Raw genomic sequence first — 57,671 nt, forward strand, 5'->3', positions numbered from 1 at the left:
CCAGCGGTTAATCAATGAAGAAAATGCCCTCAGCAAGATGGCTGAAGGCGGTGTAGACAGACCGGCAGAACTGAGAAGCGGTCAGCGCATACAGGTGATGCTTAATGCGGGACTGAGCCCGGAGCATGAGCAAACGCAGGGCAGTTGGGTTGACGGCATCGGTCTTTACCGTACGGAAATCCCGTTTATGCTACAAAGCGGATTTCCGTCAGAAGAAGAGCAGGTGGCACAGTATCAGGGCATGTTACAGCTCTTTCACGACAAGCCCGTTACGCTGCGTACGCTGGATATCGGGGCCGATAAACAACTGCCTTACATGCCGATTAGCGAGGAGAACCCGTGTCTGGGCTGGCGCGGGATTCGATTGACGCTCGATCAACCGGAAATTTTCCTGGTGCAGGTGCGCGCGATGCTGCGTGCGAATGCCGCCTCCGGCAACCTGAGCATCTTACTGCCGATGATCAGCCACATTGATGAGATCGACGAGGCCAAACGGCTGATTCAGCGTGCCGGGGCAGAAGTGGAAGAGATGCTCGGCTATGCGATTCCGAAGCCGCGCATCGGCATCATGATTGAAGTGCCCTCGATGCTGTTTATGATCCCGCATCTGGCCTCGCGTGTTGATTTTATCTCGGTAGGCACCAACGATCTGACCCAGTATTTGCTGGCGGTTGATCGTAACAATACGCGCGTGGCGAATCTGTACGATTCCCTCCATCCGGCTATGTTGCGTGCACTGCAGGCCATTTCTGTTGAAGCCCATTTGGCGAATCTGGAATTGTGTTTGTGTGGTGAAATGGCGGGCGATCCGACCTGCGTGGCGCTGTTGGTGGGAATGGGATATCACCACCTCAGTATGAACGGGAAAAACGTCTCGCGTGTTAAATACCTGCTGCGTCATCTGGATTACGAAGAAACGCAGAAGCTCAGCACCCAGGCGCTTAAAGCCTCGTCAGCGACGGAGGTACGCCAGATGATGTCGGCGTTTATGGAACAGCGTGGTCTGGGCGGTCTGATCCGCGGCGGGCGTTAACCCAGGTTACATTTCTGCGACTACGCAAAAAACTGGCTGTGCTATGATGCACAGCCTTAATTTATGTGCATCACGTCCCCTTTCAGGGCAGAAAAAAAACGGTGAATGATGAATAACGGCTACATCGCATTTCCACAGTTTGATCCGGTGATTTTCTCAATCGGACCGCTTTCGCTTCACTGGTACGGGTTGATGTATCTGGTGGGATTTGTGTTCGCCATGTGGCTGGCGGTGCGCCGCGCGAACAAACCCGGCAGCGGCTGGAAAAAAGAGGAAGTCGAAAACCTGTTGTATGCCGGCTTCCTGGGGGTTTTCCTGGGCGGACGCATCGGTTACGTGCTGTTTTATAACCTGCCGCTGTTCCTGGAAAATCCGCTTTACCTGTTCAAAGTCTGGGATGGCGGCATGTCGTTCCACGGCGGTCTGATTGGCGTCATCCTGGTGATGCTGATTTTTGCGCGCCGTACCAAACGTCATTTCTTCCAGGTTGCTGATTTTATTGCCCCTCTGATTCCGTTCGGCCTCGGCGCCGGTCGTCTGGGCAACTTTATCAATGGTGAACTGTGGGGCCGCGTCGATCCCAATTTCCGTTTCGCCATGCTGTTCCCCGGCTCGCGCAGCGAAGATATCGCGCTGGCGGCTAACAACCCACAATATCAGGCACTGCTGAACACCTATGGCGTCCTGCCGCGCCATCCTTCACAGCTCTATGAACTGTTCCTTGAAGGCATTGTGTTGTTCATTATCCTGAACCTGTTTATTCGCAAACCCCGCCCGATGGGCAGCGTGTCCGGCCTGTTCCTGATCGGCTACGGTTGCTTCCGCTTTATTGTTGAGTTCTTCCGTCAGCCCGACGCGCAACTGGGTTTGCTCACCGGCGGCCTGAGCATGGGACAAATACTGTCTCTGCCGATGATCATCGCCGGTGTGATTATGATGATTTGGGCGTACCGTCGACGTCCGCAGCAACAACTTCACGAGGAAAAATGAAACAGTATCTGGACTTAATGCGCTACGTGCTGAACGAAGGCACACCAAAATCTGACCGTACCGGTACAGGCACGCTTTCAATTTTTGGTCACCAGATGCGTTTTAATCTGCAGGATGGCTTTCCCCTGGTCACGACTAAAAAGTGCCATGTTCGCTCCATCATTCATGAGCTGCTGTGGTTTCTGCAAGGGGACACCAACATTGGTTACCTGAAAGAAAACAATGTCTCTATCTGGGATGAGTGGGCAGATGAGCAGGGCAATCTGGGACCGGTATACGGCAAACAGTGGCGTAGCTGGGGCACCGCCCGTGGCGAAGAGATTGATCAGATCACCAAAGTGATTGAACAGATCAAGCGCGATCCGGATTCCCGCCGCATCATTGTCTCGGCGTGGAACGTGGGCGAACTGGATGAAATGGCGCTGGCTCCGTGCCATGCCTTTTTCCAGTTCTACGTCGCGGATGGCAGGCTCTCCTGTCAGCTTTACCAGCGTTCCTGCGACATTTTCCTGGGGCTACCGTTTAACATCGCCAGCTATGCGCTGCTGGTGCATATGGTCGCGCAACAGTGCGATCTGGAGGTCGGTGACTTTGTCTGGACCGGCGGCGATACGCACCTTTACAGCAACCATCTGGAGCAGGCGCGCCTGCAACTGACGCGCGAACCGCGTCCGTTACCGAAGCTGGTGATTAAACGCAAGCCTGCCTCGCTGTTTGACTATCGCTTCGATGATTTTGAGATTGAAGGTTACGATCCGCATCCCGCCATCAAAGCGCCGGTTGCGGTCTGAACACCCGCCGCCAGCATCCGCCCCGGTCTTGCCACAGCATGCCGGGGCGTTTTTTTTACAGCGATGTTGCGGCGCGGTGCACACTTGCACTGATCATGTCTTTATCCAGAGGAAAAATCCTGTAGCTTTGCTTCCAACAGGTGGCTTTCGGGCTTGCTGAAGCGCTCGCTGCTGCGGCACTCTGCCGCCATGAAAAGATCACAGTCAAAAGGGTTTACGCTGGCGGAGCTGCTGCTGGTGATGGTAATCGCTGGCATACTCAGCGCCTTTGCCACGCAAGGCTGGCAGCGCTGGCAGCAGCGTCAACAGCTTCGCGATACGGCGCTGCAACTGCAACACTTTCTGTTACGCGTCCGTGCTCAGGCCAATGCGCAAAACCGGGACCTGGTGCTGTGGCACCGCCCCACACAGCCCTGGTGTATCGGCGTGGCAGCACCGCCACAGAATGGCTGCAGTACGGCAAGCCGCCTGCACTTTATCGCGCCGTATGCGGACATCACCCTTCACGCCCTGCGTGGCGAGCCGGGTTTTTACGGACGCCGCAACGTGGCCAAAGCGGGCAGCATTGAGCTGCGCAATCGCGCCGGAAAAATACGGGTGATTATTTCTGCACGGGCGCGAATTCGTCTTTGCCGTATTGACGATGCGGACTGCGAATGAAAATGGCCGGGTTTAGTCTGCTGGAAATGCTCATCGCCATGGCGATCAGTGCGGTGCTGATGGTCAGTGCAGGACGCTTTATGCCGCGACTGTTGGCCGAAAACCTCAGGCTGCAACAACAGGTTCAACTGCGTCAGGAGTTACAGCAAATGCTGTCCACGCTGGAAAAAGCGATCCGGCGGGCGGGTTATTGCCACGGGGAGTGCGGAACGGGTGGCCTGATGACAGCCGAAGGCTGTGTGCTGATCCGGTTTGACGAGAACAGCAACGGTCAGTGGGAAGGAGTTACGCACAGTGAGAGCGATTACTACGGTTACCGGCTGCGACAACACCAACTGGAGATGCAGCGTGGTGTGGATAACTGCAACGGCAGTGGATGGGAACGGCTTTCCGATCCGGCTTTCCTTTCGATTGAGGCATTCGACGTGCGCCGTGAAGGCCGGCTGGTCACCGTTGTACTGCAGGGGCGAAGCGGGAACCGAACCGAAACGCTGGAAAGCCGGGTCGAAGGAATGAATCTGTGAACGCCGAGGGTAACAGTGCGCTGGGGATGGTGCTCATCATCCTGCTGACAGGCGGCATCACGCTTCAGGCCAGCCGCGAGATGCTGGCGCAGGGAATGTTTATCGTCGCCGATGAGCAACACGCTATTCAGGGGTTTTGGCAGGCCCAGTCGGCACTGCAATGGGGACTGACATTAACGTGGCCAGCGCAACCACCTGCTACCTGCCAGCGCGAGTCGCAGTATGGCTGGCAGGCGTGCCTGCATCGCGTGGACGATGAGAAGGGATTGCTTAAAGGTGAAACGCAAAAAAGTGATAAGACGTTATGGCACTGGGTCAGGCTGGAGGGCAGCAAAATCAGTCCCTTGCCACAGGGCTGGATTGATTATTGCCCGCAATCCGCGCCGGAGCAGTGCCTGTGAAGCGGCAGGATTCAGCCTGCCGGAAGCCTTGTTTGCCCTGTTACTGATGGCCGTCAGCACCAGCGCCTTATTGCAGTATCACCGGGTGTTAACGCTCGGCTTTAGTCAGCAATGGCAGCAGCGTGAAGCCTGGCGTGTGGCGGAACAGCGGTTGTTGGGGCGTGAGGTGGCGGGCTGGCAAACGCGGTCAGATAAAAAAACGGGGCCGGGCGGCTGCACGCTGGAAACGGTTACGGTGAGCGGTCCGCATCAACGTCAGGCCAGCCTGACGCGATTACACTGCTGAGCGGATGAGAATGGGTTTTCACGGTAGGCTTCAAATGCGATACGCGGTAGAGTGAGTACCGTCTGCCATCGCCATGCCGTTTAGTGTTTCCACAGGAGTTTGCATGTTTCACGTTTATCACTCTAATCAGCTTGATCTGCTCAAAAGTCTGGCAGCGAGAGTGATTAAACTGGATCCGCTTGACGATCCCTTTGCGTCAGAAATGGTGCTGGTGCAAAGCCCGGGGATGGCGCAGTGGTTGCAGATGGAACTGGCGCGCACCTTTGGCATTGCGGCAAATATCGAATTCCCGCTCCCGGCCAGCTTTATCTGGGAAATGTTTGTGCGCGTCCTGCCAGACATTCCGCCGGAGAGCGCCTTCAGCAAAGCCAGCATGAGCTGGAAACTGATGCATCGTTTACCTACGTTGCTGCTGCAGGACGAGTTTGCCTCACTGCGCCATTATCTGAGTGACGACGGAGACAGGCGCAAACTTTTTCAGCTCAGCGCCCGCATTGCCGACCTGTTTGACCAGTATCTGGTTTACCGCGCGGACTGGCTTAACAGCTGGGAACGCGGTCAACAGATCGAGGGCCTGGGAGAGGCGCAGGTGTGGCAGGCCGCGTTGTGGCGTGATTTAGTCGACTATACCGACGCGCTGGGCCAGCCCAAATGGCATCGTGCCAACCTCTATGCGCGCTTTATTACCACGCTTGAGCAGGCACAAACCCGACCTGATAACCTGCCGCAGCGGGTGTTTATCTGTGGTATTTCAGCGCTGCCGCCGGTCTATTTACAGGCGTTGCAGGCGCTGGGGCGGCACGTTGATATCTATCTGCTGTTTACCAATCCCTGCCGTGATTACTGGGGCGATATTCAGGACTATGCGTTTCTGGCGAAGCTACAAAGCCGCCAGCGGCGGCGTCATGACCGGGAAGAATATCGCGGTTTATTCAGTGATGTGGCGCGCGCGCCAGCTCTGTTTAGTGAGCAAGGGGAACAACATCTGACTAACCCGCTGCTGGCCTCCTGGGGCAAGTTAGGCCGCGATAACCTCTTCCTGCTCAGCCAGATGGAGCTGAACAGCGAAATCGATGCGTTTGTTGACGTCGAAGAAGACAACCTGCTGCACTGTATGCAGCACGATCTTCTTAATCTGCAGGACAGGGCAATCATTGGCCTGACGGCGGATGAACTGGCTTACAGTGGGCAGAAACGGCGGCTGGACCCGCAGGATCGCTCTGTTGCCATCCAGGTTTGCCACAGTGCGCAGCGCGAAGTTGAAGTGCTACAGGATCATCTTCTGGCGTTGATGGAAGCCGATCCTGAGCTGAAAGCGCGGGATATTATCGTCATGGTGGCCGATATTGACGCTTACGCGCCTTTTATTCAGGCCGTGTTTGCAAACGCTCCGGCAGAACGCTATCTGCCGTTTGCCATTTCTGACCGTCGTGCCAGTCAGGCGCATCCTGCTATCGTCGCGTTTCTGCAATTACTGTCACTGCCGGACAGCCGGTTTGTCTCTGAAGATGTGCTGGCGCTGCTGGATGTCCCGGCCTTAGCGAATCACTTCTCGATTGACGAAAGCGGCCTGCGTCTGTTGCGCCGCTGGGTCAGCGAATCAGGCGTGCGCTGGGGGCTGGATGATGCCAGTGTGGAAGCGCTGGCTCTGCCGGTCACCGGTCAGCATACCTGGCGCTTTGGTTTGCAACGTATGCTGCTGGGATATGCAATGGAAAGCCAGCATGGCGACTGGCAAGGTATTCTGCCTTATGACGAATCAAGTGGGCTGGTCGCCGAACTGGCGGGCCATCTGGCCGAACTGCTGTCCCGGCTTAATCACTGGCGACAGGTCTTATCGGAGCCGCGCCCGCTGGAGGCCTGGCTGCCGCTGTGTCGCGAACTGCTGAATGCCTTTTTTACACCGGATACCGAAACAGAAGCGGCATTGTTGCTGGTGGAAGAGCAGTGGAAAACGCTGATTGAGTACGGTATGGACGCGCGTTTCAATGAGGCGATTCCGGTCGTGCTCCTGCGCGACGATCTGCGTGGGCGGCTGGATCAGCAGCGGATCAGTCAACGCTTTCTGGCCGGGCAAATCAATTTTTGTACCCTGATGCCGATGCGCTCGATTCCCTTCAGCGTGGTGTGCTTACTGGGGATGAACGACGGCGTTTATCCGCGCACTTTAGCGCCGCTGGGGTTTGACCTGATGCAGCAGCAGTCGCGCAAAGGTGACCGTAGCCGTCGTGATGACGACCGCTATCTGTTTCTGGAAGCCCTGATTTCCGCTCAGCAACAGCTCTATATCAGCTATATTGGCCGCGCTATTCAGGACAATACCGAACGTTACCCTTCGGTGCTGGTCACCGAATTGCTGGAGTATATCGGGCAAAGTTTTTACCTGCCTGGCGACGAGGACAGGGAACTGGATGACAGCGCACAGCGGGTACGGGCACACCTGGAACATTTACACAGCCGGATGCCGTTTGCGCCGGAAAATTTTCAGCCTGCGTCAGCGGCACACAGCTTTGCCCGTGAATGGCTGCCTGCCGCACAGGGCACCGGTCAGCCCCAGCCTGATTTTGTTCAGCCGCTGAGCACACCGCCTGTAGAGACATTAGCCTTCGAACAGTTTCTGCGCTTCTGGCGTCATCCGGTTCGGGCCTGGTTTCAGCAGCGCCTGGGGGTCAATTTCTGGCTTGAAGAAAATGAACTGCCCGACAGTGAACCCTTTGCTCTGGACAGCCTGGAGCGCTATCAAATCAATGCGCAGCTACTGAATGCGCTGGTAACAGGAGAGGACACCGATCGCCTTTATGCCCATCACCGCGCCGCCGGCAACTTACCTTATGGGGCGTTTGGCGAGCTGTTCTGGCAGGCTCAGCGCGAAGAGATGCAGGAGGTGGCCGCAGAGGTGATCACTCAGCGCAGTGAGGGTGAAAGTCGGGAGATCAATCTGGCACTGGCGGGCGTCACATTAACCGGCTGGTTAACCCAGGTGCAGAGCGATGGCCTGCTGCGTTGGCGACCGGGCGTGCTGAATATCAATGACGGTTTATTACTGTGGCTGGAACATTTAGTTTATTGTGCACTGGGTGGCGACGGTAAAAGTCGGATGTTTGGCCGACAGCACAGCTACTGGTGCTTCCCTGCCGTGCCGCCGGACGAGGCGACTGATGCGCTGGCGCGCTATATGCAAGGCTATCTGCAGGGCATGCGCGAGCCTTTGATGTTGCTGACCAAAAGCGGTGGTGCCTGGCTTAATGCCTGTTTTGATAAGAAAAATCATCAGTTTATGACAGATGAGGCGACACAGCTCAAAGCCCGTAACGCTCTGCTTGCCGCCTGGGTCGGAGGCTACCAACAGGAAGGTGAGGGAAGCGATCCCTACCTGCAACGGTTATGCAGGGCACTGGATGAACCCCGGATACAGCAGATAACCGACGCGGCTGAATGCTGGTATTTACCGGTACTCCAGGCGCATCAGGACGACCGGTAAGCGACCGCTGCCGGATAATGAAAACATCAAAAAGTTTGTTGTACTTTCAGCCGTTAATGCGCTCGCAACGCGGCTTTTGGGTAACGTAAGAGGTTTTACATGCGCACACATGCACGCTTGATCGCCGCCATTCTGCTGGGCTTACTGGCGCTGGCGGTACAAGCCGAAACCGGCGCGGGCTGGCAGCCTGTCAACACGCCCATCGGGAAAAGCGAACAGGATCCGCGTCAGTATCAGGCCATCACGCTGAATAATGGCATGACGGTGCTGTTGGTTTCAGATACTCAGGCGCCGAAATCCCTTGCTGCGTTGACATTGCCCATTGGCTCACTGGATGATCCCGCGCAGCAGCCCGGCCTGGCGCACTACCTTGAACATATGGTGCTGATGGGCTCAACGCGTTACCCACAGCCTGACAGCCTTGCCGATTTTCTCAAGAAACACGGTGGCAGCCATAATGCCAGCACCGCCTCCTGTCGCACGGCTTATTACCTCGAAGTCGAAAACGATGCGCTTGAGCCTGCCGTCGATCGTCTGGCCGACGCGATTGCTGAACCCTTACTGGATCCGGTCAATGCCGATCGGGAACGCCATGCGGTCAATGCTGAGCTGACCATGGCACGGTCCCGTGACGGTTTGCGCATGGGACAGGTCGGGGCTGAGACGATTAACCCGGCGCACCCGGCCGCGCATTTTTACGGCGGCAATCTGGATACCCTGCGCGATAAGCCCGGCAGTAATCTGCATCAGGCGCTGCTGGACTTTTACCACACGCACTATTCAGCCAATCTGATGAAGGCGGTGATCTACAGTAATAAACCGCTGGCAGAGATGGCGACCATCGCCGTGAATACGTTTGGGCGCGTGGCTAACCACAATGCCAGCGTTCCCGCGATTACCGAGCCGGTCGTTACGGAAGCCCAGCAGGGCATCATTATTCACTATGTGCCGGCGCAGCCGCGTAAGCAGTTAAAAATCGAGTTCCGTATACCGAATAACAGTGACCGCTTTCGCAGTAAAACGGACACGCTTATCAGCTATGTCATTGGTAACCGCAGCCCCAATACGCTGGCCGACTGGCTGCAAAAACAGGGCCTGGCCGACGGCGTCAGCGCGGGGGCCGATCCGGTGACCGAGCGCACCAGCGGCGTGTTCTCCATCAGCGTGTCATTAACGGACAAAGGTCTGGCACAACGTGATGAGGTCGTCGCGGCTGTTTTTAGCTACCTCGCGATGCTGCGCAAAAACGGTATCGACCAACGCTATTTCGATGAAGTTTCGCATGTGCTGGCGCTGGACTTCCGTTATCCGTCAATCACCCGCGACATGGACTATATTGAGTGGCTGGCGGATACGATGCTGCGTGTTCCGGTTGAGCACACGCTGGATGCGCCTTATCTGGCCGATCGCTACGATCCCGCGGCTATCAATGCTCGTCTGGAAAGCATGACGCCAGCGCAGGCGCGAATCTGGTACATCAGCCCGCAGGAACCGCATAACAAGCTGGCCTATTTTGTGAATGCGCCTTATCAGGTTGATAAGATAACGGCCCAGACGTTGACGCAATGGCAACAGCGTGGCCAGGCGATTCAGCTCGCCATGCCGCGCTTAAATCCCTACATTCCCGATGCGTTTACCCTGGTGTCGACTGACAAAACCTACCGTCATCCGGTTAAGCTCGACAATGATTTCGGGATGCGTATTTACTGGATGCCAAGCCAGTTCTATGCCAGCGAGCCAAAGGCCAGCATCACCGTCGCGCTGCGAAATCAGCAGGCGATCAGTGATGCGCGTCAGCAGGTACTGTTCGGCCTGAATGATTATCTGGCAAGCCTGGCGCTGGATGAACTGAGTTCCCAGGCGTCTATTGGCGGCATCAGTTTTTCAACCAGCGAAAACGATGGTCTGGTCTTTAATGCCAGCGGCTTTACACAACGCCTGCCTGACCTGCTTAAGCAGTTAGTTAATCGCTACAGCACTTTTCAGCCCAGCGAGGCACAGCTACAACAGGCCAAATCCTGGTATCTGGAGCGTCTGGATGCCGCAGAGAAAGGAAAAGCCTTTGAGCAGGCGATCCAGCCTATGCAGCTCTTATCCCAGCTGCCTTACACGCAGCGAGACACGCGCCGTAAGCTGGTCAAGGGGATTACACTGAAGGATGTCGTGGCCTATCGCGATGCCTTAATTAAAAATGCCACGCCAGAAATGATGGTGATCGGTAACCTGAGTGCTGACAGTGTGACGCAACTGGGACGCGAGCTGAAACAGCAGATGCAGTGCGACGGTACGCACTACTGGCACAGCAATTACCTCAGTGTCGAAAAGCCGCTTAAGGCGAATCTGGAGCAGCACGGCAGCAGTACGGACTCTGCGCTGGCGGCGCTCTATATTCCCCTGGGTTATGACGAATACCAGAGTATGGCCAACAGCGCGATGCTCAGTCAGATTGTCCAGCCGTGGTTCTATAACCAACTGCGTACCGAGGAGCAGTTAGGTTATGCCGTGTTTGCGTTCAGGATGCCGGTAGGGCGTCAGTGGGGGATTGGCTTTCTGCTGCAAAGTAACAGTAAACCACCCGCTTATCTGATGCAGCGCTATCAGGCGTTTTATCCCCAGGCGGAACACCGCCTGCGCTCGATGAGTCAGGCCGATTTTGTGCAGTATCAGCAGGCCATGATCAACGATTTGAAACAGCGTCCACAAACGCTGAATGAAGAGGCCGACCGTTACAGCCGCGATTTTGATCGGCAGAATTACGATTTTGATACCCGACAAAAGCTGATGGAGCAGGTTCAACAGCTTACCCCTGCCGGACTGGCGGACTTCTTTCACCAGGCCGTCATGCAGAAAAAGGGCATGGCAATGACCTCTCAAATCGCCGGTAGCGGCGAGCATAACATCGCCTTCGCACCGTTACCGGGCTGGCGGACCTGGCCAGAAATCGCCAAATTACAGCAGTCTCTGCCGGTCAAGAGTGAAACACCATGACGGCGTCCAGACCTGAACCGTTAAACCCCCTAACGCTGCCCCTCAACGGCGAGCGCTTAATTGAAGCCTCAGCGGGCACCGGTAAAACCTTTACGATTGGTCTGCTCTACCTGCGTTTGTTATTAGGGCTGGGGGGCGAGAACGCCTGGCGCAGGCCGCTGTCAGTCGAAGAGATCCTGGTGGTGACTTTTACAGAAGCCGCCACGGCGGAGCTGCGCGGCCGTATTCGTGACAATATTCATCAGCTTCGGCTCGCCTGCGTGCGGGGTAAAAGCCATAACACCATGCACCAACAGCTGATTGAACAGATAGCGGATTTGCCCCAGGCGGCCTCGCTGCTGCTGGCGGCTGAGCGGCAAATGGATGAAGCGGCGATTTTTACCATTCATGGTTTTTGCCAGCGCATGCTCAACCTGAATGCCTTTGAGTCAGGCATGTTGTTCGAGCAGGAACTCATCGAAAACGAACAAACGTTACTCCGCCAGGCCGCGGCGGATTTCTGGCGTCGCCAGTGTTATCCCCTGTCACTGGATGTGGCCCGGGTGATCGCGGCGGAGTGGAGCGGCCCGGACAGTTTGTTGACGACGTTACGGCCCTGGCTGCAGGGGGAATCCCCCAGGCTGAAGCGTCCGCCTCGCGCAGACGAAACGCTGGCATCACGTCATACCGCTAACCTGCAACGCATCCAGGCCCTCAAGCAGCAGTGGCAGACTGTCTGTGCCGATATCGAAGGGATGATCGCGGCTTCCGGCGTCGACAAACGCAGCTACAGCAGTAAGCACTTACCTAACTGGGTGGCGAAAGTGACTCAGTGGGCACAGAGCGATACGCTGGATTACCAGTTTCCTAAAGAGCTTGAACGCTTTGGCCAGCAGGTGCTGCACGAAAAAACCAAAAAGGGCGAGGCACCGCAACATGCGCTGTTCGATGCCGTCGATGGCTTTCTTGCCGAACCGCTGACGCTCCGCGATATCATCATCTGGCAGGCGCTGAGCGAGGTGAAAGAAACGGTGCAGCGGGAAAAACGGCAGCGTGCCTTGCTGGGATTTGACGATCTGTTAAGTCGTCTGGATGAAGCGCTTCAGCAGCCGGGCGGGGCGCTGCTGGCCGAAACTATTCGTGGCCGTTTCCCGGTGGCCCTGATTGACGAGTTTCAGGATACCGACCCGCAACAGTACCGAATCTTCCGTACGCTGTATATTCAACAGCCGGATGTGGCGTTGCTGCTCATTGGCGATCCCAAGCAGGCGATCTATGCGTTTCGCGGCGCAGATATTTTTACCTACTTACGCGCCCGTAGTGAAGTTAGTGCTCACTATACGCTGGAGACGAACTGGCGCTCATCGCCCGCGATGGTGAACAGCGTCAACCGCCTGTTTTCACAGGTTGACGCACCCTTTTTATTTTCTTCCATTCCGTTTCTTCCGGTCAGCCCGGCCGCCCCGAATCAGGCGTTAACGCTGGTTTACCATGATCAGCCCCAGCCTGCCTTGCGCTTCTGGCTCCAGCCGGGCGAAGGTGTTGGAGTAAGTGATTACCAACAATTTATGGCCCAGCAGTGTGCGGCCGATATCAGCCGCTGGCTGGTGGCCGGTCAGCAGGGCAAGGCGCGGTTAGGGAAAGGCGATGCACTGCAGCCGGTTAAGGCCTCGGATATCACCGTACTGGTGCGTAGCCGCAATGAAGCCAGTCTGATTCGTGACGCGCTGAATAAGCTGGCCATTCCGTCGGTCTATCTTTCCAGCCGCGACAGCGTTTATACCACGCCTGAAGCGCGCGAGCTGTTATGGCTGTTGCAGGCGGTGCAGTCACCTGAACAGGAGCGACTGCTGCGTAGCGCGCTGGCCACGTCCATCTTTGCTATCGATGCCGCCCAACTTGATGCGCTGGCGCAAAACGAACGTGAGTGGGATGCGCTGGTAGAGCAGTTTGTCAGCTGGCAGCAGATCTGGCAGCAACGTGGCGTACTGCCCATGTTGCGCGATGTAATGATTAAACGGCAACTGGCGGAAAATATGCTGGCTTCCGAAAATGGCGAGCGGCGCTTAACCGATCTGATGCATCTGGGCGAATTACTGCAGGAAGCGGCAACGCAGCTCGACAGCACGCATGCACTGGTGCGTTTCCTGGCACAGCAAATTGCCCGCCCTGACAGCCAGGCCGCCAGTCAGCAGCTGCGTCTGGAAAGCGATCGCCATCTGGTGCAGATCGTCACGATTCACAAATCCAAAGGCCTGCAGTATCCGCTGGTCTGGCTGCCGTTTGCGGCCGGATTTCGCGAAGCGGCCAGCGCCCTGTATCACGACCGTGAAAGTTTTGCTGCCATGCTCGACGTACAGGGCGATGCACAGAGCCTGACGCTGGCGGAAGAGGAGCGACTGGCCGAGGATTTACGGCTGCTCTATGTCGCGCTGACGCGCTCGGTTTACCACTGCAGCGTGGGTATTGCGCCCCTAATCAAAGGCGCGCGTAAAAAAGAGGGCGACAGCGATCTGCATAAGAGCGCGCTGGGCTACCTGGTACAGCGCGGTGAGAGCGGCGATGCCGCCGTGCTCAGTCACCATCTTGAGGCGCTCGCAGGCGAAGGGATTGAGGTGATACGGAGCGAGCTGCAGCCCGGCGCGAAGTGGCAGGACAGCGAACACCGCGAGAACGCGCTGAGCAGTCGGGAAATGACCCGAGCGCTGGCGGACAGTTGGCGCGTCACCAGTTACTCCGGATTACAACAGCACGGCAGTTCCCCCCTGCTGGATGCTTTGCCGAAATTCGATATTGATGCTGCTGGTGAGGCGGTTGAGGATGAAGAGCCCTTGTTAACGCCGCACCACTTCCCCCGCGGTGCGGCTCCCGGCACGTTTCTGCACGGGCTGTTTGAGGCCATGGATTTCACTGAGCCGCCGGACGCATTCTGGCTGGAGGATCAGCTTCAGCAACAGGGCTATTCCCTGAACTGGCTGCCCGTGATTGAGCAGTGGATCGCCCGCGTACTGACCACGCCGCTCAACAAAGACGGCTTAACCCTGGACTGCATCCGCAGCGCTGATCGGCTGATTGAGATGGAGTTTTACCTGCCGATAAACCGCCTGCTGACGGCTGCCGATCTGGATGCGCTGATGCGCCGGTACGATCCACTGTCGCAGCGCGCTGCCGCGCTGGATTTCCGTCAGGTGAGAGGCATGTTAAAAGGCTTTATTGATTTGGTATTTCGCTGGCAGGGAAAATATTATCTGCTGGATTACAAATCGAACTGGCTGGGTGACAGCCATACCGCGTATACGCAGGAGGCGATGGCGCAGGCCATGATCGACCATCGCTATGACCTGCAATATCAGCTGTACACACTGGCGCTGCACCGGTATCTGCAGCACCGCCTGGCGGGCTATGATTACCAACAGCATTTTGGCGGCGTCTTTTATGTATTCCTGCGCGGGGTGGATGGCACCTCTGCCGATAACGGCATCTTTACCACTCGTCCCGATCCCGCCTTTATTGAGGAACTGGATGCATTGTTTGGTTATACAGAGGAGAGCTTATGAGTGATATAAACGCCTTGCTGCTTCAGGCAGTCGAAAAGCGTTTACTGCGTCCTCTGGATATTCAGTTTGCCCGCCTGATTGCAGATGAGACGCAACCCTTTCGGTTGCTGGCAGCGGCCTGTGTGAGTGCCGACGCGGGCGAAGGACATGTCTGCCTGCCGCTGGCTAACCTGAATGAGGCTGGGCTGTTCTCCGGTCGTCAGCCCGCACTGGCGCAGGCATTGTGGCAGGCCGCAGGCGCGCCCGATGAAGCAGAGCGGCATGCACAGCTGGCCAGTTGGTCAGCGGTGAGCGATGGCCGCGTTGTGACGCCCCTGGTGCTGAGTCACCAGCGTTTATACCTGCACCGGCTTTGGCAAAGTGAAGGCCAGGTTGCCCGGTTTTTCTCATTGCAGCCGGATAGCGGGACGTTTGATTCGCAACAGGCACGAGATGTTCTGCAGACGTTATTTGGCCGTCAACCTGACGACTGGCAAAAAATTGCTGCTGCGGTGGCACTGACCCGTAAAACCGCCGTTATTTCAGGCGGACCCGGTACCGGCAAAACCACGACGGTGGCGAAATTGCTGGCGGCGCTGATTCGCCTGAATCCCGAACCTCTGCGCATACAGCTGGCGGCACCGACAGGGAAAGCGGCAGCCCGTCTGACCGAATCCCTGGGAAAAGCCCTGCAGGGACTGGCGGTGGACGATGACGAGCGTGCGCGTTTTCCTGCTGAAGCGACCACGCTGCATCGCCTGCTTGGCGCACAGCCTGACTCGCAGCGCATGCGCTACCATGCGGGTAACCCGTTACACCTGGATGTGCTGGTGGTTGATGAAGCGTCGATGGTTGATCTGACGATGATGGCAAAACTGATTTCCGCCTTGCCGCCTCACGCCAGAGTGGTGTTTCTGGGCGATCGCGATCAGCTGGCTTCGGTTGAAGCCGGAGCGGTGTTGGGGGACATTTGTCGTTGCAGCGAAACCGGCTTCAGTCCGGCGCGCGCCGCACAACTGGTGACGCTTACCGAATGTGCGCTTACGGGCAGCGATGACGATACCGCGCCTGCCGTTCGCGACAGCATTTGTCTGCTCCGCCAAAGTTACCGCTTTGACGAAAAGTCCGGTATTGGCCAGCTTGCCCGCACCGTCAACCAGGGCGATGCGCGCCAGATGAGTAAGGTGTTCGCCGCCGGACATGCTGACCTGTCTTTTCAGCCGCTGAATGACGGTGAGGCATATCAGACCATGCTGAACGAGGTGGCGCAGGGTTATCAGGACTATCTGGATGCCGTTCAGCGTCAGGCTGCGCCAGAACAGGCCATTGCGGCATTTAGCCGTTATCAGCTCCTGTGTGCCCTGCGTGAAGGGCCATTCGGTGTGCACGGATTAAATCAGCGCATCGAACAGCGTCTGATGCAGCTGCAGCGCATCCGGCGTCCTGCACTGGGCAGCCGCTGGTATCCGGGACGTCCGGTGATGATCACCCGCAACGACAGTGCCCTGGGGCTGTTTAACGGCGATATCGGCATTACGTTGCGTGATGCTGAAGGGCAACTCAGGGTGTTTTTTCCGTTGCCAGACGGCAGCGTGAAAGCGATTCAGCCCAGCCGTTTGCCGTCTCATGAAACGGCATGGGTGATGACGGTGCACAAGTCGCAGGGTTCAGAATTTGATCATACCGCGCTGGTCATGCCGACGCAGTTTTTGCCGGTCCTGACCCGTGAGCTGGTTTACACGGCCATTACCCGTGCACGCAAACAACTGACCCTTTACAGCGATCGCGCGATATTTGAACGGGCAGTCCAGTTGCAGACGCAGCGGCGAAGTGGCCTGGTGGAAAGGCTGGGGGCGGAAACGCAGGGATAACAGGTCGGGCGGCGGGATGGCCGCCCGGCTGCCATCAGGTTAAATCGGCCATCAGCACCTTGGAACGGCGCTGGTAGTTGTACATCTCTTTCTTACTCTCCGGCAGCGACTCGATATCCACCGGCGTGAAGCCGCGCTCCTGGAACCAGTGGATACTGCGTGTGGTTAACACAAACAGTTTTTCCAGCCCCATCTGCTTCGCCTGAAGTGCAACGCGTTGCAGCAGCAGCTCTCCGCGTGAGGAGCTGCGGTAATCCGGATGGACCGCAACGCACGCCATTTCGCCAATCTTTTCATCCATAAACGGATAGAGCGCGGCGCAGGCGATGGTCAGGTTATCCCGCTGAATGATGGTGAATTTGTCGATCTCCATTTCCAGCTGTTCGCGTGAACGGCGTACCAGAATCCCTTGCTGCTCCAGCGGACGAATCAGCTCCAGAATGCCACCGATGTCGTTGATCGTGGCCCGACGAATCTGCTCGGCGGACTCCATGACAATCTGCGTACCAATGCCGTCGCGCGAGAAGAGTTCCTGTAACAGGGCGCCGTCTTCCTGATAGCTGATCAGATGGCTGCGACGGACGCCGCTGCGACAGGCTTTAACGGCGCCACGCAGAAAGCGCACCGTGCCAGACAGAAAATCGCCATCGCGTTCCATTTCATCAATGCGTGCCTGAGCGTCATTGGGAAATAACTCCGAAACAATGTTGCCTTCACGATCGATTACGCCCTGTTCCGAGCAGAAGCCAATCATTTTTTCTGCTTTAAGCTTAATTGCCAGCTGCGTGGCCACTTCTTCAGAAGTCAGGTTAAAACTTTCACCGGTCACTGACACGGCCACCGGACCCAGCAGCACAATGGCATCGTTGTCGAGCTGGCGGTGAATAGCCTCTTCATCGATACGACGAATGCGACCGCTGTGACAGTAATCGACGCCGTCATCTACGCCGAGCGGCTGGGCAATGATAAAGTTGCCGCTCACCACGTTGATATGCGCGCCCTGTAACGGAGTGTTATTCAGGCTCATGGAAAGGCGGGCGGTAATATCCAACTGAAGACGGCCTGCGGCCTGCTTTACCAGCTCCAGTGACTGCGCGTCGGTCACGCGGGTATATTTGTGGTAAGCCGGTTCCAGCTGGTTTGCGGCGAGGCTGGCATCAATCTGCGGACGTGCGCCGTACACGACGACTAAACGAATGCCAAGGCTGTGAAGCAGGCCAATATCGTTGACGATGCTGGAGAAATTTTCATGCTCAATGGCCTCACCGCCAAGCATGATGACAAATGTCTTATCCCGATGCGCATTGATATAGGGAACGGTATGGCGAAAACCCTGAACCAGTTCAGTACTACGTTCCTTCACGGCTAACCCTCAGTGAATGTTTATTCGTATTTTCTGTATTTTTATGCCTTTGGCGGCCATTTTGCAAGCGCTAATCCTGACGTTTATTTACGTTTTTTCAGGTGATAACGCCGCTAACAGACTGCATTATTTAGAGTTTCCGGGGTGACATCGTCAGCCGGATTGGATAAAGTTTTCGCCGCCATTTTATTTGGTTGCCGTTTTTTTAAACACGATATAACAGCTGGAGTGGCATGTCGGAAGGTCATCCCCTTATTTCACGTAGACGATTATTAAAAGGTACTGGGGCACTGCTGCTGCTCAGCGTAAGCGGTGTGGGCATCGCGGCCACCAGCCATATTATGGCGGTTCGCATCTGGCCCTCTTCAACCTATTCGCGCATGACGCTGGAATCCAATGTTGCCCTTAAGTATAAGCAGTTCGCACTGACGAATCCGGACCGGCTGGTCATCGACATTGAGAACCTGCACCTTAATTCGGTCCTTAAGGGCGTTAACCAGCACGTCAGGGTGGACGATCCTTTTATCAAAAACGCCAGGGTCGGGCAGTTCGATGCCAATACCGTGCGGGTGGTGCTGGAACTGAAACGCAACGTCTCGCCAAAAATCTTCAGCCTTGCACCGGTCTCCAGTATTCAACACCGGCTGGTGGTCGATCTCTACCCCAGCCAGAATACGGTAGAAGATGATCCGCTGCTGGCATTACTGAAAGATTACAACCAGGGCGATCTGGATAAAAATGAAAGCGTTCAGCCGCCGTTACCCGGTAAAGCCGGGCGCGATCGCCCCATCATTATCATGATCGATCCTGGCCATGGCGGGGAAGATCCGGGCGCGCACGGTAAATACAAAACCCGTGAAAAAGACATTGTGTTGAAGATTGGCCGCCGCCTTAAGGCGCTGATTGAGAAAGAACACAATATGAAGGCGTACATGACGCGTAACGAGGATGTGTTTATTCCCCTGCGGGTTCGCGTGGCCAAAGCCCGTAAACAGCGGGCCGATCTGTTCGTCTCCATTCATGCGGATGCGTTCACCAGCCGGGCCGCACGGGGCTCCTCTGTGTTTGCCCTTTCGACCCGGGGGGCGACGTCAGCCGCGGCGCGTTTTCTGGCGCAAACCCAGAATGAATCCGACCTGATTGGCGGCGTCAGCATGAGTGGCGATCGCTATCTGGATCACACCATGTTTGATATGGTGCAGCGCCAGACGATCCATGACAGCCTGAAGTTTGGCAAAGAAGTGCTGCACCGGATGGGGCGGATTAACCATCTGCACAAACGCACTGTGGATCAGGCCGGTTTTGCGGTGCTGAAGGCACCGGATATTCCCTCGATCCTGGTGGAAACCGCGTTCATCAGCAACGTCGAAGAAGAGCGTAAACTCCGCACCACGCGTTATCAACATCAGGTCGCCGAGGCCATTCTGGAAGGCATTAAGGCCTATTTCAAAAACGGGGCGGCGCTGGCACACCGTTAAGCTGCCGGGCAGGAAAAATCACCCGCCCGGCCTTATCTGCTGTCAGGGTTTGCCGTCAGAAGCGGAACAGGGACCGGGTTGCGTGGCGTTCCTGTCTCGCCGACGATGTGCGTCCACTTAGCGGCCTTTTGCCAGGTAGTGCGCCATTTCCTGTTCCGGCACCATGCCGCCGCCCGTCGCCCAGACCAGGTGAGTGGCCTGTTGTAACTGTGTTGGGCTGAAGTCGTGCAGCGCGTGATAGTGCGCTGAACCACATACGTGCTGTGGACCGATCATCCCGGCCAGCGCAGAAGGTTCAAGCCGCAGACCTTCTTCCTGCGCCAGCCAGCCGAGCATGTCGTACATGCGCGCATCATCAAGTGTGTAAATGCCATCCAGCAGACGTTGCATGGCTCTGCCCACAAAGCCGGACGCCCGGCCTACCGCCAGACCATCCGCAGCCGTGACATTATCAATACCTATGTCCTGTACGGAAATGCCGTCGTGTAAGCCCGTTGTTATGCCCAGCAACATGCAGGGCGAATGAGTGGGCTCCGCAAACAGACAGTGAACATGGTCACCCCATGCCAGCTTCAGGCCAAACGCGACGCCGCCGGGGCCACCGCCCACGCCGCAGGGCAGGTACACAAATAAGGGATGTTGGGCATCAACCACGCGACCCTGTTGTTCAAACTGCGCTTTCAGCCGTTGGCCTGCGACCGCATAACCTAAAAACAGCGTGCGGGAGTTTTCATCGTCAATAAAGAAACAGTTGGGGTCCGATGCGGCCGCTTTGCGTCCTTGCCCGACCGCCACGCCGTAATCCTGTTCATATTCCACCACCGTTACGCCATGGCTGCGCAGTTTTGCTTTCTTCCATTCCCGGGCATCCGCCGACATATGAACGGTTACGTTAAAGCCGAGGCGGGCGCTCATGATGCCAATCGACAGCCCGAGATTGCCGGTCGATCCCACGGCAATACGGTACTGGCTAAAAAACTGCCGAAGCGTGGGGGAGAGCAACGTGCGGTAATCCGCCTCCGGGGACAGCAAACCGGCAGCTAATGCCAGTTTCTCGGCATGATTCAGGACTTCATAAATGCCGCCACGCGCTTTGATGGAGCCAGAAATCGGCAGGTGGCTGTCTTTCTTCAGCAGCAGTGTGCCTGCAATTTTCTGGCCGTACGCCTGTTCCAGCCGGGCCTGCATGGCGGGGATCGCGACCACATCCGATTCGATTATACCGCCCGTGGCGGCGGTTTCAGGAAAGGCCTGAGCCAGCAAAGGCGCAAACCGCTTCAGGCGGGCATGGGCGGCTTCAACGTCCTGCTCTGTCAGACCCACAAAGGGCAGGGCGTCGGCGACGGTTGTGGTGACAGGATTGAACCAGATGGTTTCTTTCAGCGCGATCATATCCGCAACCGTCGGATACTGTGCAGCAAGTGCAGCAATGTTGAAGGTATTCATAACAGACCTTGTCGTGTCCGGATGAATCATAAAAGCAGAAACGGGTTGGCCAGAGCAAGATCTGTTGCGACATTCGCGTGCGGTCTGATCTCACTGCGTGTCTGAGCGGTAAAAAGGAGAGGGGGATTGACTGACGGAGGCCAGAAACAAAAAAACACCTTCTCAGGTGTTTAAAGTGGTTGCGGGGGCCGGATTTGAACCGACGACCTTCGGGTTATGAGCCCGACGAGCTACCAGGCTGCTCCACCCCGCGTCCGATTGCGCATAGCGACTTTCACATTGTCCCTTCTGAGTGAGCATTATCTCAGAAGAATTGGTTGCGGAGGCCGGATTTGAACCGACGACCTTCGGGTTATGAGCCCGACGAGCTACCAGGCTGCTCCACCCCGCGTCCGATTGCGCATAGCGACTTTTCACATTGTTTCTTCTGTCTGAGCAAAACTACAGAAGAACTGGTTGCGGGGGCCGGATTTGAACCGACGACCTTCGGGTTATGAGCCCGACGAGCTACCAGGCTGCTCCACCCCGCGTCCGTGGATGCGCACTATACTCCGCACGATGATTGTTGCAACCCCTTTTTGCCCTAAAAGGCTAAATTTGCTGTTAATTGCTGAAGGATTCCACCAATTGGTGAATTATTGCACCGATATCCGTTATGACGAAAGAGGATGGATTTCATTCTGATGACGGCTTTGCTATCGTCGCGTGGCGAACACTTATAAAAAGAGATGAAGATGAAAGGACGTTGGGCGAAGTACGCACTTACTGGCGCATTTTTAGCGCTTCTGGCGGGCTGTAGTTCTAAGCCGACCGATCGGGGTCAACAATATAAAGACGGAAAACTTGATCAACCCTTAGCGCTGGTTAATCAACCTAACGCCAAAGGCCGTCCGGTTAACGGCAGAGATTTTGGGCAACAGATTCAGCAAATCCAGGCGGCCGCTTCGGGTTTGTTTGGCCGTAACAACAGCACTTACAGTGCGGTTGAAAACTGGCTGATGGCGGGGGGCGATACACGACAGTTGCGCCAGTTTGGGTTAAATGCGTTTCAGATGGAAGGCACCGATAATTACGGTAACGTCCAGTTCACGGGCTACTACACGCCGGTCGTTCAGGCACGCTACACGCGACAGGGCGAGTTTCAGTACCCTATTTACCGCATGCCGCCGCGCAAACGCGGTCAGAAATTACCCAGCCGCGCATCAATATACAGTGGGGCGTTAGACGATCGCTACGTGATTGCCTGGAGTAACTCACTCATTGATAACTTTATTATGGATGTGCAGGGCAGCGGCTATGTCGATTTTGGTGACGGACGTCCGATGAGCTTTTTTGGTTATGGCGGCAAAAACGGCTGGGGTTATCATAGCATCGGTAAAGAGCTGATCGACCGGGGCGAGGTCAAGCGTGAAGACATGTCAATGCAGGCCATTCGCCAGTGGGCTGAGGAACATTCACCCGAGGAAGTGCGGGCGCTGCTAGAAACTAACCCCTCCTTTGTCTTTTTCAAACCCGAACCTTATGTGCCGGTACGTGGCGCGAGCGCGGTACCGCTGGTGGCGAAAGCCTCTGTGGCATCCGATCGTTCACTGATTCCTGCCGGAACGGTGCTGCTGGCGGAAGTGCCGCAGCTCAATGAAAAGGGCAAATTCAACGGGAAATATGAAATGCGGGTGATGGTGGCGCTGGATGTCGGCGGCGCGATCAAAGGCCAGCACTTCGATATCTATCAGGGCGTAGGGCCAGATGCTGCCCATCTGGCGGGGTTCTATAACCATTATGGTCGTGTGTGGGTGCTGAAATCGGCACCGGGAGCCGGTCAGCCGCTGTTCAGCAACGCGCAGAGCAGCAACAACGGCAGCCTGCTGTTAGGCGCTAACTAAATTTTGAAGCGGCGGGCGATCGGGCCCGCGCTCAGTAACAGGTTCAACTATGAAAGTGTTAAACGATGCCTGGCACCAGCGATTTGGTGGCACGGCACGTCTTTATGGGCAGTCGGCGTTGCAGCATTTCGCTGATGCCCACTTCTGCGTGATTGGTATTGGCGGCGTGGGCTCCTGGGCTGCCGAGGCACTGGTAAGAACCGGCATCGGCAGGATTACCCTGATCGATATGGATGATGTCTGTATCACCAACACCAATCGTCAGATACATGCGATGAGCGGCAATGTGGGTAAAGCCAAAACGGACGTGATGGCCGAGCGTCTGCGCGCCATTAATCCTGACTGTGAGGTGATCTGTATTGATGACTTTATCACCCCGGAAAACACGGCGACGCTGCTGACTGCCGATATCGACTATGTAATTGACGCTATCGACAGTGTGCGCCCCAAGGCGGCGCTGATTGCCTGGTGTCGACGCAATAAGATTCCCCTGATCACCACGGGCGGCGCAGGTGGGCAAATCGATCCCACGCAAATCCAGGTGACTGACTTAGCGAAGACCATCCAGGATCCGCTGGCGGCTAAATTACGCGAGCGGCTTAAACAGCTGGGCGTGGTAAAAAACAGCAAAGGCAAGCTGGGCATCGACTGCGTTTTCTCTACAGAGGCGCTGGTTTATCCGCAGGCGGATGGCTCGGTTTGCGCCTCACGCAGCACAGCGGAAGGGCCGAAAAGAATGGATTGTGAATCCGGATTTGGCGCAGCCACGATGGTCACCGCCACCTTTGGCTTTGTCGCCGTTTCGCATGCCCTGAAGAAATTTCTGGCACGGGCCGCGCGCCAGGCGTAATGCTAATCTGCCGTGCAACGCGGTTGTACGGCTTTAGCCCGCGTTTGCCAGGCCGCCAGCCTGACCTGATTAGCTAAACACTGGCCGACGACTGCGCCATGAGCGGTTAACCCAGCGCCCGTTGCGCATGCTGCTGGACGGCATCGGCCAGCGCTTTCAGGCCGCTACTGCGTGAGGCGCTAAGCTGCGCACGCAGGCCCAGCGATTCAAACAGATCCAGCGGATCGGCCGCCAGTAATTGCGCGGGCGTCTGGCCTTCAACAGCGGTGAGCAGCACGGCCAGCAAACCACGAACGATGCGACCTTCGCTGTCACCGTAAAAATGCAGGGAACCTTCTTCCCGGATCTGGCTGCCCAGCCAGACGCGATTCTCGCAACCACTCAGCTCACTGTCCGGTGTTCTTAATGCGTCAGGTAAGGCCGGCAACTGTCGGCCAAGTAAAATCAGCTGCCGGTAGCGATCCTCCCACTGCCGACAGTGAGAGAAGGTTTCTTTCAGATCCGCAGGCGTAATTTCAACACCGAACGGATGCGGGGCAAGCAGGGATGCGTGCATGATTAAAACTCCGATAACAACGCGACAGCGCTGTGCATAGCGCGCAGCAGCGCATCGACGTCCTGTAAATTATTATAGGGGGCAAACGATACGCGCAGCGTCCCCTCAACGCCCAGTGCCGCCATTAACGGTTGGGCACAATGTTGACCCGCACGTAAGGCGATCCCATGCTCTGCCAGCAGTGTCACGATATCGCTGTGATGAATTCCCTGAATGTCGAAGGCCAGCAGGCTGGCCTGGCCACAACGGAAACTGCGAAAGCCCGGCAGTTCTGCAAGCTGTTCCTCGGCCAGACTGGCTAACTGCTGGCTCCAGATCTCCGCTTTAGACATATTATGCTGTTGCAGCCAGCTCAGCGCGGCACTCAGTCCGGTCACGCCCGCCACGTTTGGCGTACCGGCCTCAAAGCGCCAGGGCACCGGCTGGGGCGTAAAGCCGGTGAAGTCGACCTTCGTCAGCATCTTACCGCCGCCCTGCCAGGGGGCCATCTCTTCCAGCAATTCCGCTTTACCGTACAGCACACCGATGCCCATTGGGCCATAGAGCTTGTGGCCGGAAAAGGCATAGAAATCAATATCCAGCGCCTGTACATCCGGTGGGCAATGTACGACGCCCTGCGCGCCATCGACCATAACTTTTGCGCCTGCCGCATGGGCAAGAGCGATGGCCCGGGATAAATCGGGGCAGCCGCCTGTGACATTGGACATCTGACCCAGCGCGAGCAGACGCGTCCGGTGAGTGATCAGTGAGGGCAGCACGGCGATATCGGGCAGGCGATCCTCACCGATTGGCCATTTTACCACGCGCGCGCCCGTGGCCTGTGCGACCATGAGCCAGGGAACCAGATTGGCGTGGTGCTCGGCTTCGCTGACGAGGATTTCATCGCCGGGCTGTAAACGCGGGGCTAACCAGCTTTGCGCCACCAGGTTAATGGCTTCGGTGGTACCGCGCGTCCAGACAATCTGCCGGTCGCTGGCGGCATTGAGCCACTGCGCCACCTGGCCCCGCGCCTGCTCATACTGCTCGGTTAACCGGCGAGCCGCTGCAAACTGGCTACGATGAACCGTACCGGCGCTCAGGCTGTAGAACTGCTGAGTCGCCTCGATTACCGCCTGCGGTTTTAGCGTGGTGGCGGCGCTGTCGAGATAAACACCCGCGTCGCTCAGGGCAGGAAACTGCTGCCGGAATGAAGAAGGATTAAAGGCACGCATACATAGCTCGTTGTTAATTATCAGACTCAGGCTGAAAGATGGATGTCTGTCTGGCAAAGCTGGAAAAGCGGGTTATGCTGAATATTGCAAGGTAAAAACTTCACCCGCATGGCGATACGACATTCTGATAGTCGATCCCACTTGACCATTTCTCGGGTCAGCGTAACGCGGGCGGTTTGGTGCAATCAATCTGCAAGGAGATAGAAGATGAAAAAACTCGCCGCAATGCTGGCCGTTTGTACAATGGCCTTTACCCTGGCTGCCTGTTCAAGCAACTACGTAATGCATACCAATGACGGACGCACTATCGTTGCTGAAGGTAAACCAAGAGTCGATACTGATACCGGTATGATTAGCTATAAAGATGCGAATGGCAATGAGCAGCAGATTAACCGTTCAGATGTGAAAGAAATGGTTGAGATGAAGTAATCCGCGCATAAAAAAAGCACCGCAATTTGCGGTGCTACTCAATATCACAATGGACAGACAGGGTAAATCTACAGGAAATAAAAAAGCTTGATCTGTAAAGGTCAGATCAAAATTGCAAACACAACATCACGACCACAAGCCAAAAGCTTTCAGAAAATCTGCGAACTCACTCACAAATCTAAAAACTTTTCGTTCCGGCTCAGGAAGTACCGCAACTATAGGTATTTGCTGGAGCTTCCTCAACGGACAATTTATAATGTCTCGGATTATAAATTCTAATACGTTAAGGCTTTGTATTAGTCCGCGTATTTTTTGCCAGGCTGGCTATGGATAACCATGTCAAAACGTCTTCCTCCCCTGAATGCACTGCGGGTATTTGATGCCGCAGCACGCCATTTAAGCTTTACCAAAGCCGCTGAAGAGCTGTTTGTGACCCAGGCTGCTGTCAGTCACCAGATCAAATCACTGGAAGATTTTCTGGGACTGAAGCTGTTCAGACGGCGAAACCGGTCGCTTTTACTCACCGAGGAAGGCCAAAGTTACTATCTGGATATCAAAGAAATTTTCTCTGCGCTCAACGAGGCGACGCGTAAACTGCAGGCACGCAGCGCCAAAGGGGCGTTGACGGTGAGTTTGCTGCCAAGCTTTGCGATTCAGTGGCTGGTCCCGCGTCTTTCCAGCTTTAATCTGGCTTATCCGGGAATTGACGTCCGCATTCAGGCGGTCGATCGGGATGAAGAGAAGCTGGCCGATGATGTGGACGTGGCCATTTTCTATGGCCGGGGAAACTGGCCAGGCCTGCGGGTCGAAAAACTCTATGCCGAATATTTGCTGCCGGTTTGTTCGCCATCGCTGATGACGGGTGAAAATCCCCTGAAAACGCCCATGGATCTGGCTCGTTTTACACTGTTGCATGATGCTTCCCGCCGTGACTGGCAGGCGTATATCCGTCAGTCAGGCGTCCAGCATATCAATGTGCAACAGGGGCCCATTTTCAGCCACAGCGCGATGGTGCTGCAGGCGGCCATCCATGGGCAGGGCGTTGCCCTGGCCAATAATGTTATGGCGCAAAGCGAAATCGAAGCGGGACGGTTGATTTGTCCGTTTAATGACGTTTTAGTGAGCAAAAATGCTTTTTATCTGGTTTGTCATGACAGTCAGGCAGAACTGGGTAAAATAGCCGCCTTTCGACAGTGGATCCTCGCCAAAGCGGCTACCGAACAAGAAAAATTCCGCTTTCGTTATGATCAGTAACTTTTTTATTTTTTTGCAGGGACCTGCAAACGCACCTTGAGGATACATTCATGTCCAGACGTGCCATGTTTATTTTTGCGGCCATCAGTGGGTTTTTCCTGGTGGCATTTGGTGCTTTTGGTGCTCATGTGTTGAATAAAACGCTGGGAGCGACTGAAATGGCCTGGATTCATACCGGGCTGGAATACCAGGCTTATCATACGCTGGCTGTGCTGGGGCTGGGAGCGGCGATGCTTTATCGCTGTAATATCTGGTTCTACTGGAGCAGCGCCTCTATGGCACTGGGTACCGTATTATTCAGCGGCAGCCTCTATTCCCTGGCGCTGTCGCACTTAACGTTTTTTGTTTTTATCACGCCAGTCGGGGGGCTGTTCTTCCTCGTTGGCTGGCTATTGATGTTGATTGGCGCACTGCGTCTTAAAACCAAGGCAGAACGCCATGAATAAAGTTTTACTGTATTGCCGCGCTGGCTTTGAAAAAGAGTGTGCGGCGGAAATTAGTGCTAAAGCCGCCGAGCGCAATGTTTACGGCTTTCCTCGGGTTAAAGAGGATGCAGGTTATGTCCTGTTTGAGTGCTACCAGCAGCCCGATGCGGAGAGACTGATCCGCGAGTTGCCGTTTGAGCAGTTGATTTTTGCCCGTCAGATGCTGGTTGTTGGCGAACTGCTGCGGGATCTGCCCCAGGACGATCGTATTTCCCCCATCGTAGGCATGTTAAGCGGCGTGGTGGAAAAGGGTGGGGAACTGCGTGTTGAAGTGCCGGACACCAACGAAGCCAAAGAGCTCACCAGGTTCTGCCGCAAGTTTACCGTCCCGCTGCGCGCCAGCCTGCGTGAGAGCAAAATCCTGCTCAGCTATGAAAGCCCAAAACGCCCGGTCGTGCATGTGTTCTTTATCGCCCCCGGCACCTGCTACGTTGGGTATTCACTGCCGGAGAACAGCTCACCCTTTTATATGGGCATTCCGCGTCTTAAGTTCCCGTCTGATGCGCCGAGTCGGTCCACGCTTAAGCTGGAAGAGGCCTTTCACGTTTTTGTTCCGGCCGATGAGTGGGATGAACGTCTGGCCAGTGGAATGTATGCCGTCGATTTGGGGGCCTGTCCAGGCGGCTGGACCTATCAACTGGTACAGCGCAGCATGATGGTTTACGCCGTGGATAACGGGCCGATGGCGCCCAGCCTGATGGAGACCGGCCAGGTTTTTCACGAGCGTGAAGACGGTTTCCGTTTCCGTCCGCCCCGCACCAACATCAGCTGGCTGGTCTGCGACATGGTGGAAAAGCCGGCTCGCGTGGCGAACCTGATGGCGGACTGGCTGGTCAACGGCTGGTGCCGCGAAGCCATATTTAACCTGAAACTGCCCATGAAGAAGCGCTACGAAGAAGTCACGCAGAATCTGGCCATGATCGAGCAGCGGCTCAATGAAAATGGCGTTAACGCGCAGATTCGGGCACGTCAGCTTTATCACGATCGTGAAGAAGTGACAGTGCACATTCGTCGCATCTGGGCCGCTGTCGGTGGCCGCCGCGACGAGCGTTAACCCTGCTGACCGGGCACGATTGTGCCCGGTCTGATATGATTAGCCGCCATGGTAACGCAGTAAATTCAGATTCCCTTCCAGCACCAAATCCTGTTTCAGCCGGGCCACATCGCGGCTGATCAGCGCCATCTCCTGTCCGGCCTGTAACTTATTACGCCATTTGGTCGGCACCTGATCCAACTGCTGATACAGCGATTCCAGTGAACCAAACTGCTGTAGCAGTTCCCGGGCGCTTTTGGGGCCAATGCCTGCGATGCCGGGAATTTTACTGCTGCTGATGCCGCACAATCCCCAGTAGTCAGGCAGCAACGCGGGTGCAACGCCGAATTCGGCTTCAATAAAAGGCACATCCAGCCAGCGCTTTTGAAAATAGTCACGGATGCGAATCGTCGGTGCCAGTAACTGGCAGTAACCTTTGTCGGTTGAAACGATGGTCGCCTGATGACCAGCCTGCGCCATTTTGACCGCCAGCGTCGCCGCCAGATCGTCGGCTTCATCCTGGTCGGCTATCCAGCAACTGACGCCCGCGTTTCGAAAGGCGTCCTTCAGCGCGGGCATTTCGGCCTGCAAATCGTCGGGCATCGGTGGGCGTCCACTTTTATAGTCAGGCAACAACTGGTGCCGCCATCCCTGATGGCGGGCTTCACCATCAAACACCGCCACCACGTGCGTCGGCCGCGTGTGCCCCAGAAGCTGACGCAGCGCGCCTACGCAACTGTCGACGCAGGGCGAGCCTTGTACCGCATGCAGGCGACGAATTAAATTGAGGGCGTCAACAATGAGTAAGTGAAGAGACATAAGATATGGGCAGCCCGCAGGCTGCCTCCAGATTTACTTGATGATTTCGTAGCACGGAATATAGGCAGTGCCGGGCAGTTTCATACGTTGCTGCGCCACAAAGCCCTGTAGCAGTTCATCCATGCGGTGCATGATGTCGGCATCGCCGTGCAGTTTGTAAGGGCCTTTTTCGCGGATTTCGCGAATGCCCATCTCTTTGACGTTTCCTGCAACAATCCCAGAGAAGGCCCGGCGCAAATCCGCCGCCAGTTTTTCTGGAGCCTGGTTTGTGTAGAGATTGAGGTTGGCCATATTTTCATGCGTTGGCATAAACGGCACCTGCAGATCCTGAGCAATACGCATTGACCAGTTAAAACTGTAGGCGTCACCGGTTTCACGGCGATGCTCTTTCACCTGCGGCATGGCTTTTCTCATCAGACGGGCAACTTCAGCAGCATCGTCAATGATGATCTGATAATGCTTACGTGCCTGCTCGCCGAGCGTGCTGACAATGAAGTCGTCCAGTACGCGGAAATAATCGGCGCTCTCTTTCGGGCCGGTCAGAATAAGCGGCAGAACCTGATGCGCGTTCTGTGGATTCATCAGAATGCCCAACAGATAGAGGAACTCCTCTGCGGTACCCACGCCGCCCGGGAAGATGATGATGCCGTGCGCGATGCGCACAAAGGCTTCCAGGCGCTTTTCGATATCCGGCATGATGATAAGTTCGTTCACCAGCGGATTCGGTGGCTCAGCCGCGATAATAGACGGCTCAGTTAACCCGATAAAGCGGCTGTCACGATAGCGCTGCTGGGCATGGCCCACGGCGGCACCTTTCATCGGCGCTTCCATCACGCCCGGTCCACAACCGGTACAAATGTTCAGCTCACGCAGCCCCAGTTGCGTGCCCACGTTGCGACAATACTGGTATTCCACCGCGTTGATCGAGTGGCCACCCCAGCAGACAACGGTATTGGGATATTCACCCACATGCAGGGCGCGGGCATTGCGCAAAATGGAAAACACCGTGTTGGTGATGGTGGCTGAGTCGTTGTCCTCTTCGCAGGGTAAACGCCCCGAGCTGGCGAGCTGGCCATTCACAAACAGGATGTCGCGCAAGACGGCAAACAGGTTGGCCTGGAGTGAACGGATGATACGACCGTCGACGAAGGCTTCTTCCGGGGGATTAATCAGTTCCAGCTTAACGCCGCGCTCACGGCGCAGTACGTTGATGTCGAAGTTCTCAAAACGCGACAGCAGTTCATGGCTGCTGTCAGTCTGACTGCCAGAGTTGAGTACGGCGAGCGAGCAGTTACGGAAAAGTTGATACAAATCGCTGCTGGCCGTGCGCTTCAGCATATCTACTTCCAGTTGGGAGAGCAGATCCATAGAGCCAAGAGGGCTGACATGTGTAATCAAATGAACTCCTTTGCACCCGCTGGGGTGATAACTGACACTGCAAATGCAGTGACCAAAATCCCTGGTTGGCAACCCGCAGGTTACCGCCCTGTCCAGAGTAGCCTTGTCGGCAAGGTTTGCTCAAGTGGAACCGTATGCGCGTTTAACAGTCTGAGAAAGGATTCGCAAACTATTGACGAACCAGACGAGAATGGCCCGGCGTAAAGGGCACATTACTGCGCCACGGATTGATATCCAGTCCACCCCGTCGCGTGTAACGTGCGTAGACGGTCAGCTGTGATGGCTGACAAAAGCGCATCAGGTCGTTGAAAATACGCTCCACGCACTGTTCATGAAACTCATTATGCTGACGAAATGAAACGATATAGCGCAGCAGAGCTTCACGATCGATGCGCGGGCCCTGATAGCGAATCATTACCGATCCCCAGTCAGGCTGATTGGTGATCAAACAGTTGGATTTAAGCAGATGGCTGACCAGCGTTTCTTGCACCTGTTCCTGACCGGCGGCGTCGATCAGATAATCGGCATTGAAGCCGTAATCTTCAATCTCGATGTCCTGCTCATCAATGCAGGTGCCCGCAAAGTGGCCGACAGGCTGACCTTCGATCTCCTGTAAGCGAAACAGCGCCACACGGACATCGCCCTCGGCACAGGCGCGCAGGTCCTGCTCCAGCGTCTGGCGTACCTCGGCCCAGTCTGTAAATCGCGTCTGGTTAAAGCTGTTAAGGTAGAGCTTAAAACTCTTTGATTCGATAAGATTACGGCTCCGGGCATCAAGCTCGACTTCGCCCACGGCCACCTGGGGCACGCCTTTGCTGTTGAGCCATGAGAGTTCATAGAGCGTCCAGATATCACTGCCCGAGAACGGCAAATTATCGGGATAAAGGCCCAAAGGCTCGCGATTCATGCTGCGCGGCACGGCCTGTAATAAGCTGTTGTCATAGCGATCGTGATACGCTGTAGGCTTGCCCAGCGTCAGGTTGCTCAGTGCCGGGTCCGGCTGGTAAGAAGACATAACGGTTACCACTAGAGTCATCAAAGTGAGTAAGTGTAACCTATCAGAAGTGAGAATTTGAATGATGCAGCAAACCGCTGAAGCGTTAACGGATTTTACCACGCGCTACTGCCAGCACTGGCAGCAGAGCCGGGGCCATGCGCCAGCCAGTCGCGATCTTTATGGTATTCCTTCCCCCTGTTTGCTGGAAAACCGTGATGAGTGTGCGCTCTGGCAACCGCAACCCTTTACACTACCGCCCTCGCTGGAGGCGGTTGAGCGGGCGCTGGAGATTGCGCTGCAACCGCAGATTACGGCCTTTTATACGCACCAGTTCGCGGGGGACATGCAGGCCATGTGGCAGGACCACAGGCTAACGCTGCTCCAGGTCTGGAGTGAAACCGACTTTGTCCGGCTGCAGGAAAACCTGATCGGGCACCTCGTCATGCAGCGGCGCCTGAAGCAGAATCCAACACTGTTTATTGCCACCACTGCGTCAGAAGAGAACATTATTTCCCTGTGCAATCTGAGCGGTGACATCATCCTTGAAACGCCCGGTCAGAAGAAACGTATTACGCTGGCATCGGATATCTGTACTTTTCTTAATAATTTACAACCGCTTAGTGATTAATTGCAGAGATGTGCCGCTTCGCGTGTGAGAGATCTCTTACATGCCGTGTGAGAGATCGCCATATTAGCGAAACGGTGAAGTGGCGGCCGAGATGTAAAAATATTGTAAATCATTAACTTATTAGCACCGCTGTTCAATCTCTTGAACAGGATCGCGTTATATCGTGTTTTAACACCTTGTGCCCTGAGGCTTTTCTTAAGAGAATAGGTCTCGCTGACAGGACGTCATGGACAGCAGGAACCGTCAGGAAGACGGTAGCCAGGAGGCAGGAACGTAATGCTGTTACGTCACAAGGAAGGCTTCAGGACGAAGCAGGACACTCAGGAATGAGTTAAGGGACACCTCCAGGATGGAGAATGAGAGCCCCTCGGACGAGGCGGTGGGCCAGGAGGCTAAGGAGTGATCAGGATGATTCGCGGAAGGACTACGCACGGGAAAAGTTGTCAAGGATGAGCAGGGAGCATTAACGTAGCAGGAGAGCTGCAAACGAACCGGGAGCACTGTTTAATACAGTGCTCCCTTTTTTTGTGCCTGCGGGTTATCCTTGCCGCCCCTTTTTATTCGTCAGAGGTGAGGCATGACGTCAGAACAGTTTATTATGCAACGGCTTGAACAGCTCGAAGCCGTCATGCGTGAGCACGATCTGTGGCAGGTGGACGCGCCAGACGAACAGGCTTTCGCAAGCCAGCAACCTTTTTTCCTCGACACGATGCAGCCGCTGGAATGGTTGCAGTGGGTCCTGATTCCACGGGTGCAGATGCTGATTCGTGCGGGCCAGGCATTGCCAAAAAATTTTGCGGTTGCCCCCTATTTTGAAATGGCGTTAACGCCGGTTCAGCCGGGGCGCACACTGTTGTTGCTGACCTTACAGCAGCTGGATGCATTGCTGCAGGATGACCCGGTCTGATGCTGGAAATCATTTATCAGGATGCGTGGCTGGTCGCGGTGAATAAGCCCGCAGGCTGGCTGGTGCACCGCAGTTGGCTTGATCGCCATGAAACCCGGTTTGTGATGCAGACGGTACGCGACCAGATAGGCCAGCATGTTTTCACGGCGCATCGGCTGGATCGTCCCACATCAGGCGTGCTGCTGATGGGGCTGTCCAGTGAGGCAGGCCGCCTGCTGTCCCAGCAGTTTGAGCATCACCACATGGAAAAGACCTACCATGCCATTGTGCGCGGCTGGCTTGAAGGCAGTGACAGGCTGGATTATCCGTTGGTGGAAGAACTGGACAAGATCGCGGACAAATTTGTCAGCGAACCCCGTGCGCCGCAGCCGGCGGTGACCGATTACGCCGCACTGGCAACGGTAGAAATGCCGGTCGCCATCAGTCGCTATCCCACGGCACGTTACAGCCTGGTTGAGCTTAAACCGCAAACCGGGCGGAAACATCAACTCCGTCGGCACATGTCCCATTTGCGTCATCCCATCATCGGCGATTCGGCCCACGGGGATTTACGCCAGAATCGTGGTGCGGCTGCGCACTTTGGGGCCAGCCGTTTGATGCTGCATGCCAGCAGCTTATCCCTTAACCATCCTGTGACGGGCGAACCGCTGCTTATTCGTGCCGGGCTCGATCCTGTCTGGCAACGGGTGATGGAGCGGTTTGGCTGGCAGGCCTGTATTCCTGATGTTCCACGGGTTGAGTTTCTCGCAGGCTCAGGTCAGGATAGCGTTCCGGAATAAAGGGGAAAAGAAATGGCAAAGATTGGGATTTTTGTAGGCACCGTCTATGGGAACGCCTTACTGGTTGCAGAAGAAGCTGAGCCGTTGTTGCAGCAGCAGGGCCATGAGGTAACGATTTTCGAAGATCCGACACTGGCCGACTGGCAACACTATGCCAGTGATGTCGCTCTGATCATCACCTCGACCACCGGTCAGGGCGATTTTCCGGATACGATTTCCGGCCTGTTTCATGCTATGCAGGATAAGCTGGGCCATCAGCCCACGCTGCGTTATGGCGTGATAGCGTTGGGCGACAGCAGTTATGAAAATTTCTGCGGCGCAGGCAAACGTTTTGATGCATTGCTGCAGGCGCACCAGGCGAAGCGGATCGGTGACGTGTTGCTCATCGACGCCACCGAAAATCCGGAGCCAGAGTCGGTAACGTCTCCCTGGGTTGAGCAGTGGGGCAAACAGCTCTGACTGTACAGGGTGGGAAGACGGCACCCGCGTGGCTGACATGCGCGCCACGCGGGTGTCAGCACGACCTGTCTGCATAAAAACGGCATCAGGTGATCGGTGCGGGATTAAAGACCGCCAGCTGATTGCGGATGCCCCAGCGGTCTGACCAGGTTTGTTTCCGGCCGCTGGCAATGTCCAGAATTAATGTAAACAACCGCCAGCCAACCTGCTCGATGGTTTCTTCGCCCGTGGCAATCGTACCGGCGTTAATATCCATTAAATCATGCCAGCGTTCAGCCAATGCGGTACGGGTCGCCATCTTAATCACCGGAATCGCCGCCAGGCCGTAAGGCGTTCCCCTGCCTGTTGTAAAAACCTGTAAGGTGATGCCTGAGGCCAGCTGCTGCGTGCCGCAGACAAAATCGCTGGCGGGCGTGGCGGCAAAAATCAGCCCTCGTCGTGTTGGCCGTTGTCCCGGCGACAGCACTTCCACAATCGGGCTTCGGCCTGATTTGGCAATCGAGCCTAATGCTTTTTCCACCACGTTGGCCAGTCCGCCTTTCTTGTTGCCGGGCGAGGGATTGGCGCTGCGGTCCGTTTTGCCTTGATCGAGATAGCGATCATACCAGGCCATTTCCTCAATCAGTCGCTGGCCCACGGTCTGGTCAACCACGCGTGGCGTCAGCAAATGAATGGCATCCCGTACCTCCGTGACTTCAGAAAACATTACGGTGGCTCCGCAGCGTACCAGCAGATCAGCGGCGAAGCCGACGGCGGGATTCGCGGTCACGCCCGAAAACGCGTCGCTGCCGCCACACTGCATGCCAACCACCAGTTCAGAGGCCGGGCAGGTTTCGCGCTGGCGTTGATTAAGGCGGCTCAGGTGACGCTCTGCGACCTGCAAAATGTCATCCACCATGGCACCGAAGCCCACCCGGCTCTCGTCCTGCAAACGCACAATATCCGCATCGTCCAGCGAGATGGGCTGTACGTCAGGCGTGCCGGTCAGCAGGCGTTCGGGTTGTAACTTTTCGCATCCCAGACTGACCACCATGATTTCGCCGCCGAAATTGGCATTCAGGGCCAGATTATGAACGGTTCGGATCGGGATCACCGCCGCGGGGGCATTGATCGCCACGCCACAGCCATAAAGATGATTCAGCGCCACCACGCCATCAACGTTGGGATAGCGGGGCAGTAAATCACGCTCAATGATTTGCACCACATAATCCACCACGCCCGCGACGCAGTGCACGCTGGTGGTGATCCCCAACAGATTACGGGTGCCCACGCTGCCGTCGGCGTTGCGATAGCCCTCAAAGGTATAACCGTCCAGCGGCGGTAACGCCGGCGGCACATTATTCGCTAAAGGTAAATGCGCTAAGTCCGGGGCGTCCGGCAGAGCAATTAGCGATTCGTCGATCCAGCTCCCCTGGGCGATATCACGCATGGCCAGCCCAATCACCTCGCCATAGCGCAATATGGGCTGCCCACCAGGAATAGCCTGCAGCGCCACCTTGTGTCCCTGGGGAATATGCTCGGTCAGAGTTAAGCCATCACGAAACGTGGTACCGGCAGGCAGTCCCTGGCTGTTAACCACAATGGCCACGTTATCGTTTTCATGAACTTTGATATAGAGCGGTTGTTCGTTTGACAGGGGGATCATCGCTCACCTTCCAGTGCGTCGCGCCTTATTTCTGTGGCGCATTCATTATAAGAAGTCAGATGTCACAGGTTCAGTATTTGCCACCGTCAGTATAAAGAGGGGTTCTCACCTGCACATTGTGCAATTGACCTACATTCAGCCTTCAGAGACGGCCGTTTTCATGTCTTTGTACCAAATCAAGTGAAGATTCTCACAAAGCCGGCGATCGTCGGGCGTAGGAACTGGCTTTGGGTGAGGAATACCAAAATACGTGAAATGCGCCGCAGTGTTTTATGCAATAGCCCAAAAAAGCACGATTCCTTCTCCTTATTCCAGGGAGATATTCCAATGTCACCGTGAAACCCACTTCTTATACTGATTTCCGTTTCCCCGGTCAGGTTATCTGTCACGCCGCGTGAGCAATTTGCCAATAAAAAAATCGCCGTGTTTAACCTACATCTCTCTGATACCCAACGCGATGTGTATGCAGTCAGAGCGAATGTCACTTTCGCTATTTTTCAGGAGTGCATCATGAGTAGTTTTCACCAGACGTCAGAGGCGGTCCAGAAACGGACAAATGCACGCTACTGGATTGTGGTCATGTTGTTTATTGTGACCTCATTCAACTACGGCGACCGGGCGACGTTATCCATCGCTGGCTCCGCGATGGCAAAGGATATTGGCCTCGATCCCGTGGGCATGGGTTACATCTTCTCGGCGTTTTCGTGGGCCTATGTTATTGGACAAATCCCCGGCGGCTGGCTGTTGGATCGCTTTGGGTCCAAACGCGTCTATTTCTGGAGCATCTTCCTCTGGTCGTTATTTACCTTGCTGCAAGGTTTCGTGGACCTGTTCAGTGGTTACACCATCGTTATGGCGCTGTTTATGCTGCGCTTTATGGTGGGGCTGGCAGAAGCACCTTCATTTCCGGGTAACAGCCGGATTGTGGCCGCCTGGTTTCCGGCTCAGGAGCGCGGTACCGCCGTGGCCATTTTCAATTCTGCCCAGTATTTTGCGACCGTGATTTTCGCACCCATCATGGGCTGGCTAACCTCCGCAGTCGGTTGGGCTCATGTCTTCTGGTTCATGGGGGGACTGGGCATCATCCTGAGCCTTATCTGGCTCAAAGTGATTCACGATCCCAGCGATCATCCTGGCGTTAATCAGGCGGAACGGGAATACATGGAGCAGGGCGGTGCACTGATCAACATGGATCAGAAAAGCGAAAAGCAAAACGTCAGCTTCCGTGACAAGCGGTTCCAGATCAAACAGCTGCTGCAGTCACGCATGATGATCGGTATCTATATTGGCCAGTACTGCATCAACGCACTGACCTATTTCTTTATCACCTGGTTTCCGGTTTATCTGGTTCAGGCGCGCGGAATGTCGATTCTTAAAGCCGGTTTTGTTGCCTCCGTACCGGCACTGTGCGGCTTTATTGGCGGCGTGCTGGGTGGCGTGATCTCCGACTGGCTGATGCGCAAAACCGGCTCCCTGAACATTGCCCGCAAAACGCCCATTGTGCTCGGGATGCTGCTCTCGACCTCTATGGTGATATGTAACTACGTTGAAACCGACTGGGTTGTGGTGCTGTTTATGGCGACGGCCTTTTTTGGCAAAGGCATTGGTGCGTTGGGCTGGGCGGTGATGGCCGATACCGCGCCGAAGGAGATCAGCGGTCTGAGCGGCGGCCTGTTCAATATGTTTGGTAATGCGTCCGGCATTATCACGCCTGTCGCGATTGGCTACATCATTGCCTCGACCGGATCGTATAACGGTGCGCTGGTATACGTGGGTATCCACGCCTTTGTCGCGGTACTCAGTTATCTGGTGCTGGTGGATAACATCAAGCGCATTGAGCTGAAACCCGCTAAGGAGCCTGTATGAATACGCAATCCACGCCCGTTATCACCGCTATGCAGGTTGTGCCGGTGGCCGGTTACGACAGTATGCTGCTCAACATTGGGGGGGCACACAATGCCAGTTTTACCCGCAACATTGTGATACTGACGGACAGTGCGGGTCATACCGGGCTGGGTGAGGCACCGGGAGGCGAGACCATTTATCAGACCTTGCTGGATGCCGTACCGCAGGTGACAGGTCAGCAGGTCGCCTGCCTGAACCGGCTGGTACAGCAGGTGCATCGGGGCAATCAGTCTGCGGATTTCGAGACCTTTGGCAAGGGCGCCTGGACGTTTGAACTGCGCGTAAATGCGGTTGCGGCGCTGGAGGCCGCGCTGCTGGATCTGCTGGGGCAATGTCTGGGCGTGCCGGTCGCCGAGCTGCTGGGGCCGGGTAAACAACGCGATGCGGTCACGGTGTTGGGTTACCTGTTCTATATTGGCGACCGGCGCAAAACCGATCTGCCTTACCTCACTGGTGAGAACGCGCAGCATGACTGGTATCGGCTGCGTCATCAGGAAGCCCTGAGCAGTGAGGCCATCGTCAGGCTGGCGGAAGCGGCTCAGGATAAATACGGATTTCACGATTTTAAACTCAAGGGCGGTGTGCTGCCGGGCGAACAGGAAATCGCGACCGCGCAGGCGTTGAAAAAACGCTTTCCCGATGCGCGTATCACCGTTGATCCTAACGGCGCCTGGCGGCTGGACGAGGCGATCCGGCTGTGTAAAGGCATGCAGGATGTCCTGACCTATGCAGAAGATCCCTGTGGGGCGGAGCAGGGTTATTCCGGGCGTGAGGTGATGGCGGAGTTTCGGCGCGCGACGGGCCTGCCGGTCGCCACCAATATGATCGCCACCAACTGGCGCGAGATGCAGCATGCACTGATGCTCAACGCGATCGATATCCCGCTGGCCGATCCCCATTTCTGGACGCTGAGCGGTGCCGTGCGGGTCGCTCAGCTGTGCGAAGAATGGGGACTCACCTGGGGCTGTCACTCCAATAACCACTTTGATATTTCCCTGGCCATGTTTACCCATGTCGGCGCTGCGGCACCCGGTAACCCCACCGCGATAGACACGCACTGGATCTGGCAGGAGGGCGACCAGCGCCTGACGAAAAATCCACTGCCGATTCAGCAGGGAAAAATTGCAGTGCCCACTGCACCGGGCCTGGGCATTGAACTGGACTGGGCGCAACTGCGGCGGGCAAACGAACGCTACAAATCACTGCCAGCGGGCGGACGTAATGACGCGACGGCCATGCAGTACCTGGTTCCCGGCTGGACATTTGACCGTAAACGCCCGGCTTTTGGCCGGGCCTCTGCTTAAGGGATAACAGATGAACACGACACCGAAGATCACCGCCATGCAGGTCATTCCGGTCGCCGGCTATGACAGTATGTTACTGAACCTGAGCGGCGCCCATTCACCTTTCTTTACCCGTAATATCGTCATCCTTGAAGATAATGCCGGCAATACGGGCCTGGGAGAAATCCCCGGCGGCGAAAAGATACGCCAGACGCTGGAAGAGGCTGCCGCGCAGGTGGTGGGTAAAACGGTGGGTGAATATAAAAATATCCTGAATCTGGTGCGCACGTCTTATGCCGATCGGGATGCCGGTGGGCGCGGTAATCAGACGTTTGACCTGCGCACCACCATTCACGTCGTCACCGGCATCGAAGCCGCGCTGCTGGATCTGCTGGGACAGCATCTGGGCGTGAATGTCGCCTCACTGTTAGGGGACGGGCAGCAGCGCGACAGCGTCGAGATGCTGGGTTACCTGTTTTACGTCGGCGACCGCCGAAAAACCACCTTGCCTTATCAGAACCAGGACAGCGAGACCTGTGACTGGTATCGCCTGCGTCATGAGGAAGCGCTCACGCCTGAGGCCGTGGTCAGGCTGGCCGAAGCGGCCTATGAAAAATACGGCTTTAACGACTTTAAACTGAAAGGCGGTGTGCTGAACGGCCATGATGAGGCGGAAGCGATCGCTGCGCTGGCGAAGCGTTTCCCCCAGGCGCGTATCACGATCGATCCCAACGGGGCCTGGTCGCTTGAGGAGGCCATCGCGCTGGGTAAACAGCTTAAAGGTGTGCTGGCCTATGCAGAGGATCCCTGTGGCGCAGAGCAGGGCTACTCCGGACGCGAAGTTATGGCCGAATTTCGGCGCGCCACCGGCCTGCCTACCGCCACCAATATGATCGCTACAGACTGGCGTCAGATGGGACACACCTTGTCTTTACAGTCAGTCGATATCCCGCTGGCCGATCCGCACTTCTGGACGATGCAGGGATCCGTGCGCGTGGCGCAAATGTGCCATGAATTTGGCCTGACGTGGGGTTCCCATTCCAACAACCATTTCGATATTTCCCTGGCGATGTTCACGCACGTTGCGGCCGCCGCACCGGGCAACATCACCGCCATTGATACGCACTGGATCTGGCAGGAGGGCAATCAACGGCTCACAAAAGCGCCTTTCCAGATTGAAGGTGGCAGGGTGGCAGTGCCGCAGAAGCCGGGCCTGGGTATTGAGCTGGACAGGGAGCGGGTGATGCAGGCTAATGCGCTTTATCAAAAGCATGGCCTGGGTGCCCGTGATGATGCACAGGCCATGCAGTTTCTGATTCCGCAGTGGACGTTCGATCACAAGCGTCCGTGCCTGGTGCGTTAACGTTTTTGGGCTTCCTGCAGGAAACCCGTTTCACAGGAGTAAAACCATGAGTAATACAGCCTGGCGCAATGAATTTCGCCATCGCCTGCTGGCAGGTGAAACCCTGATTGGCAGTTGGTGTGCCCTGGCGAATCCCCTTTCGACCGAAGTCCTGGGGCTGGCCGGATTTGACTGGCTGGTGCTGGACGGCGAGCACGCGCCTAACGATATCACCACCTTTGTGCCTCAACTGATGGCGCTGAAAGGCAGCAATAGTGCGCCGGTTGTGCGTCCACCCTGTAACGAGCCGGTGATTATTAAACGCCTGCTGGATATTGGTTTTAACAACATTCTGGTGCCCTTCGTCGAGAACGAAGACGAGGCCAGACGTGCGGTCGCCTCGACGCGTTATCCGCCTGCGGGGATTCGCGGCGTATCCGTTTCACATCGCAGCAATATGTACGGCACCATGCCAGCGTACAACAGCACTATCAACGACAACATTACGGTGTTAGTCCAGATAGAAACGCAGCAGGCCGTGGACAACATCGATGCTATCGCGGCCGTTGAGGGCGTGGACGGGATCTTTGTCGGACCGGGCGATCTGTCCGCCGCGCTGGGTTATCTCGGCCAGCCTGCGCACCCGGCGGTATTGCCCGTCATCAAACACATCTTTGAACGGGCAAAAGCTGCCAACAAACCCAGCGGGATTCTGGCGCCGGTCGAGGCCGACGCCCGCCGCTACCTCGAGTGGGGCGCGACCTTTGTTGCTGTGGGTAGCGATCTCGGTGTTTTCCGCAGTGCCACGCAGGCGTTGTGTGACAAATTTAAAACGTAATCATCCAGGAGAGACGCAATGAAAATTGGCTTTATTGGCCTTGGGATTATGGGCAAACCTATGAGTAAAAACCTGCTGAAGGCGGGTTATTCACTGGTCGTGCGGGATCATCATGCCGAAAACGAGGCCGAGCTGGTCGCGCTGGGTGCGACAACGGCCAGCAACGCGAAAGAGATTGCCGGGCAGTGCGATGTGGTCATCACCATGGTGCCGAACTCGCCGCAGGTCAAAGAGGTTTGTCTGGGTGATAATGGCATTATCAATGGGGCAAAACCCGGTCTGATTGTCATCGATATGAGCTCAATCGCCCCACTGGCAAGCCGGGAAATCCATGATGCGCTGGCGGCAAAACAGATCCGTATGCTGGATGCGCCGGTCAGCGGCGGCGAACCCAAAGCCATCGAAGGCACGTTGTCGGTGATGGTGGGCGGCGATAAAGCGGTGTTTGACCAGTGTTACGACATCATGAAAGCCATGGCGGGCTCGGTCGTGCATACCGGCGATATCGGTGCCGGTAACGTGACCAAGCTGGCCAATCAGGTGATTGTGGCGCTGAATATTGCCGCAATGTCAGAAGCGCTGTCACTGGCGACCAAAGCCGGTGTCAATCCGGAGCTGGTCTATCAGGCTATACGTGGCGGTCTGGCAGGAAGCACCGTGCTGGATGCGAAAGCGCCGATGGTGATGGACCGCAATTTTAAACCCGGCTTTCGTATCGATTTACATATTAAAGATCTGGCTAACGCACTGGATACCTCACATGACATTGGTGCTCCTCTGCCACTGACAGCGGCGGTGATGGAGATGATGCAGGCACTGCGTAACGACGGACAGGGAACCGCCGACCACAGCGCGCTGGCCTGCTATTATGAAAAGTTAGCAAACGTCGAAATTTCGCGCTAAGGGTTGCCCGGTATCTGCGGATGCCGGGCGAATGTCCTTCCCTTACCGTCAAACCATACCGCCTGGATTGCTTATGAAAATCGTCATCGCACCGGATTCATATAAAGAAAGTCTCTCTGCCCTGGATGTGGCGTCGGCAATCGAAGCGGGATTTCGCGAGATTTTCCCCGATGCGCATTATGTGAAAATACCGGTCGCTGATGGCGGTGAAGGCACGGTTGAAGCGATGGTCGCCGCAACCCAGGGAAAAAAGATCAGGTTACAGGTGACCGGTCCACTGGGGGAACCTGTGGAGGCGTTCTATGGGGTGTCGGGCAACGACGAGACCGCCTATATCGAGATGGCCGCCGCCAGTGGCCTGGAGCTGGTCCCGGCGGCGCGGCGCGACCCATTGATTACCACTTCGTTTGGCACAGGTGAACTGATCAAAAACGCGCTGGATAAAGGGGTAAAGCACATCATTATTGGCATTGGTGGCAGCGCCACCAATGACGGCGGCGCAGGAATGATGCAGGCGCTGGGGGCGCGTTTGCTGGATAAGCAAGGTGAAGAGATTGGCCCTGGCGGCGGCGCGCTGCCGCATCTGGCCCGCATTGATATTTCCCGCCTGGACAGCCGTATCCGGGCGTGCCGTTTCGAAGTGGCCTGTGATGTGACCAATACGCTGACAGGCGATGACGGTGCGTCGGCGGTCTTTGGCCCGCAAAAGGGCGCAACACCTGAACGGGTGGCACTGCTCGATAAGGCGCTGACGCACTATGCTGCGATGATTCAGCGCGATCTGGGCATGGATGTCCTGCAGGTCAGCGGTGGCGGTGCCGCAGGGGGAATGGGGGCCGCGCTGTATGCATTTTGCCAGGCGGCCCTGCGCCCCGGTATTGAAATCGTTACAGAAGCGCTGGGGCTGGCGGCGCAGTTGCAGGACGCCCAACTGGTGATTACGGGCGAAGGGCGCATAGACAGTCAGAGTATCAATGGCAAAGTGCCGATTGGCGTCGCGAAAGTTGCAAAGCGGTTTGGTCTTCCGGTGATTGGCATTGCCGGTAGCCTGACGGACGATGTCGGCGTCGTTCATCAACATGGCATTGATGCGGTATTCAGCGTGCTATACCGTATCTGTTCGCTGGATGAAGCGCTGGATGGCGCACGCAACAATGTGCGGCTTACTGCACGCAATGTGGCGGCCACCCTGAAAATCGGGGGTTTTTAAACGCTAATTTGTCGGCCCCTGGCGTTCAGGGGCCTGCTGGCTGACCGGCTTTTCACGGCATAGCGAGCACGCGGCGCGCCTGTCTGGCCACATTTTCCATCTCATCCTGCAGCTCCAGCAACTCCGGCTCCAGCGCCTCAATATCACTGGCCTGATGCAGTTCTTTTTCCAGTTTACGACAGAGTTGCTTCATCCGCGGTACGCCGCTGTAACTGGCGCTGCCGTGAAGTTTATGGATAATTTCCCGCAAGGCAACCGCATCGTTTTCAGCCATGTACTGTACGATCTTAGCGTGCACTTCCGGCAAAAATTCCAGCAGCATTCGCAATAAATCCCGCGCTAAATCAGGTTTGTTGGCCGCCTGACGCAACGCCAGTTTCCAGTCCAGCGTGGGCAGGATCTGGGGAACCTCGGGCACAGCGCTGGCCGGGCTGGGCATATAACGCGTCAACACCTGACTGAGCTTATTTTCATCAATAGGCTTAGCAAGATAGTCGTTCATGCCGGCCCGGATCAGGTGCTCACGTTCACCATCGATCGCGTGCGCGGTTACAGCGACGATCGGCGTGTTGGCATGGTTTGGCAGCGTGCGGATAATTTCACTGGCGCGAATGCCATCAATTTCGGGCATCTGGATATCCATTAAAATCACGTCCAGTGCTTGCCGGTGGGCGACGTGAATGGCCTGCTCGGCGTTATTGCACAGGATGCTGTGCTCAACCTGTTCTTCCAGCAGTGCGCCGATCAGCTTGAGATTCGCAGGATTATCATCCACCGCCATGACGGTTAACGGCAGACGCGGCGAGGAAGAGGCATCGTTACTGTGGCGGGCATGCAGCTCCAGCAGCATGGGCAGTAAACGCGTTTGTGAGACAGGTTTGGCAATACAGCCGTCAATACCACGTACTTTTAGCTCATCGGCCAGCAGCATCATTGGGCTTGGCAGCGCCATGATGACCTGATCGGCGCGTTCCAGCAGCGAATTGATAAACCGGCTTTCCAGCACCTGCGACTGGCTGGCATCGACAGGCATCGCCATCAGCAACAGGGGATAACGCGGCTGACTCAGGCCTTCCGGCGTTAAGCTGTGCTCTACCTGTAACGGCGTCGCGCCTAAAATCTCGACGACTGCGCTGGCAACATCGGGATTCGCTTCCACATAGGCCATGCGGGTGTTCGATAGTGCGTCAAGGACGCGCGGCATACTCGGTGCATTCGGATTGAGATCAAGTTTCACGCGCACCCAAAAGGTGGAACCGTGATTCTGGCGGCTGACGAAGGTGATCTCCCCGTTCATTTCCCGCACCAGTTTCTGGGTGATCACCAGTCCCAGCCCCGATCCGCCGTGGCGACGGGAAATGCTGGCATCCGCCTGGCGAAAGGCCTGAAACAGCTGCGCCTGCTGTTCTTCGGAAATGCCTATCCCCGTATCACGCACCTGAATCTCCAGCTCAACCTGGGTTGCCGTAAGGGTATGTTGCTCAACCCGTAAATTGATGGTGCCTTTTTCAGTGAACTTAATCGCATTGCCCATCAGGTTAATCAGGATTTGCTGCAGGCGAAGCGCGTCACCGATCACGTTGTCGGGGACGTTGTTATCGCATACCACCGTCAACTCCAGCTTCTTTTCGTGGGCCGATGGGGCCAGCAAAACCAGCGTTTCATCCAGCGTGGCGCGAAGCGGGAAAGGAATGGATTCCAGCATCAGCTTTCCGGCTTCCAGCTTCGAGAAATCCAGTACGTCATTGATAATCGACAGCAGGTTATTGGCCGAACGTTCAATCGTCAGCATATAGTCACGCTGGGTGGTGCGCAGCGGCGTTTTCAGCATTTGACGGGTAAAGCCCAGCACGCCATTCAGCGGCGTGCGCAGTTCATGGGACATGTTCGCCAGGAATTCGGATTTGATGCGGGCAGCTTCCTGGGCACGTTTTTTGGCCAGATCCAGCTCAACGTTTTGAATTTCGAGCTGCTCCAGCGTTTCCCGCAGGTCCCAGGTCGCCTGATCGATGTTGTGCTGCATCTCTTCGTGGTAGGCGGTAAGCGACATCGCCATGGCATTGATCCCATTCTTCAGGATGCTCAGCTCGCCCAGCATGTGGCCTTCCACCCGGCTGTCCAGTTGCCCACGACGAATCCGGTCAACGGTGCTGACCATATTGCGAATGGGGCCGGTAACGTCCCGCATCAGGCGATAGGCAAACAACATGGCAATACACAGGCAGAACAGCAGCATCAGGGTGGCAATAAAGACTTCCCGGTATTGCTGTAAACGCACGGACTGCAAATCCAGCTCTATCGCCACATAGCCCAGCGGATTCCCGGCGGGCTTGGCATCCTGTCCGGGCAATTCATCCACGGCGTAACGCTCGGAGGTGATGGGTTTGCGCAGGATCAACAGGTTGCCGCTGCCCTCCAGGGAAACATCCTCGGGCAGCGCCTGAATCGCCTGCTTTGTCTTCAGGCTGAGGTTTTGGTTGGTGTTGGAGGTGACGTAGAGCTGGTTATTATCATCAAAAACAGAAATGGCCCGTACAATGCCGGAATGGCGGCGATGGAGTAAACTCACCAGTTCACGCAGCGCATCACGATTGTGCCAGGTCATGCTGTATTCTGTGGAGACCGCCAGCGGTTCAATGATATTCGCCCCCGCCTCAATCACCTGGCGCTGTAATTCATTGTAGCGATGTACCACAAAAAATGAGCTGAGCAGCAAGCCTACCATTAGCGTAGGCGCCAGGATTAAAATCATCATTCGCGCCCGCAGGCTGTATTTAGTCATAATAGTCGCCTGCTGTTTCGGCCTGAACGTCCCTGTGCATGTCGCTGAAATGGATGCACATCGAATTTAAAGAGAAAGAACTACACTATGGCGCAATTTTATTCCGCAAAACAGCGCGTGACGACCCGAAAAAGGCTGACCGTCACTATCGAAGACCTGGATCCTTTCGGTCAGGGCGTGGCCCGGCACAAAGGAAAAACCCTGTTTGTCGCGGGTGCGCTGCCCGGCGAAGAGGCGGAAGTCACCCTGCTGGAGGAGAAGCGCCAGTATGCTCGCGCCAAAACAGAGCGTCTGTTGAACCACAGCCCGTCACGGGTTGAACCTCGCTGTCCGCATTTTAGCCGCTGTGGCGGCTGCCAACAGCAACATGTTGATGAGCCGCTACAGCAGCAGAGTAAAGCGCGTGCGCTGGCACGAATGCTTACTCAGGCAGCAAAGCAGCCGATCACGGTGGATGAGATCATCGCCGGTCCTGCCTGGGGCTACCGCCGCCGTGCCCGCCTTGGCCTGCAGTGGCACAGCAAAACACAGCAGCTTCAGATGGGCTTTCGCCAGGAAGCCACCAACGATCTGGTCGATATCCAGCAGTGCCCCGTTTTGGTGCCCCAACTTGAAGCGCTGATTATTCCGCTGCGCAATTGTCTCACTACGCTTAATGCTGTCAACCGTTTAGGCCATGTCGAACTGGTGCTGGCTGATAACGGGCCGGTGATGTTATTGCGTCATCTGGATGCATTAACTGCTGACGATATGGCAAAACTGGAACGGTTTTCGCATCAGCATCAGCTCATGCTGTTTTTGGATGATGGCGGCGAGGCACTGCGCGCAATCAGTGAACAACGCCCGTTTTATCATTCACACCAGCTTACGCTAACCTTCAGTCCACAGGATTTTATTCAGGTTAACGATACGGTGAATCAGCAGATGGTCGCCAGGGCAATCGCGTGGCTGGATTTACAGCCTGACGATCGTGTGCTGGACCTGTTTTGCGGCATGGGAAACTTTACGCTCCCTGTAGGAAAAACGGTACAAAATGCCGTAGGTGTGGAGGGCGTTGCAGCATTAGTCCAGCAGGCAGAGTATAATGCTGAGGTCAATGATCTTAAAAACGTCAGATTTTTTCAGCACAATCTGGAAGACGATGTTTCGCGTCAGCCCTGGGCGACGCAAGGCTTTAACAAGGTGTTACTCGATCCGGCGCGGGCCGGGGCGGCGGGTGTCATGTCCCATGTCGTCAAACTATCACCACAGCGTGTGGTCTATGTGTCGTGTAATCCTGTAACACTCGCGCGTGACAGCGAAACACTGTTGTCGGCGGGCTACCAATTGGAAAGGGTCGCGATGCTGGATATGTTTCCGCATACCCGTCATCTCGAATCCATGGTGCTGTTCAGAAAAAAAACATAAGTGTCCGGCAGGGGCGCTGTGCAGGAGAGGATATGGTTGCGGTCAGAAGTGCACATTTAAATACGGAAGGGGAATTTGCCCTCGACCAGTGGATCGCCAGTCTTGGCGTGGCTAACCCGCAATCATGTGAACGTCTTGCTGAAACCTGGCGCTATTGTGAGGCGCAGACGCAAGGCCATCCCGACCAGTCGCTGCTGCTGTGGCGCGGTATTGAGATGGTGGAAATCCTCTCAATGCTCAGCATGGACATTGAAAGCCTGTGCGCGGCACTGATTTTCCCGCTCGCCAATGACGAAGTGGTCAGCGAAGAAGAGCTGGAAAAAACCGTGGGCAAAGGCATCGTTTCGCTGGTACATGGCGTACGCGATATGGATGCGATTCGCCAGCTGAAAGCCATTCATAACGATTCAATGGCCTCAGAGCAGGTGGATAACGTGCGCCGCATGCTGCTGGCGATGGTGGAAGATTTCCGCTGCGTGGTGCTCAAGCTGGCAGAGCGCATTATGAACCTGCGCGAGGTGAAGGATGCACCGGAAGACGAACGCGTTCTGGCCGCCAAAGAAAGCACCAATATTTACGCGCCGCTGGCCAACCGGCTGGGCATCGGCCAGCTGAAATGGGAGCTGGAAGATTACTGTTTCCGCTATCTGCATCCCGAAGAATACAAGCGCATTGCGAAACTGTTGCACGAACGTCGTATCGATCGTGAGCAATATATCGATAACTTTGTCGTTAACCTGCGTAAAGAGATGGCGAAAGAGGGCGTTCGTGCCGAAGTATACGGCCGTCCCAAACATATCTACAGCATCTGGCGCAAGATGCAGAAAAAATCGCTCGCCTTTGATGAGCTGTTCGACGTGCGCGCGGTGCGTATTGTGGCTGAGCGTTTGCAGGACTGCTATGGCGCGCTGGGTACGGTACATACGCTGTACCGCCATCTGCCCAGTGAATTCGACGATTACGTCGCTAACCCGAAGCCTAACGGCTATCAGTCCATTCATACGGTGGTGCTGGGACCGCAGGGTAAAACCGTTGAGATCCAGATTCGTACGCGTCAGATGCATGAGGACGCGGAACTCGGCGTCGCGGCACACTGGAAATACAAAGAAGGTCCGTCGTCCAGCCATGCCCGTGGGGCGGCAGGCCATGAAGAACGCATTGCCTGGTTACGTAAGCTGATCTCCTGGCAGGAAGAGATGGCCGATTCCGGCGAGCTGCTGGAAGAGGTCCGCAGTCAGGTGTTTGATGACCGCGTCTACGTCTTTACCCCGAAAGGCGATGTGGTCGATTTGCCCGCCGGTTCTACGCCGCTGGACTTTGCTTACCATATCCACAGCGATATCGGCCATCGCTGCATCGGTGCCAAAATCGGTGGGCGCATCGTGCCCTTTACCTATCAGTTGCAGATGGGCGACCAGGTTGAAGTCATCACACAAAAACAGCCGAATCCAAGCCGTGACTGGCTGAACCCGAATTTAGGATTCATCACTACCAGCCGTGGCCGCGCCAAAATTCACAACTGGTTCCGTAAGCAGGATCGCGATAAAAACATTCTTGCCGGTCGCCAGATTCTGGACAACGAGCTGAACCAGATGGATATCAGCCTGCGTGAAGCCGAGAAGCTGCTGCTGCCGCGCTATAACGTCACCTCGCTGGACGAGTTACTGGCCGCCATTGGCGGCGGGGATATTCGTCTGCACCAGATGGTGAATTTCCTGCAGGCCAAACTTAATAAGCCGACGGCGGAAGAACAGGACCGTGAAGCCCTGCGTCAGCTGACGCAAAAATCGCACGCGCCGTCTGCCCGCAAGGAAAGTGGTCGCGTCGTGGTGGAAGGGGTGGGCAACCTCATGCACCATATCGCACGCTGCTGTCAGCCTATCCCGGGCGACGATATCGTCGGCTTTATCACCCACGGACGCGGTATTTCCATTCACCGTGCCGACTGCGATCAACTGTCGGAGCTGATCTCCAACGCGCCAGAGCGCATCGTCGATGCCGTATGGGGCGAAAGCTACTCCAGCGGCTATTCGCTGGTGGTGCGCGTCACGGCTAACGATCGCAGCGGGCTGTTGCGCGATATCACCACGATTCTCGCCAACGAAAAGGTCAACGTGCTCGGCGTATCGAGCCGCAGCGATACCAAAAAACAGCTCGCCACCATTGATATGGACATCGAGATTTACAATCACCAGGTCCTGGGGCGCGTGCTGTCTCGCCTCAATCAGGTACCTGACATCATCGATGCCCGCCGCCTGCACTAACCTGTCATCAGGCGCACGTTTTGACCGACGTGCGCCTGCCTGCTTTTATCACCGCGTTTATGCCAACGAAACATCGGAAGGATTACCCTATGACGTCAATTGATCGCCTGCTGGGCATTATGAAAACCCTGCGCGATCCGCAACAGGGCTGCCCGTGGGATCGCGAGCAGACCTTTGCCACCATCGCGCCTTATACCCTGGAAGAAACCTACGAAGTGCTGGATGCGATCCAGCGCGAAGACTTCGACGATCTGCGGGGGGAGCTGGGCGATCTGCTGTTTCAGGTGGTGTTTTATGCCCAGATGGCACAGGAGCAGGGGCGCTTTAATTTTGATGATATCTGCCATGCCATCAGTGACAAGCTGGAACGTCGCCATCCGCATATTTTTGCGGAAGGCACCGCCGGGAACAGTGCTGAGGTGTTGAAAAACTGGGAGGCGATAAAAAGCGCGGAACGGGCAGAGAAAGCCCAGCATTCGGCACTGGACGATATTCCAAAAGCGCTGCCTGCGCTGATGCGCGCCCATAAAATTCAAAAGCGTTGCCACAATGTGGGCTTCGACTGGACCACGCTGGGCCCGGTGGTCGACAAGGTGCATGAAGAGATCGATGAGGTGATGCATGAGGCGCAGCAAAGCGTCGTCGACCCGCAAAAGCTGGAAGAAGAGATTGGCGATTTACTGTTTGCGACGGTTAACCTCTCGCGTCACTTGGGCAGCAAAGCCGAAATCGCGCTACAGAAGGCCAACGATAAGTTTGAGCGCCGTTTCCGTGCGGTGGAAGCAATCATTACTGCACAGGGACTGTCTATGCCTGGCGCCACGCTGGAACAAATGGAAGCGGCCTGGCAGCAGGTAAAAGCCGACGAAAAACGCTGATTATTCCAGCGCTGCGCATAAAGTGCGCGCTCGGGCTTACTCGATTCAGCTTCACGTCAACTTTGTGATGTACGTCAACATTTTGTTAACCGCTATCCGCTAAGGTACGCGCAGCAATGCGTGAGGAGAGGGATGTGATTCATCAATTGTGGCTGATGGCGGTTTCCAGTATACTGTTTTCCCGTCCTGGTTATTCCACCGTCTTTAAACCTAAACTCTCAGGTTCAGCATGACAACGAATTATATTTTTGTGACCGGCGGGGTCGTTTCCTCTCTGGGTAAAGGCATTGCCGCAGCCTCCCTCGCAGCCATTCTCGAAGCGCGTGGTCTGAACGTGACCATCATGAAACTGGATCCGTACATTAACGTCGATCCGGGTACCATGAGCCCGACACAGCACGGTGAAGTATTCGTCACTGATGATGGGGCCGAAACCGATCTGGATTTGGGTCACTATGAGCGCTTCATCCGCACGAAAATGTCGCGCCGCAACAACTTCACCACTGGCCGTATCTACTCGGAAGTCCTGCGCAAAGAGCGCCGTGGCGACTATCTGGGTGCCACGATTCAGGTCATTCCGCATATTACTAATGCGATTAAAGAGCGCATCATCGAAGGTGGCGAAGGTCACGACGTCGTGCTGGTCGAAATCGGCGGTACGGTCGGTGATATCGAATCCCTGCCGTTCCTGGAAGCGATTCGTCAGATGGCCGTCGACGTGGGCCGCGAACACACGATGTACATGCACCTGACGCTGGTGCCTTACATGGCGGCAGCGGGCGAGGTCAAAACCAAGCCGACGCAGCACTCTGTAAAAGAACTGCTCTCTATCGGTATTCAGCCAGACGTCCTGATCTGCCGTTCCGATCGGGCTGTGCCGGCCAACGAGCGTGGCAAAATTGCCCTGTTCTGTAACGTGCCAGAAAAAGCCGTTATTTCGCTCAAAGACGTCGATTCCATCTACAAAATTCCAGGCATGCTGAAATCGCAGGGTCTGGATGACTATATCTGTAAGCGTTTCAATCTGAATGCTCCGGAAGCCAATCTGGCCGAGTGGGAGCAGGTGATTTATGAAGAAGCGAACCCGGGCGGCGAAGTCACCATTGGTATGGTGGGCAAATATGTCGAACTGCCGGATGCGTATAAATCTGTTATTGAAGCCCTGAAGCACGGCGGGCTGAAGAATCGCGTTACCGTCAACATCAAGCTGATCGACTCCCAGGACGTAGAAACCCGCGGTGTCGAATTGCTGAAAGATTTAGATGCCATTCTGATTCCGGGTGGGTTTGGTTACCGCGGTGTCGAAGGCAAGCTGATGACGGCGAAATATGCCCGCGAAAACAACGTGCCTTATCTCGGCATCTGTCTTGGCATGCAGGTTGCCCTGATGGAGTTCGCGCGCAATGTTGCCGGTATGGAAGGCGCAAACTCCACAGAATTTGTGCCAGACTGTAAGTACCCGGTGGTCGCCTTGATCACCGAATGGCGTGACGAAGAAGGTAACGTTGAAGTCCGTTCTGAGCAGAGCGATCTGGGCGGTACCATGCGTCTTGGCAGCCAGCAGTGCCAGTTGACCCCGGAAAGCAAGGTTCGCCAGCTGTACGGTTCTGACACGATTGTTGAGCGCCATCGTCATCGCTACGAAGTAAATAATATGCTGCTGAAGCAAATTGAAGCAGCGGGTTTACGCGTGGCAGGACGTTCTGGCGACGATCAGTTGGTTGAGATCATTGAGATCCCGAACCATCCATGGTTTATTGCTTGCCAGTTCCACCCTGAGTTCACATCGACGCCACGCGATGGTCATCCGTTGTTTGCCGGGTTTGTGAAGGCAGCACATGAGCATCAGAAGCGTTTAGCGAAATAAGTTTAACGAACAACGCGCGAACTTTTCGCGCGTTGTTTGTCTTAGGATTGACTAACTTGTACTGAGGAAAATCGTAATGGCCAAAATCGTAAAAGTCATCGGTCGCGAAATTATCGACTCACGTGGCAACCCAACTGTTGAAGCTGAAGTGCACCTGGAAGGCGGCTTCGTAGGCCTGGCTGCAGCACCATCAGGTGCCTCTACCGGTTCTCGTGAAGCACTGGAACTGCGTGACGGTGACAAATCTCGCTTCCTGGGCAAAGGCGTAACTAAAGCGGTTGCTGCGGTTAACGGTCCGATTGCTGAAGCGGTAAAAGGCAAAGACGCGAAAGATCAGGCGAACATTGATAAAATCATGATCGACCTGGACGGTACTGAGAACAAATCTAACTTCGGTGCTAACGCCATTCTGGCTGTTTCACTGGCTGCGGCAAAAGCGGCGGCAGCCTCTAAAGGTCAGGCGCTGTATGAGCACATCGCTGAACTGAACGGCACCCCAGGCAAATATTCTATGCCACTGCCTATGATGAACATCATCAACGGTGGTGAGCACGCGGACAACAACGTCGACATTCAGGAATTCATGATTCAGCCTGTCGGTGCATCAAGCGTGAAAGAAGCGATCCGCATGGGTTCAGAAGTGTTCCACAACCTGGCGAAAGTGCTGAAAAGCAAAGGTATGAGCACAGCGGTAGGTGACGAAGGTGGCTATGCGCCAAACCTGGGTTCTAACGCCGAAGCGCTGGCGGTTATCGCGGAAGCGGTAAAAGCAGCAGGCTATGAGCTGGGTAAAGATATCACCCTGGCAATGGACTGTGCGGCATCTGAATTCTACAAAGATGGCAAATACGTGCTGGCCGGTGAAGGCGGTAAGGCCTTCACCTCTGAAGAGTTCACCCACTTCCTGGAAGATCTGACGAAGCAGTATCCGATCGTTTCTATCGAAGATGGCCTGGACGAATCTGACTGGGATGGCTTCGCCTACCAGACCAAAGTGCTGGGCGACAAAATCCAGCTGGTAGGTGACGACCTGTTCGTTACCAACACGAAGATCCTGAAAGAAGGTATCGAGAAAGGCATCGCGAACTCCATCCTGATCAAATTCAACCAGATCGGTTCACTGACCGAAACCCTGGCTGCGATTAAAATGGCGAAAGACGCAGGCTACACCGCTGTGATCTCTCACCGTTCAGGTGAAACCGAAGACGCGACCATCGCTGACCTGGCGGTCGGTACTGCTGCAGGCCAGATCAAAACCGGTTCAATGAGCCGTTCTGACCGTGTTGCGAAGTACAACCAGCTGATCCGTATCGAAGAAGCGCTGGGTTCAAAAGCGCCCTTCAACGGTCTGAAAGAAGTAAAAGGCCAGTAAGTTTACTGACTTCTGACTTCTGATGAAAACCCGCCCACGTGGCGGGTTTTTTTATGCCTTTGCCGTCAGGCTTCCTCACCTTTTTCTGCGACGTCTATGCTGTATACATCTGCGCTTAACACAACTCACCGACACTGACGCTGTATACACGAATCTGACGCATCCTGTTGCTCGCCTGAGGCGCATGAATCACCGCTTTCAGGCAAAAATTAACTGGCTGAAGGAGGAAACCTGTGAGGCTGGCTTCGTATAACGTTGAAAACCTGTTTGATCGCGCCAGAGCGATGAATCAGAACGAATGGCGTGCAGGAAAACCGGTACTCGAAAAATTCGCCGAGCTGAATGCCCTGCTGGGGCAGGCTGAGTATACCGACGCGATGAAAAAACAGATGGTTGAACTGATGGTGGCACTGGGACTGCAAAAGTCAGACACCGGGCCTTTTGTTCTCCTGCGGCGCAACCGGGGTAAACTGTTGACCCGACCCACAGACAACAGCGGCATTCGCATTATCGCTAATGGCCGTGCTGACTGGGTCGGATCGCTGGAACTGCGACGTGCGCCGATAGACGAGATTGCTATGGGATTAACGGCGCAGGTCATGACAGATCTCAGGGCGGATATCCTGACGGTCGTGGAAGCAGAAAGCCGCCCCGCGTTGCTGGAATTTAATAACACGATGCTGCCTGCCCGCGGCGGCACGCCGTTTAATCATGTGATGGTGATTGATGGCAACGATGAGCGGGGCATTGATGTCAGGCTAATGAGCGCGGCAGACTTTGCTATCGACACAATCCGAAGTCATGTCGATGACAAAGATAAACAGGGCGAGCTGATTTTCTCGCGCGACTGTCCCGAATTCACGATTCCTTTGCCCGACGGTCAAACCCTGCTTGTGCTGGTTAACCATTTTAAAAGCAAAGGGTACGGTGCAAAAGCCACCTCTGACGCCCGCCGTAAACGGCAGGCGGAGCGGGTCAAAGCGATATATCAGCAACGCATTAAAGACGGGCAAACCCTGATCGCGATCACGGGCGATTTTAACGACACGCCAGACAGCGAGGCCTTATCGCCGTTGCTGAAGGACACCGACCTGAAAGATATCTTTACCCATGAAAAGTTTGATAACGGTGGCTATCCCGGTACCTGGGGCGGTTGCAGCGCCAGTAATAAAATTGACTATATTTTGCTGTCGCCCGCCCTGTGGAAAACGGTCGAAAAAGGCGGCGTGTGGCGCAAAGGGATGTGGCCCGGTGTTCGCCCGGTAAAATGGGAAACCTATCCCGAACTGAAAAAAGAGGTGAATGCGGCGTCTGATCATGCGGCGGTGTGGGTGGATCTGGCCCTCTGATCCCGCCTGCTGTCCTCCTGTCGCCTGGCGCGTTCACAGCAGATCGCGTCGGTTCAGCATCACCTGACATGATCTCAGCGCTGAGTTCTGCGATAATCGCGTTTTAAAACTTCACAGAGATGATTATGCAGTACCCGATTAACGAAATGTTCCAGACGCTGCAAGGCGAAGGCTATTACACCGGCGTGCCGGCGATTTTCATCCGCTTACAGGGATGTCCGGTAGGATGCAGTTGGTGTGACACCAAACACACCTGGGAAAAACAGGCGGATCGGGAAACAGCATTAGGCGATATTCTGGTTAAAACGGTGGAAAGCGATGCCTGGGGCAACGCGGATGTGCCAATGCTGCTCAGCAGCATCGCGCAACAGGGCTGGACTGCCCGTCACATTGTGATCACCGGCGGAGAACCGGCCATCTACGATTTGCGCCCACTGACCGACGCGCTGGAAGCCGCAGGGTTTCAGTGCCAGATCGAAACCAGCGGGACCCACGAAATCCACTGCTCTGCACAAACCTGGGTGACCGTGTCGCCGAAGGTTAATATGCGCGGCGGTTATGATGTCCTGGCACAGGCGCTGAGCCGTGCAGATGAGATCAAACATCCGGTAGCACGGCAACGTGATGTGGAGGCCTTAGACGATTTACTGGCCGGGATTCAGGACACAAAAGCGCGCATTATTGCGCTGCAGCCGATCAGTCGCAAAGATGATGCGACTAAACTGTGTATCGAAACCTGCATTGCGCGCAACTGGCGCCTGTCGATGCAGACGCATAAATACCTGAATATTGCCTGACAGCAAAAAGGCGGCCCTGGCCGCCTTTTTCATTTACTGTTTCGCTTTCCAGGTTTCATAAGCCTGCTTAATCTCCGCTTTTGCGGCGTTCGCGTCTTCAAATCCTTTCAGCTCAACCTTCTTACGGCCCTTGGGCAGTTCCTTGTAAACGCGAAAAAAAGCCTCCAGCCGCTGCTGCTCCATTTTGGGCAAATCCGCTACCGTCTGAATCGCATCATAGGTTGGATCGACATGACTGGCGGGTACGGCGACAATTTTGTCATCCACTTCGCCGCCGTCGATCATTTTCAGTACGCCAATCGGGCGCAGTTTAATGAGTGTCCCGGGGGCGAGTGGGGCGCGCGTATAGAAGATCACATCCAGCGGATCGTTATCACCGCCCAGTGATTGCGTCAGCGAACCGTAGTTAGCCGGATATGCAACCGGCATGGACTGAAAACGGTCGGCAACGATGAAACCGGTTTTCGCATCGGTTTCATATTTAATGATGCCGCCTGCCGGAATTTCCGTGACGGCATAGAAGGCATCCGGCAGCGTTTCGGGTTGCGGGAAGTTAAGGATGTTTTCCGCCTGAACGGCGGCAGAGGCAGTGATAAAAACGGACAAGGCCAGAAAAGGCTTTCTCAGGTTCATTGTTGATTCTCTTGATCTTTAATGAAGGAGAGAACAGCCTGGTCGGTAAAGATGACAGCGGGATGACAGCCGACGGAACGTTACAATGCACATGTCAGCAACCCTGCCGACTGATCAACCCTGTGTCCGATCAGCCGCCCGTTGGCGAAGGGCGGCCGGTTAACCGCGGTAGGTACAGCCTGCGGTGCAGGTTTCTTTGATCATGACCGCGCTCAGCAACGGCAGGCGAGGCTTCATATGATCCCAAATCCATTTGGCCAGCACTTCGCTGGTCGGATTCTCCAGTCCCGGAATGTCATTGAGGTAATAATGATCAAGCCGGTCATAAAGGGGTTTAAAGGCCGCTTTCAGTTCAGCAAAATCCATCACCCAGCCGGTATGCGCATCCACTTCGCCGGTGATTTCCAGACGCACCAGGAAGGAGTGACCGTGCAAACGACCGCATTTGTGTCCGGCCGGTACATTAGGTAAATGGTGTGCGGCTTCGAACTGGAACTCTTTAAATAACGTGGTAGACATAATCGCTCTCAGGCATTAAAAACGGGCCGAATTCTACCTGAAAAGCAGCTTTTTCGCACCCGTTAAGCGCAGTTTGCTCAGCCAATCGCCAGAATGGTTAAGCGCATCAGGGCGTTAACCCGGCATAAAACCGTTAACCGTTGTGCGACACGTCGGCGGGAA

The 57,671-nt window shown here is 55.7% G+C and carries 47 protein-coding genes and 3 tRNA genes (2 of these 50 only partly in view); 35 read left to right on the forward strand and 15 right to left on the reverse strand.

Going from position 1 to position 57,671, the window contains the following annotated elements:
- From ptsP to recD, 11 genes are all read left to right on the forward strand, one after another.
- On the forward strand, positions 1 to 1,033 hold the 3' end of the coding sequence (ptsP, locus tag C7434_RS16115; RefSeq protein WP_006120799.1) for a phosphoenolpyruvate--protein phosphotransferase. Its footprint begins 1,214 nt before the window's first position; only the last 1,033 of its 2,247 coding nucleotides appear in the window; the start codon falls outside the window, past its left edge; it ends in the stop codon at positions 1,031 to 1,033.
- 108 nt (positions 1,034 to 1,141) lie between these two features.
- A complete protein-coding gene (lgt, locus tag C7434_RS16120) occupies positions 1,142 to 2,023 on the forward strand; it encodes a prolipoprotein diacylglyceryl transferase (RefSeq protein ID WP_033739682.1) in 882 nt (293 codons plus the stop codon).
- Positions 2,020 to 2,814 (forward strand): thymidylate synthase, encoded by a 795-nt coding sequence (gene thyA / locus C7434_RS16125; RefSeq protein ID WP_006120797.1) that lies wholly within the window; start codon positions 2,020 to 2,022, stop codon positions 2,812 to 2,814. Before lgt ends, thyA begins: the two co-directional genes overlap by 4 nt.
- 189 nt (positions 2,815 to 3,003) lie before the next feature.
- Positions 3,004 to 3,474, forward strand: a complete 471-nt coding sequence (locus C7434_RS16130; protein ID WP_033739681.1) for a prepilin peptidase-dependent protein — start codon at positions 3,004 to 3,006, stop codon at positions 3,472 to 3,474.
- Entirely contained in the window at positions 3,471 to 3,998 is a 528-nt protein-coding gene (locus tag C7434_RS16135) for a prepilin peptidase-dependent protein (RefSeq protein ID WP_081316783.1), read from the forward strand. Before C7434_RS16130 ends, C7434_RS16135 begins: the two co-directional genes overlap by 4 nt.
- Positions 3,995 to 4,399, forward strand: coding sequence for a DUF2509 family protein (locus tag C7434_RS16140; RefSeq protein WP_033739599.1), 405 nt, complete (start codon positions 3,995 to 3,997; stop codon positions 4,397 to 4,399). Before C7434_RS16135 ends, C7434_RS16140 begins: the two co-directional genes overlap by 4 nt.
- Positions 4,359 to 4,685, forward strand: coding sequence for a prepilin-type N-terminal cleavage/methylation domain-containing protein (locus tag C7434_RS16145; protein ID WP_172913418.1), 327 nt, complete (start codon positions 4,359 to 4,361; stop codon positions 4,683 to 4,685). Before C7434_RS16140 ends, C7434_RS16145 begins: the two co-directional genes overlap by 41 nt.
- 103 nt (positions 4,686 to 4,788) lie before the next feature.
- Positions 4,789 to 8,166, forward strand: a complete 3,378-nt coding sequence (gene recC, locus C7434_RS16150; RefSeq protein ID WP_054687109.1) for an exodeoxyribonuclease V subunit gamma — start codon at positions 4,789 to 4,791, stop codon at positions 8,164 to 8,166.
- A gap of 99 nt (positions 8,167 to 8,265) precedes the next feature.
- Complete coding sequence (gene ptrA / locus C7434_RS16155; protein WP_033739595.1) at positions 8,266 to 11,154, forward strand: pitrilysin; 2,889 nt, start codon at positions 8,266 to 8,268, stop codon at positions 11,152 to 11,154.
- A complete protein-coding gene (recB, locus tag C7434_RS16160; protein WP_033739593.1) occupies positions 11,151 to 14,690 on the forward strand; it encodes an exodeoxyribonuclease V subunit beta in 3,540 nt (1,179 codons plus the stop codon). The genes ptrA and recB overlap by 4 nt, the downstream gene beginning before the upstream one ends.
- Positions 14,687 to 16,540, forward strand: a complete 1,854-nt coding sequence (recD, locus tag C7434_RS16165) for an exodeoxyribonuclease V subunit alpha (RefSeq protein ID WP_033739591.1) — start codon at positions 14,687 to 14,689, stop codon at positions 16,538 to 16,540. Before recB ends, recD begins: the two co-directional genes overlap by 4 nt.
- Positions 16,541 to 16,574: 34 nt before the next feature.
- On the opposite strand, the gene argA is transcribed toward recD, so the two are convergent.
- Complete coding sequence (gene argA, locus C7434_RS16170; protein ID WP_033739589.1) at positions 16,575 to 17,903, reverse strand: amino-acid N-acetyltransferase; 1,329 nt, start codon at positions 17,901 to 17,903, stop codon at positions 16,575 to 16,577.
- A 233-nt stretch (positions 17,904 to 18,136) separates the two neighbouring features.
- On the opposite strand from argA, the gene amiC reads away from it, so the two are divergent.
- The gene (amiC, locus tag C7434_RS16175) at positions 18,137 to 19,381 is read left to right on the forward strand and encodes an N-acetylmuramoyl-L-alanine amidase AmiC (protein ID WP_033739588.1); all 1,245 of its coding nucleotides are present in this window, start codon (positions 18,137 to 18,139) and stop codon (positions 19,379 to 19,381) included.
- 117 nt (positions 19,382 to 19,498) lie between these two features.
- Here the strand turns inward: amiC and dsdA are convergent, their stop codons facing one another.
- The 4 genes from dsdA to C7434_RS16195 all read right to left on the reverse strand — a co-directional run bounded on the left by dsdA (position 19,499) and on the right by C7434_RS16195 (position 21,357).
- A complete protein-coding gene (gene dsdA, locus C7434_RS16180) occupies positions 19,499 to 20,827 on the reverse strand; it encodes a D-serine ammonia-lyase (protein ID WP_033739587.1) in 1,329 nt (442 codons plus the stop codon).
- A gap of 176 nt (positions 20,828 to 21,003) precedes the next feature.
- Positions 21,004 to 21,080, reverse strand: a tRNA-Met gene (locus C7434_RS16185).
- 61 nt (positions 21,081 to 21,141) lie between these two features.
- A tRNA-Met gene (locus tag C7434_RS16190) sits at positions 21,142 to 21,218 on the reverse strand.
- Between the two features lie 62 nt (positions 21,219 to 21,280).
- Positions 21,281 to 21,357: transfer RNA gene (locus C7434_RS16195), tRNA-Met, on the reverse strand.
- A gap of 204 nt (positions 21,358 to 21,561) precedes the next feature.
- Here C7434_RS16195 and mltA point away from each other — a divergent pair.
- Both mltA and tcdA read left to right on the forward strand, forming a co-directional pair.
- A complete protein-coding gene (gene mltA / locus C7434_RS16200; protein WP_033739585.1) occupies positions 21,562 to 22,710 on the forward strand; it encodes a murein transglycosylase A in 1,149 nt (382 codons plus the stop codon).
- Between the two features lie 49 nt (positions 22,711 to 22,759).
- Positions 22,760 to 23,560, forward strand: coding sequence for a tRNA cyclic N6-threonylcarbamoyladenosine(37) synthase TcdA (tcdA, locus tag C7434_RS16205; RefSeq protein ID WP_006120786.1), 801 nt, complete (start codon positions 22,760 to 22,762; stop codon positions 23,558 to 23,560).
- A gap of 106 nt (positions 23,561 to 23,666) precedes the next feature.
- On the opposite strand, the gene csdE is transcribed toward tcdA, so the two are convergent.
- Positions 23,667 to 24,116 (reverse strand): cysteine desulfurase sulfur acceptor subunit CsdE, encoded by a 450-nt coding sequence (csdE, locus tag C7434_RS16210; RefSeq protein WP_033739583.1) that lies wholly within the window; start codon positions 24,114 to 24,116, stop codon positions 23,667 to 23,669.
- Positions 24,117 to 24,118: 2 nt separating this feature from the next.
- Positions 24,119 to 25,327, reverse strand: a complete 1,209-nt coding sequence (csdA, locus tag C7434_RS16215) for a cysteine desulfurase CsdA (protein ID WP_006120784.1) — start codon at positions 25,325 to 25,327, stop codon at positions 24,119 to 24,121.
- Positions 25,328 to 25,534: 207 nt separating this feature from the next.
- Here csdA and C7434_RS16220 point away from each other — a divergent pair, with 207 nt between their 5' ends.
- From C7434_RS16220 to rlmM, 4 genes are all read left to right on the forward strand, one after another.
- Entirely contained in the window at positions 25,535 to 25,756 is a 222-nt protein-coding gene (locus C7434_RS16220; RefSeq protein ID WP_006120783.1) for a YgdI/YgdR family lipoprotein, read from the forward strand.
- Between the two features lie 336 nt (positions 25,757 to 26,092).
- Entirely contained in the window at positions 26,093 to 27,010 is a 918-nt protein-coding gene (locus C7434_RS16225) for a transcriptional regulator GcvA (RefSeq protein WP_006120782.1), read from the forward strand.
- Between the two features lie 50 nt (positions 27,011 to 27,060).
- A complete protein-coding gene (locus tag C7434_RS16230) occupies positions 27,061 to 27,456 on the forward strand; it encodes a DUF423 domain-containing protein (RefSeq protein WP_014605150.1) in 396 nt (131 codons plus the stop codon).
- Positions 27,449 to 28,549 (forward strand): 23S rRNA (cytidine(2498)-2'-O)-methyltransferase RlmM, encoded by a 1,101-nt coding sequence (gene rlmM, locus C7434_RS16235; RefSeq protein ID WP_033739577.1) that lies wholly within the window; start codon positions 27,449 to 27,451, stop codon positions 28,547 to 28,549. Before C7434_RS16230 ends, rlmM begins: the two co-directional genes overlap by 8 nt.
- A 39-nt stretch (positions 28,550 to 28,588) precedes the next feature.
- On the opposite strand, the gene xni is transcribed toward rlmM, so the two are convergent.
- The 3 genes from xni to queF form a co-directional block, all read right to left on the reverse strand.
- Positions 28,589 to 29,347: a flap endonuclease Xni gene (xni, locus tag C7434_RS16240; RefSeq protein ID WP_006120779.1), complete on the reverse strand. Its 759-nt coding sequence runs from the start codon at positions 29,345 to 29,347 to the stop codon at positions 28,589 to 28,591.
- 33 nt (positions 29,348 to 29,380) lie between these two features.
- The gene (ppnN, locus tag C7434_RS16245; protein WP_006120778.1) at positions 29,381 to 30,745 is read right to left on the reverse strand and encodes a nucleotide 5'-monophosphate nucleosidase PpnN; all 1,365 of its coding nucleotides are present in this window, start codon (positions 30,743 to 30,745) and stop codon (positions 29,381 to 29,383) included.
- Between the two features lie 169 nt (positions 30,746 to 30,914).
- Positions 30,915 to 31,760: an NADPH-dependent 7-cyano-7-deazaguanine reductase QueF gene (gene queF / locus C7434_RS16250; protein ID WP_033739575.1), complete on the reverse strand. Its 846-nt coding sequence runs from the start codon at positions 31,758 to 31,760 to the stop codon at positions 30,915 to 30,917.
- Positions 31,761 to 31,821: 61 nt separating this feature from the next.
- On the opposite strand from queF, the gene syd reads away from it, so the two are divergent.
- The 4 genes from syd to C7434_RS16270 all read left to right on the forward strand — a co-directional run bounded on the left by syd (position 31,822) and on the right by C7434_RS16270 (position 34,515).
- A complete protein-coding gene (gene syd, locus C7434_RS16255) occupies positions 31,822 to 32,370 on the forward strand; it encodes a SecY-interacting protein (RefSeq protein ID WP_006120776.1) in 549 nt (182 codons plus the stop codon).
- Positions 32,371 to 32,947: 577 nt separating this feature from the next.
- Entirely contained in the window at positions 32,948 to 33,277 is a 330-nt protein-coding gene (locus C7434_RS16260) for a YqcC family protein (protein ID WP_006120775.1), read from the forward strand.
- Positions 33,277 to 34,056 (forward strand): tRNA pseudouridine(65) synthase TruC, encoded by a 780-nt coding sequence (gene truC / locus C7434_RS16265; protein ID WP_006120774.1) that lies wholly within the window; start codon positions 33,277 to 33,279, stop codon positions 34,054 to 34,056. Before C7434_RS16260 ends, truC begins: the two co-directional genes overlap by 1 nt.
- Positions 34,057 to 34,068: 12 nt before the next feature.
- Positions 34,069 to 34,515, forward strand: a complete 447-nt coding sequence (locus C7434_RS16270; protein ID WP_033739574.1) for a flavodoxin — start codon at positions 34,069 to 34,071, stop codon at positions 34,513 to 34,515.
- 85 nt (positions 34,516 to 34,600) lie between these two features.
- On the opposite strand, the gene garD is transcribed toward C7434_RS16270, so the two are convergent.
- The gene (gene garD, locus C7434_RS16275; protein ID WP_033739573.1) at positions 34,601 to 36,160 is read right to left on the reverse strand and encodes a galactarate dehydratase; all 1,560 of its coding nucleotides are present in this window, start codon (positions 36,158 to 36,160) and stop codon (positions 34,601 to 34,603) included.
- A gap of 510 nt (positions 36,161 to 36,670) precedes the next feature.
- On the opposite strand from garD, the gene C7434_RS16280 reads away from it, so the two are divergent.
- From C7434_RS16280 to C7434_RS16305, 6 genes are all read left to right on the forward strand, one after another.
- Positions 36,671 to 38,026 (forward strand): MFS transporter, encoded by a 1,356-nt coding sequence (locus C7434_RS16280; protein ID WP_033739571.1) that lies wholly within the window; start codon positions 36,671 to 36,673, stop codon positions 38,024 to 38,026.
- On the forward strand, positions 38,023 to 39,369 hold the full coding sequence (locus C7434_RS16285; protein ID WP_133745656.1) for an enolase C-terminal domain-like protein: 1,347 nt from the start codon (positions 38,023 to 38,025) through the stop codon (positions 39,367 to 39,369). Before C7434_RS16280 ends, C7434_RS16285 begins: the two co-directional genes overlap by 4 nt.
- A 10-nt stretch (positions 39,370 to 39,379) precedes the next feature.
- Complete coding sequence (gene gudD / locus C7434_RS16290; protein ID WP_054687125.1) at positions 39,380 to 40,711, forward strand: glucarate dehydratase; 1,332 nt, start codon at positions 39,380 to 39,382, stop codon at positions 40,709 to 40,711.
- A gap of 46 nt (positions 40,712 to 40,757) precedes the next feature.
- The gene (gene garL / locus C7434_RS16295; RefSeq protein WP_033739566.1) at positions 40,758 to 41,528 is read left to right on the forward strand and encodes a 2-dehydro-3-deoxyglucarate aldolase; all 771 of its coding nucleotides are present in this window, start codon (positions 40,758 to 40,760) and stop codon (positions 41,526 to 41,528) included.
- 18 nt (positions 41,529 to 41,546) lie between these two features.
- Positions 41,547 to 42,431 (forward strand): 2-hydroxy-3-oxopropionate reductase, encoded by an 885-nt coding sequence (gene garR, locus C7434_RS16300; protein ID WP_133745657.1) that lies wholly within the window; start codon positions 41,547 to 41,549, stop codon positions 42,429 to 42,431.
- Between the two features lie 73 nt (positions 42,432 to 42,504).
- Positions 42,505 to 43,641, forward strand: a complete 1,137-nt coding sequence (locus C7434_RS16305) for a glycerate kinase (RefSeq protein ID WP_006120767.1) — start codon at positions 42,505 to 42,507, stop codon at positions 43,639 to 43,641.
- A gap of 52 nt (positions 43,642 to 43,693) precedes the next feature.
- Here C7434_RS16305 and barA read toward each other — a convergent pair whose 3' ends face one another.
- The gene (gene barA / locus C7434_RS16310) at positions 43,694 to 46,423 is read right to left on the reverse strand and encodes a two-component sensor histidine kinase BarA (RefSeq protein ID WP_133745658.1); all 2,730 of its coding nucleotides are present in this window, start codon (positions 46,421 to 46,423) and stop codon (positions 43,694 to 43,696) included.
- Positions 46,424 to 46,510: 87 nt separating this feature from the next.
- Here barA and rlmD point away from each other — a divergent pair, with 87 nt between their 5' ends.
- From rlmD to queE, 7 genes are all read left to right on the forward strand, one after another.
- Entirely contained in the window at positions 46,511 to 47,830 is a 1,320-nt protein-coding gene (gene rlmD / locus C7434_RS16315; RefSeq protein ID WP_033739562.1) for a 23S rRNA (uracil(1939)-C(5))-methyltransferase RlmD, read from the forward strand.
- Between the two features lie 32 nt (positions 47,831 to 47,862).
- A complete protein-coding gene (gene relA / locus C7434_RS16320; protein ID WP_006120764.1) occupies positions 47,863 to 50,094 on the forward strand; it encodes a GTP diphosphokinase in 2,232 nt (743 codons plus the stop codon).
- Positions 50,095 to 50,183: 89 nt separating this feature from the next.
- Positions 50,184 to 50,972 carry a nucleoside triphosphate pyrophosphohydrolase gene (gene mazG / locus C7434_RS16325; protein WP_033739678.1) on the forward strand — a complete coding sequence of 263 codons (789 nt, stop codon included), beginning with the start codon at positions 50,184 to 50,186 and terminating at the stop codon, positions 50,970 to 50,972.
- Between the two features lie 229 nt (positions 50,973 to 51,201).
- The gene (pyrG, locus tag C7434_RS16330; protein WP_006120762.1) at positions 51,202 to 52,839 is read left to right on the forward strand and encodes a CTP synthase (glutamine hydrolyzing); all 1,638 of its coding nucleotides are present in this window, start codon (positions 51,202 to 51,204) and stop codon (positions 52,837 to 52,839) included.
- 76 nt (positions 52,840 to 52,915) lie between these two features.
- Entirely contained in the window at positions 52,916 to 54,211 is a 1,296-nt protein-coding gene (gene eno / locus C7434_RS16335) for a phosphopyruvate hydratase (RefSeq protein WP_006120761.1), read from the forward strand.
- Between the two features lie 233 nt (positions 54,212 to 54,444).
- Entirely contained in the window at positions 54,445 to 55,560 is a 1,116-nt protein-coding gene (locus C7434_RS16340; RefSeq protein WP_033739560.1) for an endonuclease/exonuclease/phosphatase family protein, read from the forward strand.
- Between the two features lie 125 nt (positions 55,561 to 55,685).
- On the forward strand, positions 55,686 to 56,357 hold the full coding sequence (queE, locus tag C7434_RS16345) for a 7-carboxy-7-deazaguanine synthase QueE (RefSeq protein WP_006120759.1): 672 nt from the start codon (positions 55,686 to 55,688) through the stop codon (positions 56,355 to 56,357).
- 33 nt (positions 56,358 to 56,390) lie between these two features.
- On the opposite strand, the gene C7434_RS16350 is transcribed toward queE, so the two are convergent.
- The 3 genes from C7434_RS16350 to C7434_RS16360 form a co-directional block, all read right to left on the reverse strand.
- Positions 56,391 to 56,990 carry an inorganic diphosphatase gene (locus C7434_RS16350; protein ID WP_033739558.1) on the reverse strand — a complete coding sequence of 200 codons (600 nt, stop codon included), beginning with the start codon at positions 56,988 to 56,990 and terminating at the stop codon, positions 56,391 to 56,393.
- Positions 56,991 to 57,149: 159 nt separating this feature from the next.
- Complete coding sequence (gene queD / locus C7434_RS16355; RefSeq protein ID WP_006120757.1) at positions 57,150 to 57,509, reverse strand: 6-carboxytetrahydropterin synthase QueD; 360 nt, start codon at positions 57,507 to 57,509, stop codon at positions 57,150 to 57,152.
- A gap of 133 nt (positions 57,510 to 57,642) precedes the next feature.
- On the reverse strand, positions 57,643 to 57,671 hold the 3' portion of the coding sequence (locus C7434_RS16360) for an arylamine N-acetyltransferase (protein ID WP_006120756.1). The gene runs 799 nt beyond the window's last position; the window shows 29 of its 828 coding nt (coding positions 800-828); its start codon lies beyond the right edge, outside the window; the stop codon is at positions 57,643 to 57,645.

The sequence above is a fragment of the Pantoea sp. PNA 14-12 genome, assembly GCF_004364735.1.
Lineage (GTDB): Bacteria > Pseudomonadota > Gammaproteobacteria > Enterobacterales > Enterobacteriaceae > Pantoea > Pantoea stewartii.

Coding starts and splice junctions, on each gene's coding strand:
- queF (WP_033739575.1), bottom strand. CDS start 31,760: ATGTCTTCTTACCAGCCGGACCCGGCACTGAGCAACCTGACGCTGGGC.
- csdE (WP_033739583.1), bottom strand. CDS start 24,116: ATGCACGCATCCCTGCTTGCCCCGCATCCGTTCGGTGTTGAAATTACG.
- thyA (WP_006120797.1), top strand. CDS start 2,020: ATGAAACAGTATCTGGACTTAATGCGCTACGTGCTGAACGAAGGCACA.
- garR (WP_133745657.1), top strand. CDS start 41,547: ATGAAAATTGGCTTTATTGGCCTTGGGATTATGGGCAAACCTATGAGT.
- C7434_RS16285 (WP_133745656.1), top strand. CDS start 38,023: ATGAATACGCAATCCACGCCCGTTATCACCGCTATGCAGGTTGTGCCG.
- csdA (WP_006120784.1), bottom strand. CDS start 25,327: ATGCGTGCCTTTAATCCTTCTTCATTCCGGCAGCAGTTTCCTGCCCTG.
- C7434_RS16260 (WP_006120775.1), top strand. CDS start 32,948: ATGACGTCAGAACAGTTTATTATGCAACGGCTTGAACAGCTCGAAGCC.
- queD (WP_006120757.1), bottom strand. CDS start 57,509: ATGTCTACCACGTTATTTAAAGAGTTCCAGTTCGAAGCCGCACACCAT.
- C7434_RS16220 (WP_006120783.1), top strand. CDS start 25,535: ATGAAAAAACTCGCCGCAATGCTGGCCGTTTGTACAATGGCCTTTACC.
- C7434_RS16230 (WP_014605150.1), top strand. CDS start 27,061: ATGTCCAGACGTGCCATGTTTATTTTTGCGGCCATCAGTGGGTTTTTC.
- recC (WP_054687109.1), top strand. CDS start 4,789: ATGTTTCACGTTTATCACTCTAATCAGCTTGATCTGCTCAAAAGTCTG.
- dsdA (WP_033739587.1), bottom strand. CDS start 20,827: ATGAATACCTTCAACATTGCTGCACTTGCTGCACAGTATCCGACGGTT.
- queE (WP_006120759.1), top strand. CDS start 55,686: ATGCAGTACCCGATTAACGAAATGTTCCAGACGCTGCAAGGCGAAGGC.
- lgt (WP_033739682.1), top strand. CDS start 1,142: ATGAATAACGGCTACATCGCATTTCCACAGTTTGATCCGGTGATTTTC.
- garL (WP_033739566.1), top strand. CDS start 40,758: ATGAGTAATACAGCCTGGCGCAATGAATTTCGCCATCGCCTGCTGGCA.
- xni (WP_006120779.1), bottom strand. CDS start 29,347: ATGTCTCTTCACTTACTCATTGTTGACGCCCTCAATTTAATTCGTCGC.
- C7434_RS16305 (WP_006120767.1), top strand. CDS start 42,505: ATGAAAATCGTCATCGCACCGGATTCATATAAAGAAAGTCTCTCTGCC.
- rlmM (WP_033739577.1), top strand. CDS start 27,449: ATGAATAAAGTTTTACTGTATTGCCGCGCTGGCTTTGAAAAAGAGTGT.
- garD (WP_033739573.1), bottom strand. CDS start 36,160: ATGATCCCCCTGTCAAACGAACAACCGCTCTATATCAAAGTTCATGAA.
- C7434_RS16130 (WP_033739681.1), top strand. CDS start 3,004: ATGAAAAGATCACAGTCAAAAGGGTTTACGCTGGCGGAGCTGCTGCTG.
- C7434_RS16135 (WP_081316783.1), top strand. CDS start 3,471: ATGAAAATGGCCGGGTTTAGTCTGCTGGAAATGCTCATCGCCATGGCG.
- C7434_RS16270 (WP_033739574.1), top strand. CDS start 34,069: ATGGCAAAGATTGGGATTTTTGTAGGCACCGTCTATGGGAACGCCTTA.
- recB (WP_033739593.1), top strand. CDS start 11,151: ATGACGGCGTCCAGACCTGAACCGTTAAACCCCCTAACGCTGCCCCTC.
- eno (WP_006120761.1), top strand. CDS start 52,916: ATGGCCAAAATCGTAAAAGTCATCGGTCGCGAAATTATCGACTCACGT.
- recD (WP_033739591.1), top strand. CDS start 14,687: ATGAGTGATATAAACGCCTTGCTGCTTCAGGCAGTCGAAAAGCGTTTA.
- pyrG (WP_006120762.1), top strand. CDS start 51,202: ATGACAACGAATTATATTTTTGTGACCGGCGGGGTCGTTTCCTCTCTG.
- gudD (WP_054687125.1), top strand. CDS start 39,380: ATGAACACGACACCGAAGATCACCGCCATGCAGGTCATTCCGGTCGCC.
- amiC (WP_033739588.1), top strand. CDS start 18,137: ATGTCGGAAGGTCATCCCCTTATTTCACGTAGACGATTATTAAAAGGT.
- C7434_RS16280 (WP_033739571.1), top strand. CDS start 36,671: ATGAGTAGTTTTCACCAGACGTCAGAGGCGGTCCAGAAACGGACAAAT.
- syd (WP_006120776.1), top strand. CDS start 31,822: ATGATGCAGCAAACCGCTGAAGCGTTAACGGATTTTACCACGCGCTAC.
- C7434_RS16225 (WP_006120782.1), top strand. CDS start 26,093: ATGTCAAAACGTCTTCCTCCCCTGAATGCACTGCGGGTATTTGATGCC.
- ptrA (WP_033739595.1), top strand. CDS start 8,266: ATGCGCACACATGCACGCTTGATCGCCGCCATTCTGCTGGGCTTACTG.
- truC (WP_006120774.1), top strand. CDS start 33,277: ATGCTGGAAATCATTTATCAGGATGCGTGGCTGGTCGCGGTGAATAAG.
- rlmD (WP_033739562.1), top strand. CDS start 46,511: ATGGCGCAATTTTATTCCGCAAAACAGCGCGTGACGACCCGAAAAAGG.
- tcdA (WP_006120786.1), top strand. CDS start 22,760: ATGAAAGTGTTAAACGATGCCTGGCACCAGCGATTTGGTGGCACGGCA.
- mltA (WP_033739585.1), top strand. CDS start 21,562: ATGAAAGGACGTTGGGCGAAGTACGCACTTACTGGCGCATTTTTAGCG.
- mazG (WP_033739678.1), top strand. CDS start 50,184: ATGACGTCAATTGATCGCCTGCTGGGCATTATGAAAACCCTGCGCGAT.
- barA (WP_133745658.1), bottom strand. CDS start 46,423: ATGACTAAATACAGCCTGCGGGCGCGAATGATGATTTTAATCCTGGCG.
- relA (WP_006120764.1), top strand. CDS start 47,863: ATGGTTGCGGTCAGAAGTGCACATTTAAATACGGAAGGGGAATTTGCC.
- C7434_RS16350 (WP_033739558.1), bottom strand. CDS start 56,990: ATGAACCTGAGAAAGCCTTTTCTGGCCTTGTCCGTTTTTATCACTGCC.